The sequence below is a fragment of the Pseudomonas sp. AC247 genome (genome assembly GCF_979258015.1).
Genome location: NZ_OZ409829.1, coordinates 2,043,939 through 2,099,868, shown reverse-complemented (window position 1 = coordinate 2,099,868; position 55,930 = coordinate 2,043,939). Strand labels below are relative to the sequence as shown.

Genomic DNA, 55,930 nt, shown 5'->3' with positions numbered 1-55,930 from the left:
TTGCGCGAAGGCTACCGGCAACAGCGTCTGGCGGTGACTTGCCTCAATCTTGGGTATCTGAACACCGAAGACGCGCTGAGCACCCCACGAGACCTGGCGCAGCAGCGTGGCGAGGGGCAGCTGATTCCCGTGCACGATGTCGTCGAGGCGGTGCGCATGATCCTCAGCTTGTCGTCGGCCAGTTACGTAAAAGAACTCACCCTGCCGGCGATCCTCGATGAACGTTTTTGACGGCGCCAGCCCCATGGCGCTGGCCTTTGCGCGTGTGAGTACGTATAACCTCGCCGATTCGTCTACCCTCACGTAGCGCCCTTTTTCAGCTGTTCACCCCTTTTGATGCCTATGAAACGGAGATTTCCATGTTCAAGCGAACCCTGGCACTGACCGCCGGCCTGGCCCTGTCCTTTTCTGCGCTGGTGACTCACGCCGCCGACGTTCTGCGCGTCAGCGCGATTCCCGATGAAGCCCCGACCGAATTGCTGCGCAAGTTCGAGCCGCTGGGTGCCTATCTGGAACAGCAATTGGGCATGAAGGTGCAGTTCGTGCCCGTAGCCGATTACCCGGCCGTGGTTGAAGCGCTGGCCACCGACCGTCTGGACATGGCCTGGCTGGGCGGTTTCACCTTTGTTCAGGCGCGTCTGAAGACTGATGCCACCACTCCGGTGATCCCGCTGGTACAGCGTGAACAGGATGCGCAGTTCACCAGTAAATTCATCACCGCTGACCCGAACGTGAAAAGCCTCGCTGACCTGAAAGGCAAGACCTTCGCCTTCGGTTCGGTGTCGTCGACCTCGGGCAGCCTGATGCCGCGTTATTTCATGCTGAAAAACGACGGCATCAAGCCGGAAGCGTATTTCAGCCGCGTCGCCTACTCCGGCGCGCACGATGCGACCGTGGCCTGGGTGCAGGCCGGCAAGGTCGACGCCGGCGTACTCAACGCCAGCGTCTGGCAAAAACTGGTGGATGCCGGCAAGGTCGACACCAACAAGGTGAAAGTCTTCGCCACCACGCCGACCTACTTCGATTACAACTGGACCGTGCGTGGCACCCTTGATCCGGCGCTCGCAGCGAAGATCAAAAAAGCCTTCCTTGACCTGGACCCGGCCAACCCTGAGCAGAAGAAGATTCTGGACTTGCAGGCCGCCAGCCGTTTCATCGACACCAAGCCTGAAAACTACAAGGGCATCGAGGAAGCCGCCCGCGCCGCCGAACTGCTGAAATGACCCTGAGCCTCAAACAGGGCAGCCTGCGCCACGCCAATGGCGTCGACGCCCTGCGCGGTGTCGACGTACAGATTGGCGCCGGCGAACAGGTCGCCATCATCGGCCCGTCCGGGGCTGGCAAATCGAGTCTGCTCAACCTGCTGGCCACCGCATTGCGGCCCAGCAGCGGCGAAATCGAAGTGCTCGGCGAACGCGCCTGGCACTTGTCCGCCCGCCTACGCCAACGCCTGCGTGCGCGCATCGGTCTGGTGCATCAGGCGCCGCCGCTGCCGCCACGTCAGCGCGTGGTCACGGCGGTGCTGGCCGGCAAGCTCGGTCAGTGGAGTCTGGGTAAAAGCCTGTTGAATCTGTTGCATCCATTGGACGTGGCAGGTGCGCGCGCGGCGTTGGCGCGACTGGATCTGGGCGACAAACTGTTCGCCCATTGCCAGCAACTGTCGGGTGGCCAGCTGCAACGCGTGGGCATTGCGCGGGTGTTGTATCAGGCGCCGGAAGTTCTGCTGGCGGACGAGCCGGTGTCGGCGATGGACCCGGTGATGGCCGGGCACACGCTGTCGATCCTTTCGCGCCACGCCCGTGAGCACAACGTCACACTGGTGGCGAGCCTGCACGCGGTGGACCTGGCGTTGTCGCACTTCCCGCGCATCATCGGCCTGCGCGATGGGCAGATCCTCTTCGACAGCCCTTCCGCGCAAGTCAGCCATGAGATGCTCGATGCGCTGTACGCCAACGAAAAACTGCAATCGCCGACCGCAGCACCTACGCCTTTGACTGTGCAGATTCCCCGATGCTGAAAGCCGATTCACGGGACCCGGCCGCGTGGCCAAGACTGATCCTCACGTTGCTGGCGATTGCCTTGCTGTGGCCGGGCATTCAGCTCAGCGAGTTGAACCTCGGCGTCCTGCTGCCGGACAGCCAAAATGAAATGGGCCGTTTTGTTGCGCAATTCTGGCCACCGGCGCACGACGAAGCGTTTCTGCAGATACTGCTCAAAGCCACTTTGCAAACCCTGGCCATCGCCACCGCTGGCATGGCATTGGCGCTGTTGCTGGCGATACCGGCGGGTCTGCTTGCCAGTCGCGCGCTGTCGCTGTCCGCCGCGTCAAGAGGTGGCGTGCCCAGTCGGTTGGGGCGCTTGTTGCGCTGGCCGGTTCGCGGCTTGCTGATCTTTTTGCGCAGCGTGCCGGAAATCGTCTGGGCGCTGTTGTTTGTGCGCGCCGTAGGGCTGGGACCGGCGGCCGGTGTGCTGGCCATTGCCATCACTTATAGCGGCATGCTCGGCAAGGTCTACGCGGAGATTTTCGAATCCACCGACCAACGTCCGGCCCACGCGTTGTTGCAGGCTGGCAGCGGTCGGCTGGCGGCGTTTGCTTACGGCACGTTGCCCAATGTCGCGGCGGAATTGCTGTCGTACACGGTTTATCGCTGGGAATGTGCGATCCGCGCTTCGGTGGTGATGGGCTTTGTCGGCGCAGGGGGATTGGGGCAGCAGATCGACCTGTCGATCCGCATGTTCGCCGGCGGTGAAGTCGCCAGTATCCTGCTGTCGTTCCTGATTCTGGTATTAGGCGCTGATCAGCTCAGCCGTTTGTTGCGCTGGAGGCTGACATGAATCGTCTGATCAACTTGCTGCTGATCGCCGCGATCGGTGCGGCGGTGATCGCTTCGTTCGCCTATCTGGGGCTGGACCTCGGTGAGCTCGGCAGCGCCACCAGCCTCAAGCAGATGGGCGCGTATGTGCAGCGTTTTCTCAGCCCGGACTTGAGCGCGGATTACCTCAAAGCAATCCTGCACGGTTCGATGGAAACCCTGGCCATGTCCGCCCTCGGCACATTGCTCGCGGCAGTGTTCGGCATCGTCCTTGCGCTGCTGGCTGCCGGGCGTTTTGGCTGGCCGCTGCAAAGTGCCTCGCGCCTGCTGCTCAATGCCTTGCGGGCGATCCCGGAACTGGTTTGGGCCGCGCTGATGGTGCTCGCCGCCGGCCTCGGCCCGAACGCCGGAACCCTCGCCCTCGCCTTGCACACCACCGGCGTGCTCGGCCGATTGTTCGCCGAAGCGCTGGAAAACACCCCGCCACAACCGGCCGAAGCGATTCGTTTGCAGGGCGGCAATCCGATTCTGGCTTTCTGCTACGGCACCCTGCCGAATCTCGCGCCGCAATTGCTCGCCTATATTTTGTACCGCTGGGAAAACAATATCCGCATGGCCAGCGTGCTTGGCTTTGTCGGCGCTGGCGGATTGGGGCAGATGCTCTATGTGAGCCTCAGCCTGTTTCAGGAAGCGCAAGCCAGCACGGTGATTCTGGCGATGCTGGTGCTGGTGTTTGTGGTCGACTGGTTGAGTGCGTGGAGCCGCCAACGCTGGGTCAAGGCTTAGGCCGGCTCACCCACTCAGTTCAGCGAAAGGTTGTGTTGCGTGACCGTGTCGACGTTGAGATGACTCAAGCGGCCCTGATCATCGAACAGCAAGTAATCGGCGCCGACACAACGTACCCGCACACCCTGCCGAGGCCATTGCAGCGTGGCAGATAGCCGGTTACTGCCCTTGGTGATGAAGTGCCAGCGCATGGCGTGCTCGTTGAGCGGGTAACCGACCATCATCCAGTGCTCATCCAACTGAACGTCCACCCGATCATCCAGATCATCCCGGGCGTCACAATCAGGCAAGGGATATTCGTTACGCTCCTGCGGACCTTCCAACACCAGTACGGCAGCTTCGCCGTCCTGATGCCGCACCCGCATAAACTTCACGGCCCCGGTGGCGCTGAGTACATAGCGGTCATCAAAACCCAGCGGAGGCACCGGAGAGCGGCTCGCCAGTCGCCGTTCAGGCAGTTGGTAATGCCACAACTCCACGCCCTTTTGCGGATCAGTCAGCCAGAGAAATTCTCGCGATGCGTCATCTTTCAGGCCGCTGATCTGACCAGGCAGGTCACTCACATGCCAAAGGGTTTCAAACCCGCGATCGACATCCACCACCCGCAGTTGTCGCCCGCGACCGAGGGTCCAGTTCGAGCCGTTGAATGAGCGGCCGAACACATCAAACACCTGTACGCCCAGATCCGTTGCAATGCGTGTGACCAGATCCAGCTTGCTGATGCGCCAGACCTCGTCGCGCCGGGCAACGACCAATGCCACCTGCCGCCCATGGGCCAGAACGATGTGTTGTGCTGGCATCGCGAATTGATACAGGGTCTTGCCGTGCGCATCCACCACCACTGCCCCAGCCTCCCCCAACGCGAGCAAGTAGCGCTGATCATCCAACAGCACCGCATCGAGGATCGCCCGACTGCCCATGCTCGGCGCAGTCCATTGCAGGGGCTCGCTGCCTTTGACTTGCGTGTAGGGCGCAGGTCGCGCAGGCAAATGCTGCGGCAGATCGGCCTGCAAGAGTTTGTCCTTGCTCATGCTGACCAGTGCCTGCAATTGCACCAATGACAGGCGCCCCCGTCCGTCCATCTGGTCGGCGATGATCGCGTGGACAGTAGCGCTCGCCAACCAGGCCAGCTCGCTGGCGTGCGCCTTGTGCTGCAACAGACTGTCGGCCAGCGCCGCACGCTCGACGAAGCGTTGCGGGTCATCGCGCAATTGTTCGACCTGATCGGCGTAAGCCAGCAAGGTGTCGGGTAGCAGAATCGCCCGTTTCACCAGCGCGCCAACGGCGAGGCTGCCGCCGGCTTTTTCAGCATTTAACAGCCATTGCGTGGCCTGCCCGCGCTCGGCCGTCAGCGGCCAGACGGCCTCGACGGCTTGCAGCCAGAGACCCTTGCGCGCCAATGATTCGGCCCACTCCAGGCGCAGACGCGCGGCGTGCTGCGGCCATTTATCCTGGAGCATCGTCACGGTGTCGGCAAACGCATCATCGCGCCGCGCTACCAGCAAGGCGCGCTGCCAGTTCCCGGCCAGGCACAACAACCGCACGATGGTCGCGGCGGGCATGTCCCAGGCCAGAGCGAGGTCAGCGGCCTGTTGCTGGCGCCCGTGTTTTTCCAGGCAGTCGAGCGCTTCCTGCTGCGCCTTGAGCAATTCGGCGAGGACAAACACCGCCTCTTCGATGCGGCCTGCACGCTCCAGCCGTTCGAAGGTCTGTCGGTAGATCTGGCGCAGATGCGCCTCGATGTCCTGTTCGAAGACCATTGAGCGCGCCAGGCCCTGGTGTTGGCTGATCGACAGATCCTGGCGTCGATGTGGCGTGCCGAACGACTGCTCACCGCTGTGCGGCCCACCACGCAACGGAATCGCATGGCGCAGCGCTTCTTCCAGATCACCGTTCTCGAACATCTCGAACATGCGCTGCATGTACGCGGCCTGGCGTCTGCCGTAAAGCGCAGACAGACGTGAATGTTGAGTCATGCGCGTCACCCAGCGCCGCCACAACGCTGGTGTGTGTTTCCCCGGTTGAGCACGCGCTGCGATGCCTGCGGGCGCTCGAGCACGCGTCTCGACGCCTGCGGGCGATCGGCTCGGCACGCTTTGCAGCGGGAGTGACGCCACGCGCCGCAACAGATGCCGCAGGCCCATCAGCAACAGGGTCAACGCCACCCCGCCGATCAGCGTGCCAAGCACCACGCCACTGATTTGCACGGACAGCGGCGTCTCTCGCGCAGGTGTCAAAGCATTCACAGCGCTGTGCTGGCCCTGCGTGCCCATCCAGAACACGGCCACCAGCAACACCAACGTCACACTGAGTTTCAACCACGGCAAGGGCCTGGTATCCGGCGGCGTCCAGCCAGCGCTCGCGGGTGACATCCCAGCATCGGGCGAGGCCGTCGACGCCTGCCGCTGACGCGCCAGCAGTGCCTGCAACGTCTTTTGCTGCTCGGGGCTGACCGGTTTCAGGTTTTTGCCGAGTATCTCGCGCACATCAGTGGTGACCTCCATCGGTTCGAGCACCGGTGGCGGCAGCGCCTGGCGACAGTCATAGGTGTCGAGCAACGTGAGGTGACTGACATCCAGCCACTCCTCCGGCGCCAACGCCACGGCATCGCGCAGATGCAAGGCACTGACCTGGCTGCCGCGTACCAGCCACAGATCGGCGCTCGGCAGGTCGCGTATTTCCCGCGGGTCGAACAACGCTGAACTCAGCGTGTGACCCTGACGAATCAACGGCCAGCCGCGCAAGGCTTCGCAGTGCACCGCCATGGGCTGACGTAGACGCAATAGGTCTCCGTCTGCAAAACGATAGGCACTGGCGCCGGTCTGCCAGTGTTCGAGGATCAACTGTGCGCGCTCGTCCGGCGCAAAGCGTTCAGCAGAAAACCACAGCCCTTCAATGTGCTGGTGACCGGTCAAGGCCGGGCGACGGATCAATCCTGCTGCTTGTTCAAGCATCGCTGCCGTCCCTGTTTCCCGCTTGTTCATTACAAAAGACCTGCAACCGCAGCAGGCGCTGGGGCACTGCGTACACCAGTAACTCGCGGCTGCTGGTCAGCGCCGCGACCACACCGCTCAACGGGCAGAAGCTGACCTTGGCAATCACATCGCTGGTGGTGAACAGGGTTTCCTGATCGGCACCGCGGTGCAGGACGATGGCCTGTTGATTAGGGCTGAGCATCAGCAGCGCAAAGCGCTCGTCGCCCTCATACAACAAACCGATGCCTTTCCAGCCCGGGGCCAGTTCAATGCGTTGTACCTCTAGCGGTGACTCCTTGAGCAACATCACGCGCCAGCTCTCACATTGGTTTTTCAGCGTGAGCAACGCGCAGCCGCCGCAACCGTGGTGCCAGTGGTAACTGGCGGCAAACAACACTTGGCTGATGCCATCGGCAATTCCCGCCAGATGAGCAGACGAAACCTGCCCCTGCGAATTGACCGAATGGGCATACAGCCGATTATCTTCACGGCGCACGTAACCCATCGCATCGCGACCCACCCTGGCCATGCCAATCACCCCCTCCGCCAGACGATGCGTCTGCCCGGTGCCCGGCGTGGCCGTGTCTTTCGCGTTTTTCACCACCCAAAACGCCAGATGCCCTTGGGTATCGAGCAGATACAAACGGCTGCAGCCATGTCCTTGCAGACCAATGGCCGGGAGAAAGTTGGCCGTGCCCGGCGGCAGCTTCAACTGTTCCAGGCTCGGTTTATCGACCGGTTTCAGACCGGGCATACTCCAGAACGTCAGCTGAAACTGATCGCTCAACACCGCGCCGATTGCGCGCCCGAAGAACAGCGCCGTCAGTGGTGTAGTCCCGACACGCCAGAGTTTGCAGCGCACTTCCAAGGGTTTTTTCTGATGCTTCGCCGGCAACTTGATAACGACCAGACCAGGCTCATCAAGCATCTTCAACGCGACATGGCTGCCGGCACTCGAAATCACCGGCTGCAACGTCAGCGAAACCCGCGGCACGCTGCCCTTGGCGGCCGGCGCGGCGTTGACGACTTCGCCGGCGAACTGGCCTTTAAGCAGTTGCACTGCCGGGCGTTCATCGGGCATCGGCAGCACGACTCGACGGGTGTGCGTCGACTGCAAATGCACCGACAGACTCTGGCCATCCAGGCTGCGCGCGATCTGCACCCGATGGCTGCACGTCTGGCGATCGGTGGCCGGCAAGCGTTGCCCGACCAGCCAGCACTCGCCGACCGGCATGGCCGCACTGCGCAGCCAGTCGCGCCAGGCTTGCCAGTGCTCGTCGCCGGCCGTGTGAAACGTGCGTGCGTTGAGCAGGTGTTTGAGCTGCGCCGCCGAATCGACGCCATGCAACTGCGGCGCCTGCTGCAAAATGCCCCAGCGCAGTTCGGCGCCCGCCTCTTTGGCGCGACGGGCCAGCAGGATCAGCAGCGCCAGATGCACCAGGCGTGGCGCGCCCAGCTGTAATGGCCCGGCGTCGAACAGCACGACCATCTGGCGACTGGCTTGCTGCGCGCGGTATTGCGGCGCAAGAAACAGATGTTCGCCGACCACCGCGCGGCGAAGAAACTCTTCGGGCACTTCATCGGCCAACAGCCATTCACTGCCCAGCAGCCGCTCATACGGCCCGCGCCGCTGCAAATCGCCCAGGCCATCCGGCTCAGGCACGCCGCCCTGCTGCAGACCGCGCAGCGGCCCCAGCACCGGGTTGAGCCGCCCGAGCAGATCGGCGAACAGCGGCAGTTGCTCCGGGGCAAACCATTGCAGCCATTCGCGCCACGGCTGCAGGGATTCAGGTAACTGCATCAGCGTCCCGCCCAAAAATCGTCAATGCGTTGCAAGTGCTCGGCCGTCACCGGCAATTGCCGGTCGAGGGGCACCACGGCGGGAGGGTCACGCCACAGCAACAGCGGCGCCCGCGAGAATTTCTTCGACAACGCCAGCGCCAGCAGGTCTGTCGGCACTTCGGGTTGCCAATGGGTCGGCAACCACAGCCCCGGCGCACGTTCGTCCATCGCCGCATAGGCGACGCCATCGACCCACGGCAGATCCGCCGCCGCACCGCTCACCAGCAACACATCGCGGTTGGCCGTGGCGTTCAGGCGCGACGCCTGTTCAGCGGGCATCGACAGCAATCGAGCATGCAGGCGCCGCGCGACTTCACCCCAGGCCACGGCAGCCTGCGGTTCGACCGGCACCGGGCGCGGGCGCCATTGATTGGCGTTGACGCTCATGCAGCCGTCGTCAGCAAACGTGCGAGCTGGCCGCGCACGTCCTGCAACGTTGCCGGAATGGTCAGGTCGTCGAAGTTGGCGTCAATCTCACGCAGCAGGCCTTCGAGCAAGGCGCTGGCCGGTGGTTCGCTGCGCGCCAGATAATCCTCGGCGGTTTCCACCAGGCGGCTGACCCGCGACATCGGTTGCAGGGTCGCCTCCTCCACCGCACTGAACAAATGCCGGTTGCTCGACTGCGTGAACATCTCGCGCAGCACTTCGCGGCCATGCTGCTGGGCTTCCTTGGTCGGCAGCACATACAGCAGCGGCCACAGATCGGCGGCGCTGGCGGCGAGACGGCCACCGAGCAACGCGGCGGCGGCGATCAGGCGCTGGGACTTGACGATGCGTCGGTCGGACAACTGAATGCCAGCTTCGCGCAACCGGCGGATGGCTTGGGCCAGCGCTGGGCGAACCACGCTCAGATCGACGCTTTTCAGGGCCTGGCCCAGGGTGTCCAGTTGGCTCAGGCCAAGCAACTGCTGAACCGGACGCTGCTCCGATTGCCAGCCGCCGGCGAGCATCGCTTCGAGCTGATTGTCCGGCACCGATTCAACAAACAGGTGCAGCAGGAAGCGATCACCAAACGCCGCCAGCGCTTCGTCGTCCGGCAAGCCATTGGAGGCGCCGACGCACACGCGCAGCGGACACTGAATCTGCGTGTGCCCACGACGGAAGCGCCGTTCGTTGAGCACGCCGAGCAAGGTATTGAGAATCGCCGTCGAGCCGAGGAACACTTCATCGAGGAAGACGATGTCGGCTTCTGGCAGCATGCCGCTGACGTCGGTTTCCACCGTGCCTTCACGAAGCTTTTTCAGGTCGACCGCACCGAACAGTTCCGACGGTTCGGTAAAACGCCCCAGCAGGTATTCGAAATAGCGCCCGCCCATGGACTGCGCAACGCGCCGCACGACCGCACTTTTTGCCGTGCCTGGCGGGCCGATGACCAGAATATGCTCCTGCGCCACAGCGGCCAGAACAATCAGTTCGGCCAACTGTTCGCGCCCCACCAGACCTTCGGTGGCGACTCGGACGGCCTGACGGATTTGCGCGGCAGCGCTCTGCAATGAAGCATTCATGGGCATCTTCCCTGAAAGGTGAATTCTGATTTAGGCGGGTCGGCAGTTATCGACCGCAAGCCGGTGATCTTTAATTGCCACTACGGGCAAGTACACGAGTGGATATCTGCCAGAAGCTGATTATGCTTCAGGAAACCTTGCAGCAATGCGAGGCCGCCAGACTGTGCAAGTTTCACGCGAGAGCAATTGCGGCATTAGCCCCAAGGCCAGAGTGCGATAAGCAGTATCGGGGGACTCCGGCCTTCAACAATAAGCATGACGGAGAACACCCATGGCTACAATCGACACAGCGTCCACCGGCAGTCCACCGCGCAGCGGCGGCATCACCAAGGAGGAGCGCAAGGTCATCTTCGCCTCGTCCCTCGGTACGGTTTTCGAGTGGTACGACTTTTACCTGTATGGCTCACTGGCGGCGATCATCGCCAAGCACTTCTTTGCCGGCGTCAACGAAACCACGGCGTTTATCTTTGCCCTGCTCGCCTTCGCCGCCGGGTTTGCGGTGCGGCCGTTCGGCGCGATTGTGTTCGGCCGGCTGGGCGACATGATCGGGCGCAAGCACACCTTCCTGATCACCATCGTCATCATGGGTGTCTCGACCGCGATTGTCGGCCTGTTGCCGGGCTACGCGACCATTGGCGTCGCCGCGCCAGTCATCCTGATCACCCTGCGCCTGCTGCAAGGCCTGGCGTTGGGCGGTGAGTACGGCGGCGCGGCAACCTACGTGGCCGAACACGCGCCACGCAATCGACGCGGCTTTTTCACCTCATGGATTCAAACCACTGCGACCCTGGGCCTGTTCCTCTCGCTGCTGGTGATTCTTGCCTGCCGCACGGCGCTGGGCACGGAAGCGTTTGAAGCGTGGGGCTGGCGCATTCCGTTCCTGCTGTCGATCCTGCTGCTGATCGTCTCGGTGTACATCCGCCTGCAACTGAGCGAGTCGCCGGTGTTCCAGAAAATGAAGGCCGAAGGCAAGGCATCCAAGGCGCCGCTGACTGAGTCCTTTGCGCGCTGGGACAACCTAAAAGTGGTGATCATGTCACTGCTTGGCGGCACTGCCGGGCAAGCGGTGGTCTGGTACACCGGGCAGTTCTATGCGCTGTTCTTTCTGTTGCAGACGCTGAAAATCGACCCGCAAACCGCCAATTTGCTGATCGCCGGTTCGTTGCTGATCGGTACGCCGTTTTTCGTGATTTTCGGCAGCCTCTCCGACCGCATCGGGCGCAAGCCGATCATCATGGTCGGCTGCATACTGGCGGCGCTGACGTACTTCCCGATCTTTCATGCGCTGACTCAGTACGGCAACCCAGACGTATTCATCGCTCAGGAAAAAAACCCGGTCAAAGTCATCGCCAACCCGGATCAGTGCTCGTTCCAGTTCGACCCGGTGGGCAAGGCCAAATTCACCAGTTCCTGTGACCTGGCGAAGACCCTGCTGGCGAAACGGGCGATCCCTTATGAGAACGTGATCGCCGAGCCGGGCACCGTTGCCCAGGTGCGCATTGGTGACAAAGTTGTCGAAAGTTTCGAGGGCAGCGCTTTGCCGGCAGCGGACTTCAAAACCCGCAACGACGCCTTCACTGCGACCCTCGGCAGCGCGCTCAAGGACGCCGGTTATCCCGAAAAAGCCGACCCGGCGAAAACCAACTATCCGATGGTGCTGTTCCTGCTGACGGTGCTGGTGATCTACGTGACCATGGTGTACGGCCCGATTGCCGCATGGCTGGTCGAACTGTTCCCGACTCGCATCCGTTACACCTCGATGTCGCTGCCGTATCACATCGGCAACGGCTGGTTTGGCGGCTTCCTGCCGACGGTGGCGTTCGCCATGGTCGCGGCCACCGGGGACATCTATTACGGCTTGTGGTACCCGATCGTGATCGCCGTGATGACCGCGATACTCGGCACGTTCTTCCTGCCGGAAACCAAAGACCGCGACATCCTCAAAGACTGACCCATCCCCTGTAGGAGCTGCCGCAGGCTGCGATCTTTTGATCTGGATCTTTAAAAACAAGATCAAAAGATCGCAGCCTGCGGCAGCTCCTACAGGGGGGTTGTGGGGTGACAGAAATATCGAACGTCCGGTGAACGCGCTCCTCCAATGGTTACACCCTGGAGGTCAACGACATGAACAGCAATGACGATAAAACCCCGAATGCCCCGCCTACCGATACTTCCGGCAAACCGGTGAATGTGGTCGAGCGTGATCTTGAGGACCGCGATGACGACACCAAGGCTGTGGACGAAGTCATCACGCCGACCTCAACCCGCGTCAAAGAGCAGGACGCCGAAACGTTGCAGCGCAAGATCGATGAGATTGAACGCAAAGTGGCGGACGGTAATTAACCCGGTTGTCTGTGGTGAAGGATTTATCCCCGATGAGCTGCGCAGCAGCTCTGTTTTTGGGGGCGCTTCGCACCCCGTCGGGGATGAATCCCCTCACCACAGGGTTTGTGTTCACTTGTCTATGGTGTCGCCTTTGCAGTGGTCTAATTTCCCCGGACACCCCGATAGGTGGAAAATACATCTATCGAGGAGTTATTCATGACCAAAAAACGCAGGGCATTCGACGACAGCTTCAAGCTGCAAGTCGTGAAGATGATCAAGGATCAGGGGCTAACCGTTACGCAGGTTTGCCAAGATTTGAACATTGGTGAGACAGCCGTTCGACGCTGGGTTCAACAGTACGAGGCAGAGCAACTGGGGCAGGCCGGAATCGGCAAGCCATTGACGGCAGAGCAACAGCGCATCCGGCAATTGGAACAGGAAAATCGCCAGCTCAAGATGGATAACGACATCTTAAAAAAGGCTACGGCCTTCTTTGCCCGCGAGCTGAAGTAAGGTATCGACTGGTTCGGCAGCTGCAACAGAAGGCCTACTCAGTGACACATGTCTGTCGGTTACTGAGCATCAGTCGCTCGGGCTTCTATGAGTCGCAAAAGCGTGCTGATGCGCCCGTCCGGCAGAGTTGTCCTGTCGTTGTGCAACTCAAGGCGTCTTTTGCCGAGAGTGGTGGCTGCTACGGCAGCCGGCCCTTGCGCGACGCTTTGCGCGGCAAAGGCCTGTCTGTTGGGCTGTATAAAATCCGCCGTTTGATGCGTGCCAATGGGCTACGTTCGGCTTGGAAGCGCAAGTTTGTGCACACGACCGATAGCAATCATGATCTGCCGATTGCCGAAAATGTACTGAGCCGAAAATTTGATCCGGCGGCGCCAAACAAGGCTTGGGTGGCAGACATCACCTACATCCGCACCCGCAGTGGCTGGCTGTATCTGGCCGTGGTGTTGGACTTGTTTTCACGCAAGATCGTGGGCTGGTCGATGGCTCCGAACATGCCGGCAGAGCTGGTGTGCACTGCGATGCAACTGGCCATCGCACAGCGCCAACCGCCGCCAGGCCTGATTGCCCACTCGGATCGTGGCAGCCAATACGCGAGTGCAACTTACAGAGAGTTACTGGCAAGAAACGACATGCAGCAGAGCATGAGCCGTAAAGGTAATTGCTGGGACAATGCGGTGATGGAACGCTTCTTCCTGAGCTTGAAAATGGAGCGGGTATGGCGACGTGACTACGCCAATCATACCGAAGCGATCCGCGACATCACCGAGTACATCGTTGGGTATTACAACAACGAACGGCTTCACTCGAAACTGGGATATCTGCCACCGACAGTCTATGAGCGGGCGATGGCGTCAAAACCACCTATCGAGGTGTCCGGAATTAGTTGACCACTGCACTTGATGATGACGGGGCGGCAGCCAGCCAGTGGAAAAACTCTAAACCGCCCACCTTCTCGCCGCCAATTACTGGTGGATGCCTAAACTGTGGTGAGGGGATTTATCCCCGATGAGCTGCGCAGAAGCGCTGTTTTTGGGGGCGCTTCGCACCCCGTCGGGGATGAATCCCCTCACCACAGGGTTTGTGTTCACTCGTCTATGGTGTCGCCTTGATGATGACGGGGCGGCAGCCAGCCAGTGGGAAAACTCTAAACCGCCCACCTTCTCCCCACCAATTACTGGTGGATGCCTCACCACAGGGGTTTGCGTGTTCAGGAGGGATTGAGGGTTTTTGACGAAATTTTCATGTGTGCCCGCCTAAAATCGCGCACCTCGTTGGGGAGTAGCCTGTTTCCGCGCCATGCGGATGCGTTCGTATCAACATTCTCGGCAACATGCCGTGGTGCGAACACCTTTTGGTTGGTGAGACCGACGACACATCCATGCCTGAAGTCGGGCGTGTGGTTGTGTCGTTGACTCATAGCCCGACTGGAAGTACCCCCCGTGAATCCTGTTTCCCTCATATTCCTCGCCCTGGCCATGTCCACGGATGCGTTCGCCGCCGCCATCGGCAAAGGCTCAAGCCTGCACAAACCGCGCTTGAGCGAAGCCCTGCGCACCGGCTTGATCTTCGGCGTGATCGAAGCCATCACCCCCATCATCGGCTGGCTGATCGGTCAGGCCGCGACCCGTTGGGTAGCGGAATGGGATCACTGGATCGCCTTCACCCTGCTGGTCATCCTCGGCCTGCACATGATCTACAACGGCCTGAAGCACGAAGAAGAGCAAGAAGAGAAACCCGGCTCGCACTCCTTCCTGATCCTCGCGGTCACCGCATTTGCCACCAGCATCGACGCCCTCGCCGTGGGCGTAGGCCTGGCGTTTGTCGACGTGAATATCTGGGTGGCGGCAACAGCCATTGGCCTGGCGACCATGACCATGGTGACCCTCGGCGTGATGCTCGGCCGGGTGTTGGGCGCGGTCGTCGGCAAGCGTGCCGAAATCGTCGGCGGTGTCGTGTTGATGATCGTCGGTGCGACGATTTTGTATGAGCACCTGTCGGTCTGAGACTAACCGTGCAGCAACGCCACCAGTGCTAACGCGTTGCCTGTCGCTGCACCACTGGCAGTGTTGTCGAAAATGCACCAGGTCGCGACGCCATGCGTATCGGCAGCCTGCAAGCCTTGGGCGAGCCTTTGCAGATAAGCGACCTCGTAGGCACTGTGATAAAGGCGCGGTGAACCGTGCAGCCGCCAATAACGGATGCCCTGCCAGCCGGACGGTGAAGCATCACTGCTGAGGCGCGAAGGATCGACCGCTGCCTGAGCGATCCGATAAGCCATCAGCAATGGTTCGGCACTCACCCACGACTCGTGACGCGGTTCCAGGACAACGGCGCCGTCGAAGCGCTGACGCAACGTCTTGAAGAATGCCTCGCTACTGGCCGCATCAAACGCCAGTGACGGCGGCAGTTGCAGCAATAGACAACCCAACCGATCACCCAAACCACTGCACTGCGACAGAAACTCATCGAGCGCATCTTCGCAGTCCAGTAAACGGCGCTCATGGCTGATCTGTTTGGGGATTTTTACCGAAAAGCGAAACCCTTCCGGCACCGAGTCGGCCCAGCGCTCATAAGTGGAGCGGCGATGCGGACGATAGAACGAGCTGTTGATTTCCACGCTGTTGAGTCGCGCGGCGTAGCGTTGCAGGTGCGTGCCGTCAGCCGGAAATTCCGGCCAATGCTCACGCCCCAGGCTCCAGCCCGCACAACCAATGAAAATCACCCAAATACCCTCAGTTTCAAATACCCCTGTAGGAGCTGCCGAAGGCTGCGATCTGTTGATCTTAAAAACAACATCAAGAGATCGCAGCCTTCGGCAGCTCCTACAGGGGGGGTGAGTGTTGAGTTTATTTTTTGCCGGGGAGTACCGAGCCGAGTACTTGCTTGGCGGTTTGCATCAGAATTCCCGCTTCGTCCGGATCGCCCTTGAGCAGTGTCGTGGCGAATTTCTTCGCCTGCTCAAGCTTGATGTGTGGCGGCAGCGGCGGCACGTTAGGGTCGGTCTTGAATTCGATCAGCACCGGTACGTCCGAAGCCAACGCCTGCTCCCACGCGCCGGCAACATCCTCTTCGCGATCCACGAAAATGCCTTTCAGGCCAATGGAAATGGCAAAGAGGTGATAAGGCACGTCCGGAATACTTTGCGACGCTTCGAATTTCGGATCGCCCTCCATCACCCGCTGCTCCCACGTGACCTGATTAAGGTCCTCGTTGTTGAACACTGCACAGATCCATTTCGGGCTCGCCCACTGCCGCCAGTATTTGGCGACGGTGATCAGCTCGGCCATGTTGTTCATCTGCATCGCGCCGTCGCCCACCAGCGCAATCACCGAGCGCTCCGGGTAGGCGAATTTCGCGGCGATCGCATAAGGCACAGCGGCGCCCATCGACGCCAGCCCACCGGACAACGAGCACTGCATGCCACGGCGGATTTTCAGGTCGCGGGCAAACCAGTTCGCGCAGGAGCCAGAGTCGCTGGTGATGATCGCTTGCTCGGGCAAACGCGGCGACAGCTCATACACCACCCTTTGCGGGTTGACCGGGTCAGCCTTGGCCATGGCGCGTTTTTCCAGGGTTTTCTCCCAGCTGCCGCGCCAGCCTTCAACTTTCTTGCGCCACTTGTTCGAGGTTTTCTGTTCGAGCAGCGGCAACAAGGCGTTGAGGGTTTCGGCGGCGTCGCCGACCAGATTGACCTCCATCGGGTAGCGCAGGCTGAGCATGTCGGGTTGCAAATCGATCTGCACGCCGCGCGCCTGCCCTTCTTTGGGCAGAAACTCGGCATACGGGAAACCCGAACCGATCATCAGCAAGGTGTCGCATTCGGTCATCAACTTGTAGCTGGGCTCGGTGCCGAGCAGGCCAATGCTGCCGGTCACCCACGGCAAATCATCCGGCAGCGCCGCTTTACCGAGTAGCGCCTTGGCGACGCCGGCGCCGAGTTTTTCCGCCACGGCGATCACTTCATCGTTTGCCTGCAACGCGCCCGCACCGACCAGAATCGCAACCTTTTCGCCCGCGTTCAAAACGTCTGCCGCACGCTGCAAATCCGCCTCGTAAGGCAGCACTTTCGGTTTGCTATAACCGACGCCGGAATGCGCGGTGCCATGCGCACGGGCCGGCGCCTGGTATTCAAGATCCTGCAAATCGTTGGGCAGGATGATTGCCGTGACACGCCGTTCGCCCACCGCCGTACGCACGGCGCGGTCGAGCAGATGGCGCACCTGCGACGGCACCGAAGCCTGTTGCACAAACGCGCCGGCGACATCCTTGAACATCGACACCAGATCGAGTTCCTGCTGATAGTGACTGCCCAGCGCCGTGCGTGCCTGCTGGCCGACAATCGCCAGCACCGGCATGTGGTCCATGCGCGCATCGTAGAGCCCGGTGATCAGGTGCGACGCCCCCGGACCGGACGTGGCAATGCACACGCCCAGTTCGCCGGTGAACTTGGCGTGCGCCGAAGCCATGAACGCGGCCATTTCCTCATGCCGCGCCTGAACGAATTCGATCTTTCCCTTGGCCCGGCTCAACGCCCCGAACACGCCGTTGATGCCATCGCCCGGATAACCAAAAATCCGCGTGACGCCCCATTGGCTGAGCCGTTCAACCAGAAAATCTCCCACTGTCATCGTCATCTCGATCCTCGCTTTTCACCGGTGCGTGAAGCATTCCCGGCGAAGTACCCGCCGGGAGGTGTAAGGGTCTGGACAGCCGCTTCGGCGCCGAAGTTTCGATTGATTTGCACGACATCATCGACTGCCCGAAGGCACAATGGCGCCCGACCCAGTGATCGCAAAGGACGAATGACAATGAACTTACCTGATGCATGGCGGCGCACATTTGCTGATGCTGTCATCGAACAACAAACCATCGGCGAATCGCGCGCCGACGTCTGGCGCATCAGCCCTGCCGACTCAGCTGCGCTGTTCGTGAAGTGCGAGCAAGTGATGACGTGGGGCGAACTACCCGGCGAAGTGCAGCGCCTGCGCTGGCTGGAAACGCTTGATCTGCCCGCACCACGGGTACTGGAAACGACCACTGAAGCCGAGCACAACTGGTTATTGATGACCGCCGTGCCAGGGCGCGATCTGGCCAGCAGCGAACAGCTCTCGCCCGAACAAATCGTCACGCTCACCGCGCAAGCCTTGCGCGAATTGCACGCGGTGGCGATCGACAGCTGCCCGTTCGATCACTGCCTCGACAAGAAAATTCCACTGGCCCGCGAGCACGTCCGGGCAGGCCTTATCGATGAAGAGGACTTCGACGATGCCCGCCTCGGCCGCAGCGCTGAAGACGTGTTCCAACAGATGCTCGCCGAACGCCCGCCACACGAAGACCTGGTGGTGACGCATGGCGATGCGTGCCTGCCCAACCTGCTCGCCGAACATGGCCGTTTCAGCGGTTTTGTCGACTGTGGACGCTTGGGCGTTGCCGACCGTTATCAGGACCTTGCGCTGGCCGCACACAGCATTACCGATAACCTTGGCGAGCAATGGCTGCCGGCATTTTTCGAGGCGTACGGCGTGCAACCCGATCAGCGCCGGATTGCCTTTTATCAGCTGCTTGACGAGTTTTTCTGAGGCGAAGGCCTTTGTGCGCGGTCGATGTTGAATAACCGGCGGAGGACGCACGATGACTGAAGTACAGACCTTGCTGCTTGAGCGTAACGACTGGGTACCGAACAACCCGCACTTGCCGGTGCTGGTCTATCCGCAAGCGATCGCAATCGAGGGCCGCGATCCGGCGGCATTGTTCGAGCGCACCTTTGACGCCAACGGCTGGCCGGCGCAATGGCGCTATGGGATTTACGACTTCCATCACTATCACACCGAAGGCCATGAAGTGCTGGGCGTCGCCGCTGGCCACGCGCGGCTGATGCTCGGTGGCCCGCATGGGCACGTGCTGGAGGTCAGCGCCGGCGATGTGTTGCTGCTGCCTGCCGGCACCGGCCATTGCAACCTCGGCTGCAGTGCCGACTTTCTGGTGGTCGGCGCTTATCCGCCTGGGCAGCATGCCGATATCTGCCGTGAGGCGCCGAGCGAGGCGCAATTGCGCGCCATCGAGCAGCTGCCGTTTCCCGCGCAGGATCCGGTGCAAGGCGCGCAAGGGGCGGTGCAGCAATACTGGGTCAAGTAGCCTTCAGCGGTGCGGATGCACGGTCCATGCGACCAGTTTGATCACGATCGGCCGAACGACGAGGATGCACAGGAATGCCACCGGCATCGCCAGCTTGTAGGCGTGCAAGGCATTACTCAGGTAATCGTTATCAATGCCCGAGTTGCTGGCCGTGATCACCAGCGACATGAGGAAGGCCATGATCGTCGCCATGTACAGGGCAAACACGTACGGCGTGGTCCGCGCCGACAGCTTGCGCCGACTCAGGTAAACCGCTTCGGGACTGGTTTGTTGATTCATAAGGCGCATCCATCCGTTGACAGGGAGCGGGCACCTTAGCAAAGCGGTTGCGCGCCAACTAGACGGGCAAACGCAGGTACTTTATAAAGCACAACTTACGAATCAACCCTTCTCGGCAGGCCAAGGATGAATCTGTTAGCGGCGATTGCCAGTTTTATCAAAGTGGTCGAATCCGGCTCGATTGTCGGCGCCGCGAAAAGCCTGGGTGTCAGCGCAGCGGCCGTCAGCCAGACGCTCAATCGCCTTGAAACCCACCTCGGCGTACGCCTGTTGCAACGCACCACGCGCAGCATGGCGCTCACCGAAAACGGCGCGCTGTACTACGAAAAGGTCAAGCGCATCGCCGCGGATCTGGAATCGGCACAAAGCTCGATCTGCGTCGCCGAAACCGTGCTGCAAGGCCGACTGAGCATCGCCTCGACGTCTGCGTTCGGCCGCCATGTGCTGGCGCCGCTGATCGCCGGTTTTGCAGCGCTGCACCCGCGTCTGCTGGTCGAGTTGTCGACCACGGACGGCAAGATCAGCCACATCCACGACGGCATCGACCTGAGCCTGCGGATCAAGCCGCAACTGGAAGAAGGCATCGTCGCGCGCAAGATCGTTGCCCTGCCCTTCATCCTCTGCGCCTCGCCCGCCTACCTGCAACGCGCGGGCCGGCCAAGCACGCCGGACGAGCTGCACCAGCATGCTTGCCTGGCGTTTCGTTATCCGTTGGACGGGCGTTTTCTGCGCTGGAGTTTCATTCGCGACGGCCAGCGCTACGACGCGCCTATCAACGCGACGGCGATCAGCGATGACATCGACGCCCTGGCGCAAATGGCAATCCACGGCGCGGGCATCACCCGACTGGCAGAATTTGTCGCCGCGCCCTTTCTCGCCGGCGGCCAGTTGCTGGCGTTATTCGAACCCGGCGCCAACGCGGCGCAGGCGGTTGCCGAACCGATGGAAATCTATGCCTGCGTGCAGGAGCGTGCGGCGCTGACGCCGAAGGTCAAAGCGTTCATCGATTATCTGCTTGAGCATCTGGCCGCGCGCTGGCCGATGGAACACACCCACCCTCAATTACTCAGCCGAAGGGATTTGCCGTGACCCGATTACGCTACGCCAAAGGCTCAGGCCACCCCCCGCTGCATCTGGCATCGATCACCGCGAACGGTGCCGATGCGGGCGAGTTGCGGTTCGCGCTGGCGAATGCCAAAGAGCTTCGCATCGCCTTTGCGTCGCACGCCGAGCAAGTACGAATGCTCGAACGCCTGATCACTGAACGCGTGCCCTTTGCCGTCGGCGGCATGTGTCCGGGCCCCGCAGACGAGGTCGACATGCTCATCGCGACAGCCGAACTGGCAGGCCCCTACATCGAGCTGGCCTGGACCGCGCCACAGCAGTGGGTGGTCAGGGAAATCTCAAGCACTGCGAGCGAGTGGCTGCAAGTCGCTGAAGCCAGCATGATCGCCAACCCGTCATTCGACCCGAACTCACTCAAGTTTTTTGACTGCCCCACGCTGCGGTAAATGGACTGCAGGTGAAATGCAAAAAAAGCCGCACGCCCCGCAGCCGTCATCGCCGCCGTCCAACATGAAATAACGCCGATCGCGCTGGCACCCGGCGAGATTTTTTCATACGGTGTTCGATCTCTTCTCCGCCAGCATTCGACGAGGTCCGTTTCATGAGTAAAGCGTCCTACGTACCGCCCAAGGTCTGGAAAAATGAAGCGCCATCCGGTGGCCAGTTCGCCAACATCAATCGCCCGACTGCCGGGCCGACGCATGACAAAGCGCTGCCAGTGGGCAAACATCCGCTGCAGCTGTATTCGCTGGCTACGCCCAATGGCGTGAAGGTGACGATTCTGCTGGAAGAGCTGCTGGCACTCGGACGCACCGATGCCGAGTACGACGCGTGGCTGATCCGCATTGGTGAAGGCGATCAGTTCTCCAGCGGCTTTGTCGAGATCAATCCGAATTCGAAGATTCCGGCGCTGCTTGATCGCAGTGTCGAGCCGCCGATTCGGGTGTTCGAGTCGGGTTCGATCCTGCTGTACCTGGCCGAAAAATTCGGCGCCTTGCTGCCCAAGGATCCTGCCGGACGCACCGAAACCCTCAACTGGCTGTTCTGGCAAATGGGCGCGGCGCCCTATCTGGGTGGCGGCTTCGGGCATTTTTACGCTTATGCGCCGGAGAAGCTCGAATACCCGATCAACCGTTTCACCATGGAAACCAAACGGCAGCTGGATGTGCTGGATCGACGCTTGGCCGAGAGCCCTTATCTGGCCGGCGACCGCTACACCATTGCCGACATCGCGGTCTGGGCCTGGTACGGGCAACTGGTTCGCAACAATGTCTATTCGGCGGCGGAGTTCTTGTCCGCGCAGGAATACACCCATGTGCAACGCTGGGCACAAGTCATCGCCGATCGACCTGCAGTGATTCGCGGAATACGCGTCAACCGCACATGGGGCGATGAAGACACGCAAGTGCCCGAGCGCCATCAGGCCCAAGACCTCGACTGACCCCGCAACCTCCCTGTAGAAGCTGCCGCAGGCTGCGATCTTTTGATCTTGCTTTCCCAAAATTAAACAGAAGATCAAAAGATCGCAGCCTGCGGCAGCTCCTACAGGGGATCGGTGGTGGTGCAAGGCTGCCATTCGGCAAATGTGAAAAATTCGTTAACTATCTGACTCGTACGGCTTTCTTCGGGCGAATCAATCTGACATGCTAATGCGAATACTTCTTGTATGCGCCTGCATCAGATTCGTTTTGGTATTACCTGGGGAAGCAGATTGATGTCGTTTCACACCATTCACCGTCGTTCCAACCTTTCGCCCAACATTCTGGCCGTCGCTATTTGTATGGCCAGCATCGCACCGGTCATGGCCGATGATGCGTCGCCCGCCACGCCGGCAAACCCTGCACCGGCCACCACGCTGGAACTCGGTGCCACCGAAATCGGCGCCACGCAGATGGGCAGCACCACTGAAGGCACGGACTCCTACACCACCGGCCCGATGCAGACGGCGACCAAGTTGTCGCTGACCATGCGTGAAACGCCGCAGGCGGTGACCGTTGTCACCCGCCAGCGCATGGACGATCAGGGCATGACCAGCATCAACGATGTGGTGAAGGCCACACCGGGTCTGTTCCTCAATCAGTCCAGCGGCCCGGGGCGACAGACTTACAGTTCGCGCGGTTTCGACATCGACACCATCATGTACGACGGCCTGCCGAGCACTTACTCGCCATTCTCGATGGCCGTGCAGCCGAACCTGGCAATGTTCGACCGCGTCGAAATCGTGCGCGGTGCAACAGGCCTCGTCACAGGCGCCGGCAACCCTTCGGCGGCAATCAACATGGTGCGCAAGCGTCCGACGGCCGATCAGCAAGTGACCCTGACCGGCGCGGCTGGCAGCTGGGATGATTACCGTGGCGAAATCGACGCCTCCAGCCCGCTCAATGAAAGCGGTACGCTGCGCGGCCGGGTGGTGAGTTCCTATCAGGGCGCGGACAGCTTCCGCGACAAAGAACAAAACGAACACGGCCTGTTCTACGCCATCGGTGAAGCCGACCTGAGCGACAGCACCACGGCTACCCTGGGCTTCTCACGCCAGAACGAACAGACCAACTATTTCTGGGGCGGCTTGCCGCTCGGCGCCGACGGCCACCACCTCGACCTGCCCCGCTCCACCTACCCGGGCACCGACTGGGAAAACAAGAAGCTGCAGATCGACACCGTGTTCGGTGAAATCGAGCACCGCTTCGACAACGACTGGAAACTGCACCTGGCCGGCTCATCCTCGACCCTCAATGGCGAGTTCTCCGGCACCTACCTGTCGCGTTACAACGGCCCGCTGGAAACCACCGCCTATCAGTCGCATAACACCGACAAACAAACCGCGTTCGACGCCTTCGCCAGCGGCCCGTTCGAAGCCTTCGGCCGCACCCACGAACTGGTCGTCGGCGCCAGCGACCGTGTCTACGACGCGACCTCCAAAGAGTACGACCCGTATACCACTGCATGGCCAATCGGCGCGCCAAAACCGGACTTCGTGCGCGACAGCAAAACCCGCACGGTGACCACGCAAGATGCCGTCTACCTGACCACGCGCCTGAGCCTCGCCGATCCGCTGACGCTGATCCTCGGTGGTCGTCTGGACTGGTACGACTACGATGACCGCACCGGCGATGGCGACTACAAGGTCACCCGCAATCTGACGCGTTACTCCGGTCTGATCTACAAACTCGACGATCACCATTCGGTATACGCCAGCTACACCGACATCTTCACCCCGCAGACCTCCAAAGACCTCTCCGGCAAAGTGCTCGACCCGATCGTCGGCGAGAACTACGAGGTCGGCATCAAGGGCGAATACTTCAATGGCGCCCTAAACGCCAGTCTGGCCGTGTTCCAGATGGACCAGACCAACCGCGCCGCCCTTGCCGCCACCCAACTCGGTTGCCCGGTCATGACCTGCTACCAGGCCTCCGGCAAGGTGCGCAGCCAAGGCGTGGACATGGAACTGCAAGGTGCCCTGACCGAAAACTGGCAAGTCGGCGCCGGCTACACCTTCACCCGCGCGCATTACATCAAGGATGAAAATCCCGACAACGATAACCAGCGCTTCAAAACCGACATCCCCGAGCACCTGTTCAAGGTGTCGACGATGTATCGCCTGCAAGGCCCACTTGAGAAATTCCGTATCGGTGGCAACGTCTACTGGCAGAGCCGCCTGTACAACGACGTTCCGGTCGCCAACAGCACCTATCGCCTCGAACAGGGCAGCTACGCCGTCACCGACTTGATGGCCGGTTATGAAGTCAACAAACACCTGGATCTGCAGGTCAACGCGAACAACATTTTCGACCGCGTCTACTACTCCTCCATTGGCTATAACACCACCTGGGGTTCCACCGACAACTACGGCAATCCACGCAGCTACATGCTGACGGCCAAATACAAGTTCTAAGTCCGACGCATTAGTCATGGCTGGCAATAAGGGATAGTCTCTGCCTCGATACCCACTCGAAGCGCCAGCCCATGACCAACCCAGCGTTCTCCTCCGACATTGAAGCCATCCGCAGCATTGACTCGGTGCCCGTGATCCTGAGCATGGTCAAGCACCTCACGGGCATGCGCTTCGCGGCGGTGGCGCGGGTCACCGAGAAAAACTGGGTGGCCTGCGCGGTCGACGACTCGATCGATTTCGGGCTCAAGCCCGGTGGCGAACTGGTGCTCGAATCGACCATCTGCCATGAAATCCGCCAACACCAGCAGCCGGTCATTTTCGGCCATGCCAGCACCCACCCGGTTTTTTCGCTGCACCACACGCCGAAAACCTATGGCCTGGAAAGCTACATCTCCATTCCCATCGTCAAAGCCAATGGCGACTTTTTCGGCACGCTGTGCGCCATCGACTCAGTCCCGGCGAACCTCGACGAGCCGGCCATCGCGAAAACCCTGACCCTGTTCGCCCAACTGATTGCGATGAGCCTCGACACGCAAAGTCATCTCGAAGCGACCAAAGCCGAACTGAGCAATGCCAATGAACTGGGCAGGCTGCGCGAACAGTTCATCGCGGTCCTCGGGCATGACCTGCGTACACCGCTGAGCGCGATTCGCATGAGCGCCGACCTGCTGGAAACCAGGACCGAAGAGAAACGCTCGCTCAATCTGCTGTCGGCGATCCGCAAGAGCTCGGTGCGCATGGGCGTATTGATCGAAAACATCCTCGACTTTGCCCGTGGACGCCTGGGCGACGGGATTCCGGTCCAGCGCAAACTGGTGGATGACCTGCAACAGACGCTGCAGCAAACCCTTGAAGAGGTGCAGGTTTCGCACCCGCGAGCGACGTTCACGCACACGCTGAACGTGCCGAGCGGCGTCTATTGCGATGCGCTGCGCATCAGCCAGTTGCTGTCCAATCTGCTGGGCAACGCGGCCACCCATGGCTCGACCAGCGCGCCGATCATCCTCAACGCTTTCGCTGAGAACGACGAAATCGTGATTTCGCTGACCAATCAAGGCACACCGATTTCAGCGCAATTAATGCCACTGCTGTTCGAACCGTTTTCCCGGTCCGAAGCCGGGCAGCGTAACGAGGGATTGGGACTGGGGCTTTATATCGCCGCGCAGATTGCGGCGGCGCACAACGGCACGTTGAGCGTCACCTCAACCGCTGAATCGGGAACCTGCTTTGTCGCGCGGTTCCCGGCGCAGTTCAAGTGGGTATGAGTCGGCTTTGACGGTTACACCGTCTGCCGGCGCATGGTCAGAATCGCCGCGCCGAAACCAATGAACGTTGTGCCCACCACCCGGCTGACCCAACGCGACAGCGCCGGGCGGGTCAACACGCCCTTGGCGCGAGATGCCAATGCGGCATAGATACTCAACGACGACACCGACAACGCCATGAAGATCGAGGTCAGAATCAGGAACTGCGGCAGCAACGCGGCGCCTTGATCGATGAACTGCGGAAACAATGCAGTGAAAAACATCGTTGCCTTGGGGTTGGTCACCGCCGTCAAAAAAGCCGACTTGTAGAGTTTGCCGCGCGTTGGCCGGGCCTTGAGCGCCTCACCTTCGAGCCCCTCTGGCAGCATCGGGCCCTTCTTGAACAGCTGCTTGACCCCGAGATAAAACAGGTAGCCGGCGCCGATGATCTTCACCGCGTTGAAGAGAATCTCCGAACTGGCCAGCAGCGCGCCCAACCCCAGCATCGCCCCCGCCGACAGGCAAAATAAACCGCTGGCATTACCCAGCGAAGACCAGATCGTGCTGCGCTGCCCGTGCGCCAGACTGTTGTTGATTGCCATCAAAGTTGCCGGCCCGGGGCTGGCAATGGCAATCGCGCCAACCAGGGTGAACGCCAGTATCGAGTGAGAATCCATTTTCGCTGCTCGTGGTCAAAGTGGTGCTGCATGTTACAGCAGCCAGGCGGTCTCTTGCTTGGGCGGCTATACCTTGTTGCGTAGCGCAGCCATCGCCCTGAGGACATCATGACCGACCGCCAACACCTGCATCGCGAGGGTTTTGCCCTGCTCCGCCAGGCCATCCCGAGACAATGGCTGAATGAGTTGCGTGCGGTGTTCGAGGCCGGTGTGAAACCGTCGACCCAATGGCCGACACCTCGCGGGGTGGACTGGCGCCATTCACAGTTGGACCTCGACGTGCGAATACAGGCGACGTGCCGTCTACCGCAGTTACTGGCAGTGGTCGGCGAACTGATTGGCGAGCGATTTTTTCTGGCGCAAGTGGAGGGTCGCGAGCCGCTCGGCGGTGGCGGCCATCAACTGCTGCATCGCGACCTGTCGGCGCAACGCCCCGGCGACAGGGTCAACGCCCTGGCGTATCTCGACGATTACAGCCCCGCTAACGGGGCGACACGCATTGTGCCCGGCAGCCACCGCCCCGAGCCGCAAGCAACGTCTCTGGACATCGATGACACCGGCGAGTGTGTGCAGCTATCGGGCTGTGCCGGGGACATTCTGGTTTTTGATGTCGACCTGGTGCATGCGGGCAGTTTGAACCTGAGCGGCGCACGTCGACGCACCCTGCTGATCAGTTATTGCGCGCAGACGCTCTATGCCTCAGAGGGGCAAACGGCGCCCTTGCGCGGGGTACGCATGGACACCCGCGAGCACTTTCAACCGTCGGATTTTGCCTACAGCCTGCGTCCCGTTTCAGGGGTCGACAAACCGCCCAGCCGCTACCAACATAGCGGCTTCTCTGAAAATGACAGCGAGGCAAGGTAATGAGCCAACCGACTATTCGTGCGTTGATCCTCGATGACTACGCCGACAAGGTCTTCCGTGAAGCGCACATCGACCGTCCTCAGCCGCAAGCTCATGAAGTGTTGGTGCGGGTCATCGCCAGTGGCGTCAACCCGATCGACTACAAGATCCGCTCCGGCAACGCGCCGTACGCCACGCCCGAGCTGCCGGCGATACTCGGCACGGACATGGCCGGGGTGATCGAAGCCGTGGGCAGCGACGTCACGCATTTTGCCGTCGGCGATGAAGTCTACGGCATGGTCGGTGGCGTACGCGGCTTGCCGGGCTCGCTGGCCGAATACCTCGCGGTGGATGCCGATCTGGTCTCGCGCAAGCCGAAAAACCTCGGGTTTCGTGAAGCCGCAGCGATTCCGCTGGTATTCCTCACCGCCTGGGAAGGTCTGGTCGATCGCGCCCACGTCCACGCCGGTCAGAAAGTGCTAGTGCATGGCGGCGCGGGCGGTGTCGGCCACATGGCCGTGCAAATTGCCAAGGCGCTGGGCGCGGAAGTGTTCGCCACGGTGTCGCCGGGCAAGCGCGCGATTGTCGAAGGTTACGGCGCCACGGCGATCGACTATCGCAACGAGTCGGTCGAGCACTACGTGAACCAGTACACCGGCGGCAAAGGTTTCGACGTGATCTACGACACCGTCGGCGGCAAGAGCCTCGACGATTCGTTTGCCGCGATTGCTCTGTATGGCCACGTCAGCAGTTGCGCCGCGTTCGGCACCCACAACCTGGCCACCGGCTCACTGCGCAGTGCGACGCTGTCGGGGATTTTCGTGCTGTTGCCGATGCTCACCGGCACAGGCCGCAAGCACCACGCCGAGATTCTCGGTTATGCCACGCGGCTGATCGAAGAAGGCAAGGTCAAGCCATTGATGCATCCGCAGCGCTTCAGCCTCAGCGAAGCCCGCCAGGCCCACGATGCCGTCGAGCAAGGCACCGGCGTCGGCAAGGTCGTGATCGACATCGCCTGACTGCGCAATCCCAAGGCAAAAAAAACCCCGCGACCGAATGAAGGCGCGGGGCAAAAAATTGGTTGGTTGCGGCCAACCAAAGGAGCTCTTTCACAGATGTGTATGGGGCAAAATCAGATGCAGTCCTGAGCGGCGCGTTCAAAACTCGAAGGCAGGTAGTTCGAGGCCAGCAAGTGACGCTCATAGAGGAACACCTTGCCGCCAGTGCCGGCCTTGTAGGCTTCCAGCACGTTGTCGGCGGAAATCTTGCTCGGCACGACAATCCGGTAGCTGCGCTGGGTTTGCGAGACGGTCGGGTTCAGCGCGCTGCCCTGCAGCTTCGGCACCACACAATCGGCGTATTGCGCCGGGGTCTTGCTGGTCTGCAAGGTCAGGGTCGGGTTGTTCGGCGCAGAGGCACAACCGGCGAGCAACAAGGAAGCAACAGCCATGGCAGGCACAAATAAAAGACGCATCGGCGTAATCCTGAATATAAAGGTTCGGTTCAACCGGCAACGGTTCAGCCTCACGGAGCCGCCGTTGCCATTTATGTTTTAAGTGTTCAGCTCGACGCCACCAGCGCCTTGAGCGACACATCGAATTGCTTCAACGCGGCAAATTGCAGGTCACGCTGCTTGTCGATCTGTGCAGCGATCGCCGGTGCGGCCTGGTTGTGCACCCAGACCGAAGGCAACTGCTGTTCCACCGCGCCTTCGGCCTTGCCGATGTATTGCAGGTCAGCGTCGTAGAACCGCGCAGTAAATCGCGCTTCCACCAAGCTGTTGCGTTGGGTCAGCAAGCGGTTGAACGTATCGAGCTTGACCACGATGTCCGGGTGGGCCTGGACCAGCGCATCGAGGCTGTCGTAGACGGTCACCGACAAAAACTGTTGCTGCAGCGAACTCATCAACCAGTCAATGGCCAGTTCCGGATCGGAACTGCCGACGAAGGCTTCACGGATACGCGAGTCGAGCGCATCTTTTGCACCGTTGGCGGCCATCGCGTGGTAACGCTCAAGGTATTGCAGGTTCTCCAGGGTGTTCTCGCTGTACACCACACCCACCGTTTGCGAATGACGCAAGGTTGCACTGCTGCCAGCGATGGGTTGCAAATGACACGACCGGGCATCGTCTGCGTAGGCCGGTGCAGCGGCAACCGCTCCGCCCATCAGCAGGGCGACCAGAGCCAGTCGGGTCAAAGTGTTCATCGCGCAAATTCCTTGAGCTGCGTGTTCGATGGAGGCGATTTTCCGCCCATTGCCAACAAAGCAGAACTTGCGTTTATTGATGGTCACTATTACTTCTAGCAATAGTTGCGCGACGTACAGACTGATACACACTCACTACAACTAGAAAAACATGAATGAGGGCCCCCTCTTTGAGAACGTTCGACCTGATCCGAGACGCCGTCCTGCCCGACTTTCGCGAGCGAGTGGCGGAGTACCTGGTCCAGTACGAAAGCGTATTGCTGGACAAAAACCCCGAAGACTCGCAACTGATCCGCGACACCGCCCATCAGTTGCGCGGTTATCTGCGCGGTCTCAACACCACCCGGGTGTTGGGCATGGCGTACTGGGAAGAGCTGGATCGTCGGGTAGTGGACACCTGGCTCGCGCCGCAGCAATGACCGACTAGACTTGCCGACGGTCGAACCGCAGGTGTCCCGCTGAGCCAGTCCAGTGCGCCATCGGCGCGGCGGCGCATGCCGTTCGCGCCCGCCTCGCTGCCAGTGGTCTGCGCGGCAACACGGCCTCTGCGAAAAAACCCTGCAAACGCTTACAATCGCCCGTCTCACTGCCCCTCAGACAGGCTCGCCCAGAAATGCCGCTCGACCCGCCAACGATGCTGACCCTTTCCATCGCCCTCGCAGCCGCTGCCGCGCTGTACCTGGCGATCGAATGGCGGAGCATCCGCGAACCTTCGCTGCTGTTCTGGAGCGCCGGTTTCGCCACCATTACCGTCGGTTCCACCCTCGCCCTGCTGCGCAGCAGCGGCTTTTTGCTGATCGGCATCTGGTTCGCCAACGGCCTGCTGGTCACCGCGCACTTTCTGTTTCTGCTGGGCGTTGCGCGCTTCACCCAGATACGTCTGTCCCGCGGCTGGTACCTGATCTTCCTCATCTGGCTGGTGATGTTGTTATTGCCCGACGGGCCACTGTGGTCAAAAGTCATGCTCGCGGCCAACTCGCTGCTGGTGGCGCTGGCAACGCTCAAGGCAAGCACTTTGCTGCGCCCGCATGGCAAATCGCTGAGCGTGGGCGCGGTGCAACTGCGCTATGTGCTGCTGATTCACGGAAGCTTCTATGTCGCCAAGGCCCTGACGGTGGTCATCCCCGGCACGCTGATCGATCTGGCGGCATTTCGCGGCGAGATCATCCAGATTTCGCTGGTCGAAGGTGCCATGGCGATCATGTTGATCGCGCTGTCGATGACCGGCACCGAACGCTACCGCCGGGAAAAAGAGATCGCACGCCTCGCCGAACGTGACCCGCTGACGGCCCTCTACAATCGCCGCGCCCTGGAGAAACGCGCCGCGCGCCTGCTCGCCGACGTCTGCGCAGAACGCCCCGGCGCCCTGCTGCTGATCGACATCGACAACTTCAAACTGGTCAACGACCAATACGGCCATACCGCGGGCGATCGTCTGTTGATTGCATTGAGCGAAATGATCCGCTCGCTGCTACCGCGCAATGCATTGACCGCACGCCTGGGCGGCGACGAGTTTGTCATTCTGCTGGGCGGCGCCTCAAACGAGCGCATCGTCGAGCTGGGCAACAGCCTGCGCGAACAGTTTCTGCGCACCACCTCACAGACATTCCCCACGCCCGAAGCCGTCACGTTGAGCATCGGCGCCAGTCTGTTCGAACAACCGCCCAGCAGCCTTACGGGGTTGATCGAACAAGGCGATATCGCGCTCTACGAGTCCAAACGCGGCGGTCGCAACCGCCTGCGCCTGACCGGGCTCCCCACACAAGGATGACCACCACCATGTCCAGCCTCGACACTTCCCTGCAAGACAGCGCCGCGCCAGAAGGCGTTTGCTACGGCTGCGGCAGCAGCAACCCCCATGGCCTGCACATCAAAAGCCACTGGCATGAAGATGGCGTGCACGTCCTCGCCGAGCACGAGCCAAACGCCAGATACTGCGGCTGGCCCGACCTGGTCTACGGCGGGCTGATCGCGATGCTGGTCGATTGCCACTCCAACTGGACGGCGATGGCCTACCACTACCGCGCCGAACAGCGCGAACCCGGAACGTTGCCGCGCATCGACTGCGTCACCGGCAACCTCGGCCTCAAGTTCATAAAACCGACGCCCATGGGCGTCACCCTGACCTTGCGGGCGAAAGTCGAAGGCGACGTCGGGCGCAAGACCCGGGTGATTTGCGAGGTGTTTGCCGGTGATGTGCTGACGGCGGTGGGCGATTCGGTGTTTGTGCGGGTCGACACCGCGCAACTGGCCGATGCTGCACATGGTCGCTAAGTATTGGTAACGACACGCAGCGCAGTGTAAGCGGCCACCAACTGCTCAAGCGAAAAGGCCAGATTGCGCCCGCTCGGGTTGGGCAGCACCCACACTGTCGCGCCACCGAACGTGGTGGCCTGCAAGCCCCATTGCACCTCACGCTGACCGGACAATGCGGCAAACGCTGCTTTGCCGAGGAACGCGACAAAACGCGGCGCGCAGGTTTCTATCTTCCGCTCGAAGGCTTGGGCCGCCGCGGCAAACTCCGCACGGGAGAGCTGATCCGCCCGCGCCGTCGGGCGCTCTACCACTGCCGTTAGTCCGCAATCGTATTGAAGAATCGTCCGGTCATGCTCGGGTTTGATTTCCTCAGATGTGAAACCGGCCAAATGCAGCGTGCGCCAAAAACGATTACCGCGTCCGGCGAAGTGGTGGCCTTGCGCGGCGGCGATCAGGCCGGGATTGATGCCACAGAAAATCACTGTGAGATGATCGCGGAGGATGTCATCGAGTTGTTTGCAAGTCATCGTCGCTCTCAGTCAACAAACAAAAAGTAACGTTTTGCCGCACGCAGAATTTGGACCGCTGCAGCCGCCCGGCCAAACTGCGTGGCGTGATCCGGATTCCAACGCTCGACAACCTCATCAAGGACTTTGAATGTCACTTATCTCACAACGCGTCGAAATGGCCCGCAACGGCACCAACGACAAGGTCATCTGCCGCATGCCCTCGGGTTGGGCTGTCATGGGCGATGTGCAGTTTCTAACCGGTTACTGCCTGTTGCTGCCCGATCCCGTCGTCCCGAGTCTGAACGATCTGGATGCAGAAGCCCGCGCGGTTTACCTGCTCGACATGGTGCGTATTGGAGATGCCGTCTTGCAGGCCACCGGCGCCCAGCGCATGAACTACGAAATACTTGGCAATTCCGAGCCCGAACTGCATTGCCACCTGTTTCCCCGCTACGCCCACGAGCCAGACGACAAACGCAAGATGCCAGCCTGGTTCTATGACTGGAAGAACGCATTGCCTTACGATGAAAAAGAGCATGGCCGGTTGCGCAGTGAACTTGCCCGACTGCTCCAGACAGCAGGGTGATCGTTCGTCGTAAGGCCAGAGCGCCCTACAGCGCCCTACAGCGACCGCTTTAGCACGGCAATCGACACCCGCGGCACGATCATCTTTTCGATCAGCGCGACCACCTCTTTGGCGCCATAGCAGCGAAACTTGACGCTGCCGGCATCGGTGTCCAGACGGATGATCTTGGTGAAGAAGCCGCCTTCATTGCTGACCTTGCGGATCATGCCGATCGGAATCTCGATATCCAGCGTACCGTCCTGAACCAGGCGGTTCATGGCATTGGCGTTGAGGTGAATGGCCGTCCGGGTCAGGACCATCGTCCCGCCAACCCACAAACCGCCATATGCGTGCTGGAAAGCTTCCATGACATGCGCCAGAACGCCGACATTGCCCGCACCAACGTCATCGTAAAACTCGCCGATCTCGTCGTGATTCACTTCAACGTCAGCCACAAGAAAGTTGACCAGTTTGGACTTCACTATCTTTTCCGCCATCTGCAGTTCTCCTTGATTTGAATCATTGCCCATCACCTTAGGCGCTTGGCGCAGATGCTAGCACTTGGCCTCCAATTGGACGAAGCAAAGGTTGATTTGGTACTGCCGGATTGTGGGTTCGACTGATACATCGCAGCGCCTTCATCGCTAGCAGGGCTAGTTTCCACAGAGGTTCCGCAAGTCCGACATGATGTGTCACGGCAAAAATCAGGCATTAAAAAAGCACCCGAAGGTGCTTTTTTTACAGAGCATTTAACGCGACAAAGCCGTCACATTCGCCCGCGCCGTGTGCAGTTTCTGGTAGCTCTCGATCAAGCGCAAATGCCGGTCGAGGCCTTCCAGCTTCATGCTGGTCGGGGTCAGCCCGTAGAAGCGCACGCTGCCGTTGACCGAACCGATCGCCGCGTCCATGCGCTCGTTGCCGAACATGCGGCGGAAGTTGGCTTCGTAGTCTTGCAGCTGCAGATCCTCGTCCAGTTCCATCTCCAGCACCACGTTCACCGCTTGATAGAACAAGCCGCGCTCGACGGTGTTGTCGTTGTATTGTAGGAACGCTTCGACCAGATCCTTGGCCTGATCGTACTTCTGCAGTGCGAGGCAGATCAGCAGGCGCAGTTCCAGAATGGTCAGCTTGCCCCACGGCGTGTTGTCGTCGAACTCGACGCCGATCAGCGTGGTGATTTCGGTGTAATCGTCCAGCTCGCTGTTTTCCAGGCCTTGGGCGAGGTTGCGCAGGCCGACCTTGCTGAGGTTGTGCAGGTTGAGGATGTCGGCACGGAATTGCAGGGCTTTGTTGGTGTTGTCCCAGATCAGGTCTTCGACCGGGTAGATCTCCGAGTAATCCGGCACCAGAATCCGGCAGGCCTTGGCACCGATGTGCTCGTAGACCGCCATGTAGACTTCTTTGCCCATGTCTTCAAGGATGGCGAACAGCGTCGCGGCTTCTTCGGCATTGGAGTTTTCACCCTGGCCCGAGAAGTCCCACTCGACGAATTCGAAATCAGGCTTGTCGCTGAAGAAACGCCACGACACCACACCGCTGGAATCGATGAAGTGCTCGACAAAGTTGTTCGGCTCGGTGACGGCCTGACCGGAGAACGTCGGCTGCGGCAAGTCATTCAGGCCTTCGAAACTGCGGCCCTGGAGCAATTCAGTGAGGCTGCGTTCCAGCGCCACTTCCAGGCTCGGGTGCGCGCCGAACGAGGCAAATACGCCGCCGGTGCGCGGGTTCATCAGGGTCACGCACATCACCGGGAATTCACCGCCCAGCGAGGCGTCCTTGACCAGCACCGGGAAACCCTGCTCTTCCAGACCTTTTATGCCGGCGAGGATGCTTGGGTATTTTTCCAGGACTTCCTGCGGCACGTCCGGCAAGGCCATTTCGCCTTCAAGGATTTCGCGTTTGACCGCGCGTTCGAAGATTTCCGACAGGCACTGCACCTGCGCTTCGGCGAGCGTGTTGCCGGCGCTCATGCCGTTACTGAGGTAGAGGTTTTCGATCAGGTTGGACGGGAAGTACACCACTTCATTGTCCGACTGGCGCACAAACGGCAGCGAGCAGATGCCGCGCTGGGTGTTGCCGGAGTTGGTGTCGAACAGGTTCGAGCCACGCAGCTCGCCGTCGCGGTTGTAAATCTTCAGAGTGTATTCATCGAGGATTTCGCTCGGCAACTCGTCTTTCGGCCCCGGCTTGAACCATTGTTCGTCCGGATAATGGACGAACTCGGCGTTGGCGATCTCTTCGCCCCAGAACTGATCGTTATAGAAGAAGTTGCAGTTCAGACGCTCGATGAATTCGCCCAGCGCCGAGGCCAGCGCGCCCTCTTTGGTCGCACCCTTGCCGTTGGTAAAGCACATCGGCGAATGCGCATCGCGAATGTGCAGCGACCAGACGTTGGGCACGATGTTGCGCCACGAGGCAATTTCAATCTTCATCCCGAGGTCGGCAAGGATGCCCGACATGTTGGCGATGGTCTGCTCCAGCGGCAGGTCCTTGCCGGCAATGTAGGTGCCCGCGTCGGAACTTGAAGCTGGCATCAACAAGGCCTGCGCATCGGCGTCGAGGTTGTCGACTTCTTCGATGATGAACTCGGGGCCGGTCTGCACCACCTTCTTCACCGTGCAGCGGTCGATGGAGCGCAGGATGCCTTGGCGATCCTTGTCGGAGATGTCTGCCGGCAACTCGACCTGGATCTTGAAGATCTGGTTGTAGCGGTTTTCCGGGTCGACGATGTTGTTCTGCGACAGACGAATGTTCTCTGTCGGAATATTGCGGGTGTCGCAGTACAACTTCACGAAGTAAGCCGCGCACAAGGCCGACGACGCCAGGAAGTAGTCGAACGGCCCCGGTGCCGAGCCATCGCCCTTGTAGCGAATGGGCTGATCGGCGATCACCGTGAAGTCGTCGAACTTGGCTTCAAGTCGAAGGTTGTCGAGAAAGTTGACCTTGATTTCCATGCGGGATTACCAGAATACGGCTAAACGAATGGCGGCATTATCCGGTTTTTCAGCGGGAAGTCTTGTGCTTTCGGGATTCACCGCTGATCGGCAACCCAGCCTTTAACGGGCAAATTGCGGCGGGTTCACTACGCTTTTCAGGGAGTCGCGTAGAAGAATCTGAACATTGCGTACGCGCCAGGGTTCTAGATTCAACAGACAGCGGATCAAGGACGAGCACATGGACATTTCCAGCTATGCGGCGCCTCTTCCACCCCGGCAAAGCGCCGTCACCCGGCGTCTGGCCGTCGCTGTCGGCGCGCTGTTCGTCGCGGGGGTGGTGGCAGCGACCTTCGTGCTGCTTGGTATTACCAACCGCCTCGACCGTGAGGACATCGACAAAACCCGGTTTTACTCGGCCCGCGCCCTGGAAAACCGCATCACCGCGTCGAAAAACTACATCACCAGCTACGCCAACTGGACCACGGCTTACGAGCACTTGAGCGGTGAGGTCGACACAGACTGGGCCTACACCGAGCAAAATATCGGCAAAACCCTGTTCACCACCGACGGCTACGACGGCGTCTTCGTGCTTGATCGCGAGCGCAGCAAATATGCCGTGGTGCGCGGGCAATTGGTTGACGCCGACCTGTCTTCGTTCCTGCCATTGTCAGCCGCGGAACTGGTGGATCAAGTGCAGGGGCAAAGTGACCTGAGCCAGCCCGTCAGCCGCTACTCATTGTTCGAAGGCTGGCCGGCGCTGGTCTCGGCCGCCGCGATCATTCCTAATGATGAACGGCCGCTGGGCGACCCTAGGCAAACCTCGGTGCTGGTGTTCATCGACAAACTGACGCCGACCAAACTGCGCCTGATCGGCAGCGGTTATGGCCTCAAAAACCTGACCCTGGCCCCGGATGAAACCCTCGCTCCCGACCGTCCCAGGGTGGCGCTGGACAGCACCGGATACAGCCTGATCGCCGACCTGGAGCGGCCGGGGCAAAACCTGTTGTGGTCGTTGTTGCCAACTCTGGGCGCGACGATGCTCGTGCTGATGCTGCTGACCGCGTACTTCCTGCGCCATGCCCTGCGCTCCTCGCAATACGTCGACCAGAGCTTTCAGGTGATGCAGGCCTCGAATCAAGCACTGGAAACCGCCAACCGTGGGCTTGAGGCCAGTGAAGAGCGCTTTCGCGCAGTGGCTGAAGCGGCCTCGGACTGGATCTGGGAAGTCGACCGCGACCTCTCGCTGACTTATTTGTCGGCACGCTTCAGCGAGGTCACCGGTTACCCGCAAACCCTGTGGCTGGGGCAAGACATCGGCCAACTGTTGTTCTGCGACACTACGCCGCTGGAGTTGTGGCTGCGCAAACTCGCCGAAGAAAGCAATGCCAGCGACTTGCGCTGCACCTACCGCGATCATTCTGGCCAGCCACGGCATTGTCGCCTGTCCGCCCGCCCGATCTACGACAAACACAGCGTGATCGGCTATCGCGGCACGGCCAGCGACATCACCGACGAAGTCGCTGCGCACGCGCAAATCCAGCACCTGTCGATGCACGATGCGCTGACGGGCCTGCCCAACCGCAACAAGCTCGCACGCTATCTGGATGACGCCCTGCTGCTCAAGGAACACGCGCCGGTGCTGGCGCTGTTGATGATCGATCTGGACAACTTCAAGCCAATCAACGATTCACTCGGTCATCCGGCCGGCGACGCGGTGTTGCAGGAAGTCGCCACACGCCTGCGCGAATGCACCCGCGAACATGACATCGTCGCCCGGCTCGGCGGCGATGAGTTTGTCGTGGTGCTCAACGGCATGGACAGCCGCCACGAGATCGACAAGTTCTGCACGCGCCTGATCGGCAGCCTGCACCAGCCGATCGTCTTCGAGCATCACCCGCTGTACGTCGGCGCCAGCATCGGCATCGCCCTCAGCCGCCGCCACGGTTACGTGCCCAGTGAACTGATCCGCTACGCCGACATCGCGCTGTATCAGGCCAAGTCCGAAGGCAAAAACACCTGGTGCTATTTCGAAGCGCACATGAGCGACCAGATCCAGACGCGCCGGCAAATGGAAGATGACTTGCGCCATGCGCTGCAGCACGACGAATTCGTCCTCCACTATCAGCCGCGCTACAAGGTCGATGGCAAGCAGATTGTCTCGGTCGAAGCGCTGGTGCGCTGGCAGCATCCGAGCAAGGGCCTGCTCGGCCCGGACCTGTTCATTCCGCTGGCAGAGCAGACCGACCTGATTGTTCCGCTGGGCCGCTGGGTCTTGCGCGAAGCCTGCGAAACCGCACTGGCGTGGCCGGAAGACATTCTGCTGTCGGTCAACCTGTCCCCCGCGCAGTTTGCCGCCAGCGACGTGGTCGAGGAAGTCCGCGAAGTGCTGATCCAGACGCGCTTCCCGGCCAGTCGGCTGGAACTGGAGATCACCGAGAACGTGATGCTCAACGACACCGACGGCGCGCTGACCACCATGAATGCCCTCAAGGAACTGGGCGTGCGCTTGAACATGGATGACTTCGGTACCGGTTATTCATCCCTCGGCTACTTGCGTGCCTATCCGTTCGATGGGATCAAGATCGACAAGCGTTTCATCGCCTCGATCAGCAGCGGCACCAACGACCGCGCGGTGGTGCAAGCGATCATCGGATTGGGCAAAGCCATGGGCCTGACCGTCACCGCTGAAGGCGTCGAGACCGAAGAACAACTGGCGATTCTCGGCAAGGACCAGTGCAACGAAGTGCAGGGTTACTTCATGAGCAGGCCGATCGACAAGATCGCTTTCGCCGATCTGCTCAATACCTCCAGAGACCCGCATTCGGCGGGCTCGGCCACCAGCCGAAAAGGTCGCGTGACCTGAATGGCCGCTGCCTGCAAAAACCGCTTGCGACCACCTTGCCACCGTTATTTGCAACCTCCTCCGGCCCCCTTTCATGCAGGCTGCATGACGGCCAATGGCCCCGTGCGCACGGCACTACCGACCTAGACACCTGCAACGAGCAGCCAGGGTTGGCACGGCAAATGCGCAGCTTTACAGCGTTAGCGTGTCGAAAACGACCGCCCGTGTTTATGCCATGACAGCAGAGGAATACCCCATGAATGCCATCGACCTGCTCAAAGCCGATCATGAAAAAGTCAAAGCGCTCCTCACTCAGCTCAGCGAATCGACTGAGCGGGCCCTGAAAAAACGCATGGAGCTGTTGGGCAAACTGGAGATGGAGATTTCAATTCACACGCGCCTCGAAGAAGAAATCCTCTACCCCGCCTTCAAAGCTGCCGGCACCAAGGAACAGGACATCATGTACTTCGAAGCGAAGGAAGAGCATCGCACCGTCGACTCGCTGGTGCTGCCGGATCTGAAAATCACCGATCCGGGTTCCCCTGAGTTTGCGGGACGGGTCAAGGTCGTCAAAGAGTTGCTGGAACATCACATTGAAGAGGAAGAAACCGAGATGTTCCCGCAAGCGAAAAAACTCTTGGGCAAAGCCAAACTCGATGAGCTGGGCGCTCAAATGGAAGCCATGAAAGCCAGCTGCAAGAAAGACATGGCGGCGGGCAACATGGCGGCGTAAACCTCACCCCTACGAGGCTCGGCCATTGGCCGAGCCTTTTTTATTGCCGCGCCCAGCGCTATTGCGTACCGGTGAAGACGCTGCCGGCATCGCGCACCAACTGCCGCCACTCGGCACTGGTAATCAGCCCCTGCTCTTCCATTTCGTCGGCGGCTTTGAGCAACTCGTCGTATTGTTCTTCCGGGTCCAGGCGCATCTGCGATTGGGTTGCCAGTTTGCGCCATGCCGCCAGTGATTGTTTTTTTTGCTGATCGAACATAAGGACTCTCTCCTGAAGGCTCATTCGGTAGAGAGAGGTACGTTCGCGACGTTCAGCGCAGTCGACGGGTGGCGCCGTAGTGCCTTGCAGTCAGGCTTTTTTCAAACGTGCTCTTCCAGGCGCTCCAGTCGCTGGGACTGCCCTTGCCACTGCATCGCGTCGGCACAGCGAAAGGCGTGGCGACCGTTGATTTCCAGTGCCGAGGTGAAGAAGAACTGCCCGACCGTGAGTTCGCCCACCGCATAGATCTGCCGCGCGCCTGCGGCCCGGCCCTCAAGGCGATAGCTGTCGGGGTCGACACAGATGCCGCCCATGGCATGCGCCGTGGCCGTGCCGTTCTTGATCAGCGCAGCGAGCAACGCCGAGTCCAACAGTTGCGCATCACGCGGGAAACCTGTGGCGTGAATCAGCCGATCGTAAACGTGCGCCCAGCCTGCGCCCTGCAACGTCAGGCCCTGCGCATCTGCCGGCGCTGAAGCAAACGCGCCGGCGACAAATTCGAGTTGGCCGCTGCGCAGGTAGCTAAGAATCTTGCGTGCATTTTCGCTGGGGATCGACACGCGATAGGCCATGAAGAAGCTGAAATATTCGCTCATGAACCGCGCCTGCGCGCTGTCGTCCAGCGCCTGCCACACGTGTTCGATAAAGCCGTTAGTGGCGTAGAGAATCGCCTGCCAGATGCGCGGCGCCCGGGAGACGTTGAGTTCGTCCTCGATAAAGCGCAGCACGTCCGTCGGTGGCGCCGGCATCGGGATCACCGCGGTGGTCGACGCCGGGTCATGCGCGGCCAGTTCCTTGCGAAACAGCGCAACCAGATCACTGATCTGCAGCGGCCCGTTTTGCGCAACCAGCGCACGCACGCCCTCGCGTGTCAGGTACTTGAGTTCGACGCGCTCCTGGGTGCCGCGCACCACCGGAAAATAGCCGCTGCGCGAATGCATGCGAATCGGCCCACGGTGCCCGCCTTCGATCAAGGCAATCACCGTGTCGATGGCGCTCAAGCGCGCACCGATCACCGCCACGCGCTCGTCCGGGTCAATGACCCTGAGCAGGCGCGATACCGGATAGGGCGTCGGCAAGACGCGTGCATCGTGCCGAGCCGGATCGATTTTCTTGCCCAGCGGGCCACAGAACAACAAGACCTTTTGCGTGGCGATACTCACCCCGCAGCGCGTGCGCACGGTCTCGGTGCCGTCGATCGGATCGATGGCGCAGACTTCCGCGTGCATCAACACGATCTGGCAGCCGAGTGACGCGCCACGCAGGACGATTTTCCTGATCTGATGTTGCAGGTAGACACCGAACAATGCGCGCGGCGCAAAGCTTTCCGCCGCCGGTTGAAACGCGGGGAACGCGCTGCGCCAGGCGCTCGGGTGTTCTTCCAGCCAGCGTTGAAAATGCCCCGGCTGGTCGGGAAAAGGCGTGATGAAAGCGGTTTTGGTGTTGAGAATATTGCTCTGCAGGTCGGCTTCATAGGCGGCGCCCGGGCCAAAGTCCTGGCGTTTTTCGAACAGGTAAATCACCCCGGCCGGCGCACTGCCGGCAGCGACGCGGTCGAGATGACGTTGCAGGAATGCGACAGCCGTCGCGCCGCAGCCGACGATTGCAAAGGCACTTTTCATCAAGGTATTTCCTTATAGTGAACCGCTTCCAACGTTGGCTTCAGCCGCCCTGCCCGCACACTGTCACTCGAGGGCGCTGAGGAACGCTTTCAAACGCACGGCGCCGGCCTGGACCTGCTCCGGATCGCCCGAATAGGACAATCGCGCATGGCCCGGCGCGCCGAAAAAACTCCCCGGAATCAGCGCCACGCCGTACGCCTCAAGCAGCACCGAGCAGAACGCCTCGTCGTCTGCGATCAATTGACCGCGCAACGATTTGCCCAGCGCTTGGCGGATGTCCATGAACAGATAGAACGCTCCCCCAGGCGGGCAAAACCGCAGATGGGGCGCGTCTTCCAGTTCGTTGAGCAAAGCTTGGCGCTGCGCGGCCAAACGATCTCGGGCCGCAAAAGAAAACCCCTGATCGCCATTGAACGCCGCAGCTGCGGCAGCAGCGGGAATCGGCGGGATGTTCGAGATCGAATTGGAGTTGAGCGTGGTCACCACCGTGGCAATGCGTGCATCGGCCGCCAGCAATCCGACCCGCCAGCCCGGCATGCCATAGAGCTTGGAGACGCTGTCGATCTTGATGATGCGCGCGCTCAGGTCCGGTGCGACAGACAGCAGGTTTGGGCAACTGTCCATGTCGTAGACGAAGCGCTGGTAGACATCGTCGGAGATGATCCACACGTCGTGCTTGCGCAAGACCTCGGCCAATTGCGCCAGCTCCTGCGCCGAATACACTGCACCGGTCGGGTTGCCCGGCGAGTTGAGCATGACCACGCGGACGTTGTGGGTCAGCGCCTTTTCCAGCGCCTGCGCAGTCATCTTGTAGCCGGTTTCGGCGGTGCAGACGACGTTGACCACGCCCGCCCCGACCAGGTCGGCAATGTCGAAATAGGTCGGCCAGCACGGCGTCGAAACAAGGATCTCGTCGCCCGGGCAAATGATCGCGCGCAAGACGCTGAACAACAGGTGCTTGGCGCCAAGACCGGCGACTAGGTTCTGCTTGGCGTAATGGGTAAAACCCTGCGCGTGCAGGTAACCCAGATAGGCCGCGAGCAGCGCGTCGTCACCCTGGCTGGCGCCATAGCCGCCGGAATGCTCGCAGGCGGCTTTGACCGCCGCTTCGATGATGTGCGGCGCCGGCAAAAAGCCTGGCACGCCGACACCCAGGTCGATGACCGGGTGTTCGGGTTCCCTGACTTTTTGCGCAACACCGAGGATCGGGCAGAACCGCGCAAATTCAAGATCGGGCGAAAGAGCAGGCATACAAGTCTCCGTGAGCCGAGGTCAGGCCGCGCGTTCGGCGACGCGACCGCGCGCCATGAGGGCGGCCATGTGCGTGGCCGTGGCGGTGATGATGTCGAGGTTGCCGGCGCTTGGATCGAGGAAATCCCCCGCCCCTTCGACGCGCACCATGGTGAACAGTCGACCCTCGCTGTAATGCAGATCGACGATCACTTCATAACCCGGCACCGCAGACTGCACCTGACTTACCGCGCGCTCGACCTCGCGGCGTGTCGCGGCCATATCAATGTTTTCGATCAGCGCCGACACCGCGGTCTGCATGTACACATTCGGTTTGGCCGGGTTGATGTTGAGGATCGCCTTGACGTCGCCGCAGCCGGTGAAATGCTTCAGCGCATTTTCGGTGGTGGTGATGTAGTTGCTGAGGTTGCGGCGCGTCGCAGGACCTGCGCTTTCAGCGCTGATCGACGACACCACTTCGAGGTAGTGCAAACCCGGATTGGCCCGCGCGATGGCGGCGGCGAGCGGGATCGATGCCTGGCCGCCACACGTAATCATGTTGACGTTGGTCGCTTCGGTCAGCGCCAGACCGTTGAGCGACGGCACGCACAGGCTGCCGAGCGAGGCCGGGGTCAGGTTGATGATCGCCTTGCCGGCGTCGATCAGGCGCGGCGCATGGATTTCATGGTCGGTCGCCGACGTGGCATCGAACACCACGTCGAAGTCGTTGATGCGCGCGAACAGGCCTTCGATGCCGTCAGCGGTGGTGGCGACGCCGCGCTCACGGGCGAACGCAAGGCCGGCCGATTGCGGCGAGCGCCCGGCCACCAGCGTGCAGTCGAGATCCGGGTGGGCGAGTACTTTACAGAGGATGTCGCAGCCGATATTGCCGCTGCCGATAATCGCGGTTTTCAAAGTCATGTGGGGCTCCAGAGTCAGGCGACGGCGGGTTGAGAGAGGCGGCTGGCGACCGAAATGATCAGGTCTTCCTGACCGGCCACAGCGTTGCAACGGGCCAACTCTTCGTAGATTCTGCGCGGCTCGACGTGGAACTCGGCCGCCGCCCGGGCGACGTGCTTTTCAAAGCCGCTGCACACCCCGTAGAGGCCGCTGATCAAGTTGGCGGTCTTGACCACTGTCGGTGTCCTGACCGGGGTGAATTCTTCCAGGCTGTCGACGGCACGGCACAGCCCGAAGACGTCGACGCCGGTGTCGAACTGATAGCGTTCGAGGACGGCGCACAGTACTTCCAGCTGCGTGTTGCCGGCGCCGGCACCGAAGCCGCGCATGCAACCGTCAATGATGGTCGCCCCGGCCTGGGCCGCCGCCAGCGAGTTGGCCACTGCCAGGCCAAGGTTGTTGTGGCCATGAAAGCCCACCGGAATCGACAACTCACGGGCCAGCAGGCCGATTTTTTCGCGGGTGCTGTCCGGGTCGAAGTGCCCGGCCGAATCCATCAGCACCAGCGCGTTGGCGCCGTAGCCTTGTTGCTTCAAGGCTTCTTCGAGCAAGCGCTCGGCACTGGCCATGTGGGTCATCATCAGCACACCGTGGACGAACGCGCCTTTGGCTCGCGCATGTTCGATGTAGCTTTCGGTCACGCTGGCCTCGGTGCAATGCGAGGCGATGCGCAGCACCTCGACGCCGATGCTCAGGGCCGTGTCGATGTCGCTCAAGCGCGCAAAGCCGGGGATCATGTGAATGCCCAGTTTCGACTGCGTCAGGTTGGCCCGCGCGGTTTCGAGCATTTCCGTGTCTTTGTAACGTGCCAACCCCAGTTGCAGCGAAGATGCGCCCAGGCCGTTGCCGTGGCCGACCTCCACCACATTCAGCCCACAGCCATCGACGGCGCGGCAGTAGGTGGCGATGTCGTCAAGGCTCAGCGAATGGGACACCGCGTGATTTCCGTCGCGCAGCGTAGGGTCATGAATTGCAATAGCAGTCATCGAGATCAAATCCTTGTCATTCGAAGGTAGGCAGCCGTTATTGCTCGGGCTGAGGTTGTTCCTGCAACAGACGCTTGGGCAAAAACACCGGGGAAATGTGGATGATCGACATCCGCACCACGTGGTTGAGCATGACGAAGGCCGGGTCGAGCTTGAGCAGCAGCGCGGCGGCGGTCATCACTTCGACGCCACCGGGCACCCACGACATGAACAGCGTGAGGAACGGTTTGCCGGTCAATTTGCTGAAGACGAACGCCACCAGCAGCGTCGTGCAGAACGTCAGCGCGGTGACCACCAGGCCGGCGCGGATGTAACGCACGACATCCTTGAAGGTGATGTCCTTGAGGCGAATGCCGATCAAGCCACCGAGCAGGATCAGCGCGACGATGGCGAAAGGATCCGGCACGTGCAGATTGGCCTGCGGAAACGCGACATTGACCCCGGCCGTGCAAAGCAGCCCAGTCAGCATGTACGGCGCCGGCACATCGAAACGTTCCAGCAGATAACCGAGCGCCACGGCAGCAATCGCGGGCGGAATCACGCCCAGGTAGTTGTCCAGGGTGCCCAGCACCGGGGTGACGCTGTCGGCGTGGCCGCCGGCGATAATCGTCACCACGGCCAGCAGCGCGAGCAAGCGCACAATGTGTACGAACGCGATGCGCCCGGACGCCGGCCCCTGCTCGCCCGACACCGTCATCACCGCCGCCATCGCCCCGGGAATCGAGCCCAGCAGGCTTTCAATGTGGCCCCACTTCTCCATGCGTCGCAGCCAGTTGTAGCCGACAAAAATCTGCGTAGTCATGCAAATGACCAGGCCGACCAGAATGCTGAAGTCGCTCAATTCCTTGATCATCGAGCCAGTGACAATGGAGCCGACGCTGATGCCCAGCAGCAACTGAACCGTGGCCACGAACGGATACGGCATGCGCATCGGCACGCCGAACTTGCTCAACGCGGTCACCGCGCAAATCGCGCCGATCAAATCGCCAAGGGGAAATCCGGTCAGATAGCCGAGCCATGCGCCGAGCGCCGCCACAGGAATCGGGATAAGGCTTTCGATCACTTTGTTCATGGGATATCCACTTTTCTGAGGGCGTGACCGTCCCGTCCAGCACGGGAAGGTCAGCTCAATTGATGTCGGAAGAATCGGCGCTGCGGTCTAGACCAGGGCAGCAACGGCGCTGGTGGACCAGTCGCAACTCTCGTGGAACCAGCGTTCGACCTGCTGCAGGTTGTCGCGCAGCTCAGCCTCGTTGCGCCCCGCCACAATGGCGTTGAGGATCTCCGAGTTGGTGAATTCCATGCTCGAATAAGACGTCATTTTCTTCGCCGAAATGCGGTATTCGAGAACGCTTGGCAACGTGCAGGTGTGCGGCACGTCACGCAGCAGACCGACACGCGGCGGGATGCTGATATGCCCGACCATTTGCAACGGCTCGACCATCGGCTCGGGGCGGTAGGTCGGATCCTGCAGCGCACGCAGGAAGCTCATGCGCGGATCGATGCCCCAAGCATGAGTCAGCTCCTGATTGAAGAACACCCCACCCAACCGCGAAGCGATTTCACAGAGGACGATTTCACCGTTCTCGGCAACGAACAATTCCAGGTGAAACAGCATCGTCGGATCCGACGGTAAAACGTCTTCGACCAGCGAACGGGCGTACTGAACCAGCCGTTCGCGCAGCGGATTGCTCGCATCGAGCATGTGCAGGTCGTGGGACTTGCCACCGAGGAAATCCAGCGCCGAGGTCATCACCCGCACCGGTGACACGAGGATCGGTTGCCCCTCGATGTACAAGCCGTTGACGATGTAATGGCTGCCGCGCACATAGCTTTCGATCATCAGGTTGTGGAAGGTGGTGGACGGACGCGCGGCCAGCCACTGTGTCAGTTGCCCAAGGTCCTTGAGCACTTCGACGCCGTTGGAACCACGACCATCGCGCGGTTTGACCACCACCGGAAAACCGTGGCGTTCGCTAAAGCGCACCGCTTCAGTAGCGTTGTGGATTTGCGCCATTTCGGCAATTGCAAAGCCACACTGGCGGGTCCGCTGTTTCATCAGAAACTTGTCCCGATAAAACATCGCGCGCTCTTCCGCGCCCTGGGTGATGCCGAGGCGATCATTGATCCGCGCCACCCGCAACACGTCGATCTCGGCCAACGCCACGCACAGCGGCGCATGCAGTTCGCGGGCGATCTCATAGACATCGATCTCGACCAGCGCACTGTCATTGAAATTGTCGAAGAGCTGAAAGCGCACGCTCTCGCCCAAATGCGCGGCGATTTCCGCCATTCGCGAGGTGCAGCTCAACAGGACGCCCTCACGCCCCAGCGCGGCAGACCAGCTGTCGGCGCTGTGCTGGAGAATAATTTTCGGCGGGCAAAAAACAATGAGCTGCATACGGCCTTCCTTGCGATCTTCCGGGGTTTGTCGAACTTCGGACCGGCCAGTACAGGCCGGTCCTTGGCCACAACATCTTGATAAAAACCTGCGCTGCAGGCCAATACCGATTCCGTCGTTATTGATACTTTCAGAACGTTTCAGCGATTTTCGGTCACTTAAACCAGATGTTCCGCGCAATCGCGCATGACCGTGGCCTTGCGTTGCAGGTACTCGCTAAAGATTTCCTGCGCCGCCGCCTGAACCACGGCGATGCCCATGACATCGACGAATTCCTCGACCGCTGCCACCGCGTGAGCGAAGTGATTGCTCTCGGTGCCACCGGTGTGCACGGTCACCCAGGCGACTGTCGAACGCACCTTCGCGGCCGGCACGCCCATGTCGCGCTCGAACCATTGCTTGAACAGCGGATGAATGAATTCGACTTCGCCGTGTGTGTAGACCTCATGCACCAGTGTGGTCAGCAGGCCTTCCAGCAGATCGCGATCGCGCAGGCGTCGGCTGTCCGCCCAGTCCTTGAAGGCTTGTGCCGACGGCAGGCAGTTTTCCTTGAGCAACCATTGATCGTCGCCGCAGATCGGTGTGGCCATGTTGTAGAACAGCTCGGAGTGCAGAATGTTGCCCAGCGCGCCGAGGTCTTCGTCGGTGATCCGTTGCAGGCTGCTGCACACTTGATGCAGCCGTTGCGCCGCCTCCCCGCCCTGCTCCGAACGCGCGAGCAAGGTGATCCGGTTGGCCAGCCCCGAGACGCTGGCGGCCGAGTTGTTGGTTTTCGACCAACTGCCGAAGAATGTGCGCAACGGCACGGCGGCATGGCGACGCGAAGTGAGCAACTGGAACGACGCTTCGATGTCCAGCAGCGCCGCCTCTTCGCTGCGGAATGTCGCCACCAGCGCCTGCTTCAAAACACCCTCCGGCATGTCCTCGAGCACCGGCTCGATCACGTTCAACAACTGGCTTTGCAGCGTCTGCAGGTTACTCACGGTCATCTCACTTTTTCCTTGTTGGATGTTGAATCGAGCGCGTTCAGCGCGTGTGGGCCGGCGATCACCGGCAATGCAGAGACTTTCCAGCCGCTGCGGATCACCAGCAGTGGCAGCACCTGGAACATCACAATCAGCGCAATACAGGCCGGCCAGCCACCCAGCTCCCACAGCGTGCCCGGCACGAAAGCGCCGAAGCTGCCACCCAGGTAATAACTGGTGAGGTACAGGCCGACGGCGCCGGCCTTGTCTTGCCGGGCGTGGGCGGTGATAAACGCATTGGCGGCGGCTTGTGCGAGGAACACCCCGGTGGAGCTGAGCGCCAGACCCAGGACGATCAGCCACAAGGACGACGTCAGCGTCAGCAGCGAGCCGGTCACCCCAAGGCACGCCGCCACTTTGATCAAATCGCTGCGCGGCCGCGCTTTACCGAGGCGCCCGGCAACCGGCACCACCACCAGCGCCAGCAGAAAGACTGAATAAATCGCCCCAAGCTCACCGGTGCTCAACGAAAACGGTGCATGACTGAGGTGCAAGCCGACGTAGGTAAACATCGCGATTTGCGCAAACAGCACGCAAAAACCGACGGCATAAGCGGCCAGCAACGGCTTGCTGAATCGCTCGCTGGGCATTGATTTGCGATCGGCGGGACTTTGCACTGGCGCGGGTGGATTGCGCGGCAACAACCAGGCAATCGCCAGGCCGAGGATCAGGCTCAGCCCGGCGAGCAATGCCAGCGCCATACGCCAATCGGCAAGCTCGGTGGTCCAGCCGGTGAGAAAGCGTCCGCAAAAACCGCCCAGCACGGTGCCGGCGACGTACACGCTGGTCACTTCCGTGACCGCGCCGTCCTTCCAGCGCACGCCGATGTAGGCAATGCTGGTGGCGAACACCAGCGGAATCAGCATGCCTTGCACGGATCGCCAGAGTAGAAACTCACTGAAACTGCCGGCCCATGCGGCCAATAACGCCGGCAGCGCCAAAAGGATAGCGGCCAGGGCGATGACCCGGTGCTGCTCGGCCCGCGCACTCAATCGACCGACAAACAGCGCCGTCAGGGCGACGGCCAGGGTGGTGACGGTAATGCTCCAGCTGGCTTGCCGGGCCGACACGTCAAAGTCAGCGGCCAACTCGTTGAGCAGGCCTTGTGTGGCATAAAGGTTGATGAAAGCCGCGCATCCCGACAGAAACAAGGCGACCCGAGGACAAAACACGCGAGGGTTCATAAGAAAAGTTCGTAATGATTTCAAACACTTTTATAAGATGGGCTGTCGAAACGATCCAATACCTATTTCCGACCGATTGATACCCAAGGATGAACATGATCGATCTGCGCCGTCTGCGTTACTTCCTGGTCGTCAGCGACGAACTGCACTTTGGTCGTGCCGCCGCGCGCTTGCACATCGCCCAGCCGCCGCTGACTCGACAGATCTCGGCACTGGAAACCGAATTGGGTTTTCGCCTGTTCGATCGCAGCACGCGCAACGTCACGCTGACGTCCGAGGGCCGGCATTTTTTGCCCTACGCCCGGGCGGTGCTGGAACAGGTCGACCTGACCGCCACCATCACCAGCAAACTGGCAGCGGGTTCAGCCGGCCATCTGGCGGTGGGCTATGCGAGTTCGATTGCGCTGTCGGACATTTTCAGCCAGACCATCCAGACCTTCTGCTCGTCGTACCCGGACGTGCAACTGACCGTCGAAGAAGGCGCGTCCAGCACGCAATGGGCGCAGATCATCGAGGGCCGCCTCGACATCGGCATGAGCCGCATGCAACCGCCCGGCGATGACTCGGAGGTGCAGGCGATCTGCCTGGACAACGAACCGCTGGTGGCTGCAATTGCCAGCGACAGCCCGCTGGCGCAGCAGGATCAGGTGACCCTGGCCGAGTTGAGCGCGTACCCGTTGATCGCCTTCCCCAGCGATTACGGCTCGGGCCTGAACGACATCATCGCGGCGCTGTACCACCGCAACGGCCTGACGCCCCTGCCGGCACCGACCGGTAAGCAGATCACCTCGATCATCGCGCTGGTCGCTGCCGGCCGTGGCGTGGCGGTGGTGCCGCAATGCACGCAGACCCTGGTGAAACGCGGCGTGACCTATCGCCCACTGGCCGAACCGGGTGCGACGGCGCCTTTGCTGGTGCTGACGCGCAAGCGCGAACGCAGTCCACTGGTGAAGGCGTTTGTCGAGGTGATTGAACAGACGTTACGGGCGAAGTGATCAGGCCTTATGGCACACTTCGCCGCTGATTTTTACCTTGCAAGGAACGCCCGTGGAATTCTTTAAAAAGCTCTTCGCCTCGAAGAAAAAACCCGAGTTGCCGTCGGCACAACCCGTCGACGAATCGTTCTCGGAAATCGACCTGAGCGAGGCGGAAAAAGCCAACCTGGCGGCGCGTGAAGCCAGCCAGGCGTGCCTTGATCGGCACTGGAATGCGGTCGGTGTGAGTGAGCGCGATGTGTTGGGCTACATGATCAGCCCGAGCTTCATGGGCGGCCCGGACTGGCCGTCGACCCGGCAGGCGTATCGCATCGTGCGCCGTGGTGATTCGATCATTCTCGCCAGCGAGGGCCTGTCGGATCCGTTCGATGATCCTGAAGACCGGAGCAATGGTTTCGAGATGGAATTGTTCGTCGAAACCGCCGACATTCCCGAGCCTGCACGCGGTGCGCTGGGCGATGTCGCCCCGCTCCAGCAAAGCTGGGCCTTTGAAATGCTCAAACACATCGCCGCGACGGTGGCGAACGCCGGCGGCATCACCGGTCAGTTGCAACAGTACGGCGCACTGTCGCTGGAGCTTCCGGGGTTCAGTCAATCGCATTTCATGAGCGATCAGTTGCCTGCTCAGTTCGTCACCGAAGATGACATGGTCGGCGTCCTGCTCGGCGCGCCGCAGCCGGACTTCCCGACGCTGCTGGAAGACATGCCGCTGTCGCCGGTAAAACTGGTGCCGGTGGTGCTGATCACCGCCGCTGAACTGGAATACCTCCGCGCGGGCGGACAAAGCGCGCGCCAGGACCTCATTGCGCGCTTGCAGGCAGCAGGTGCCGGCCACCTCAGCAACCTCAACCGCGCCAGCGTCATCTAACCGAAAACACTTTCTACAAAAGCACGTCGAATTTTTCCGCAAGACCGGTAGGAGCTGCCGAAGGCTGCGATCTTTTGATTTTGTTTTTCAGGATCAAGGTCAAAAGATCGCAGCCTTCGGCAGCTCCTACAGAGGGGGACTAGAATTTTTCGGCGACGCGCTGGTAGGGGTAATCCGGCTCGCGGTATTTGCCGGGTTTCTGCCGTTTGGGCAATTCCACCTTTTCGCGTTTCACCTCCTCATAGGGAATGCGGCTGAGCACGTCGGTGATGATGTTCAGCCGCGCCCGGCGCTTGTCGTTCGAATCAGCTACCCGCCACGGCGCATGTTCGGTGTCGGTGTGTTTGAACATCTCGTCGCGCGCGCGGGAATAGTCGTACCAGCGGCTGTAGGACTTGAGGTCCATCGGCGTCAGTTTCCAGATCTTGCGGCCATCGTTGATCCGCGCTTCCAGCCGACGGGTCTGCTCTTCGGGGCTGACCTCCAGCCAATACTTGAGCAGGATCACCCCCGATTGAACGATGGCATGCTCGACCCACGGGATCGACTTGAGAAACTTGTCGGCCTGATCCTCCGTGCAAAAGCCCATCACCCGCTCAACCCCGGCGCGGTTGTACCAACTGCGATCAAAGATCACCACCTCGCCCCCTGCCGGCAGATAAGGCAGATAACGCTGCACATGCATCTGGCTCTTCTCGCGATCCGTCGGCGCAGGCAGCGCCACCACCCGAAAGACGCGCGGGCTGACACGCTCGGTGAGGGCCTTGATCGTCCCGCCCTTGCCGGCGCCATCGCGCCCCTCGAAAACGATGCAGACCTTGACGCCCTTGGCGATCACCCACTCCTGCAGCTTGACCAATTCGACGTGCAGCTTGCGCAACTGATCGAGGTAATCCTTGTTTTTCAGCTTGGGACTTTCAGGCGCCTTGGCGGCCTTTTTCTTGTCTTTTGCCATGACCGAGCCCTCACGAATGAATACGGAAACAAAGCGTTTATTGACGCGGCAAACCAGACACGTGAGGTTAGCCCACGACCTGAGGTTTGCCATTGCCGGGCAAAAAGCAAAATTGCCATGTGTTTCCTTCGTTCTTTGTTACGTCGCACTGTTCATTGTCCGCCCCTTGTTTGCTGGAGTTTCCCGATGCCGTCGCCCAAATCCCTGCCCACCGCCTTGCTCGGCCTGGCCCTCGCCTGCCCGGCGATGGCCGACACTCAAGGGCTGGAGCTTGGGCAAGTACTGATTTCGGCGGATGAGCGCAGTGGGTCGGATGCCAGCGTTGAAGAAGCCAAGGCCCGCCTCGAACAGGTGCCCGGCGCCACCAATGTGGTCGACATGCGCCAACCCTTGCAGGGCCGTGTCGCCAGCAATCAGGACGTGCTGGCCTATCAGCCGGGCGTCTATGCGCAGTCGGCGGGCAACGAAGGCGTGAAAATCTCGATTCGGGGTTCTGGCATCAACCGCGCGCCGGGCGCCCATGCCTCGGGGCTGTATACGATGCTCGATGGCCTGCCATTGACCGGCCCCGGCGGCACGCCATACGAACTGCTCGAACCGCTGTGGGTCGATCACGTTGAAGTGCTGCGCGGTGCCAACGGTTTTGATCGCGGTTCGCTGGCGCTGGGCGGCGCCATCGATTACGTCAGCCACACCGGCTACGACGCGCCGAAACTGCAGGTGCGCTACGCCACCGGTAGCCACGGTTATCAGCAGCGTCAGGTCAGTTCGGGGCAAGTGCTCGGCGACTTCGACTACTACGTGTCGCTCACCGACTCCAACGCCGACGGCTATCAGGATCACACCGCCAGCGAAAGCAAAGGCCTGATCGCCAACTTCGGTTATCGCTTCAACCCGAACCTGGAAACGCGCTTCTACATCCGCTACCGCGAGACCGACAACGACCTCGCCGGGCGCGTGACCAAGCACTCCATCGAACACGATCCACGCGCCGCCAACCCGTCTTATGTGGCGCGCGACGACAGCCGCAAACAGCCGGGCAGCACCTTCATCGGCAACAAGACCACCTTCTACATCGACGACGATTCAAGCATCCAGACCGGCCTCGTCTACCACGATTACCCGATGGATCTGCGCGAAGGCCCCAACCGCCTGAAAGTTGCCTACAGCGACGTCAGCGGCACCTTCGACTACAAACGCCGCGACACTCTTTTCGGTATGGAAAGCCGCAGCAACGTCGGCCTGCGCGTGACCAAACACCTGCCGAACGACGGCGCCAGCGAGCTGGTGCGCATCCCCACCGGTAATACCGCCGGCTACGCTCCCGGCACACACATGCGCAACTTCACCTATCAAGGCTCGGACACCGTCCTGCACTTTGGCAACGATCTGGAAATCGCCGACGACCTCTGGCTGACCACCGGACTCGCCGCCGTCTACACCCGCCGCGAAAGCGACGTGACCTACCCGCAAAGCGGCGGCAAAACCAGCCTGAACGACTGGGACTACGCACCGCGCATCGGTCTGCGCTACCAGATCACGCCCGACCTGCAAGTGTTCGGCAACCTCAGTCGCTCGGTCGAAGCACCGCACCCGTGGTCACTGATCTACAGCTCCAACGTGCGCTTCCCGGCGGGCAACGGCCCGGCGACCGGCACCCAGAAAGACCCGATTACCCTGCAAAACCAGACCGCGACCACCCTCGAACTCGGTGGCCGCGGCGACAGCGCCATCGGTGAATGGAGCCTGGCCTGGTACTACGCGCAAGTGCGCCACGAACTGCTCTCGGTATTGCCGGACGCCAGCGCCGTCACCCCGTATGAACTCAACGCCAGCCCGACCGTACACCAAGGCGTCGAGGCCAGCCTGAACAGCAAGCTCTGGTCCGCCGCCGACGGCCGCCAGTTGAGCCTGCGCCAGGCTTACACCTTCAGCGACTTCCACTATCGCGACGACGAGCGCTTCGGCGACAACCGCCTCCCCGGCCTGCCGATGCATTACTACCAGGGCGAATTGCGCTATGACTGGCCACAGGGCTTCTTCGCCGCCGTGAATACGCAACTGGTCTCGAAAGTGGCGGTGGATTACGCCAACAGCTACTACGCCGACCCTTACGCACTGTTCGGCGCAACGCTGGGCTACAACGCGCCGAAGGGCGACTGGCAAACGTGGCTGGACATGCGCAACCTGACCAACAAACACTATGCGGCGACGGTTACACCGGGCTATGACGACAAAGGGCTGGATGCCGCGCGGTCTACGCCGGGTGAAGGGATGGGTGTGTATGTCGGGGTTTCGTGGAGTCTGTTGTGAGGCCGGTGGTTGACCGACCGTTACCAAACACCTGACGGGGATGCAAATGGACAGCCATTCGAGACTGGAAATCGAGAGCGCCGCTTATGAGCACTTTCTCAGTCTGTGGGAATGATGAATCCGACGCTGCACACGGCAGCGAATGGGCACTTGGTGCTCGAATTCAATGAGTTGTCAGATTCTGGCTGGCTAGTGCGGGAGAGCCTCTCGCAGGTTACAGCCCCCCGACCGAAAGCAATCGTCCCGCCCCTGAAATGCCAGAGCAAAATCTGGTGCTAGCGTCCTTGAGCGGGAGGCCCATAGAGTTCGATTTCCCAGTCTTCAAACGGCGGTGAGACTTTGAACGCCGGATCGCAATATGACCTCAGATAGTCAGTCGCTCTCTTCTGGGCGTGGGTAAAATTGAGCACATTGCCCTCACTGTCCATCTCTATGACGTTGGCGAATATCGCAAAGACCATTTCGATGGCGCTGGGCTCCGAGCCATAGATTTCCAGATAGTCGACGTTTTTAAGCATGTAGTGGCTTCCACTTGCCATGAAATAGGCAAAGGTTCGCAGCGCGCCACTGAAGTCATTACTCAGCTTCTTCATGTACATTTTCTTTTAGTAAACAACCAGGGTTTGAACGAAACGGAACCAGACATCTGCCTGCAGGTGGACTCGGGCTGCCCGTGCTCAGAATGCTTGCACCGTTGCTTCGACGCCAGGAGTAGACGCCGCCGGGCGGCAATCTAATCCCGCACAACGCCCGGTAGCAAACGCCATTGCCATAGATCAGGCACCTATCCTCGGCTTGAGCTTTAAGCGTTAACGCCCGCTACCTTTGAATGACCCGCACTTTATCTGATGGGCATACCTTTCAACTCATGGGTACAGCAAACACCGCGCTGGCGCGTGCAACTGTTCGCTCACCGACATGCAGGCTGACGGCGGCAAACGCTAGTTGACGACCCTTTTTCGAGTATTCAAGACGCACTTCCAGCCATTCATTGATTTGAACTGCACCGAGATAATCGAGGGTCATGCTCGCCGTAATCAACGGCTGCGGAGGGTCGCTGGCAAACGCCATGGCATAGCCCATTCCGACATCGGCCAACGTCGCCAACACCCCTCCATGCAAAGTGCCACGGCCATTGGCATGGCGCGAGTCTGTCAACAACCCCAACTCCAGTTGCAGCCCGCTGCCCCTGGCGTAAATCGGGCCAAGCAAATCAAGCAACGGGCTACTGCGGGCAAACGGGGTGAAACCCTCGGGAATCACAGTGGTGTCCATAGTCTCTCCTTGTGCCGATTATTGACCGGCGTCATCGACTTGAATACGTCGACTCACTCGGGGGTTTATGGGGAATAACACAATGCGGCAAGCACTATACGTATGCGGAATTTGCACCGATAAACCGTGCGCCGTGAAGCGCCGCGATCGCTTAATCCCTCGGCGGGACGGCGTCTGCTGACGCCTTATCCAGAAATACTCAAGGGTAACCGCGCGGAAAAGGCCTAACAGGCTCAGCAAAGCCGAATGAGATATCTTGTTGACCTGCCAATCCAATCGCAATCCCAAGGAAGCCAATTGCTGAGTTCACTTGTATCAAATAGCCAGTCTCCAGCAACTGATCCATCAGAACTGACGGTCCCTTGGTGGAGTTTTACCAAGACCGTCCTTGCGGCTACAGCCCTGACGTTGGTACGTGACGGCCTGGTCAGACTGGACGACCCCTTCCCTGATCAACCCTTCACACTGCGCCAACTATTGCGCCATGAAGCAGGCCTCGCCGACTACAGCGAATTGGCCGACTATCACGCCGCCGTCGCTAACCATCAGGCAGCCTGGTCCGCCGATGAAATGATGCAACGCCTTGACGGTAACCGGCTTCGATACAGCCCCGGAAGCGGATGGCGTTACTCAAATGTGGGTTACCTGCTCGTCGGCAGGCTGATTGAGCGAGTGACTGATCTGTCGCTTGAAGACGCAGTCAATCAACGCGTTCTCGGCGCGTTAGGCCTGTCGAACGTTCGCTTCGCTAAAACGCGAAACGACCTGCAGGATACCCACTCGGCGAGCCGCTCGAATTATGACCCTGGCTGGGTCTATCACGGTTTGTTGATCGGCCCCCTTTCGCAAGCTGCGCTGTTGCTTGATCGACTACTCGCCGGCCACCTCCTCCCCACAGACTTGCTCGAAGAAATGCA

At 60.7% G+C, this 55,930-nt stretch carries 53 protein-coding genes and 1 riboswitch (2 of these 54 only partly in view); of the genes, 28 read left to right on the top strand and 25 right to left on the bottom strand.

Annotation, left to right across the window (positions count from 1 at the left end; genetic code table 11):
• The 5 genes from ACZZ0B_RS09800 to phnE all read left to right on the top strand — a co-directional run.
• Positions 1–231, top strand: partial view of an SDR family oxidoreductase gene (locus tag ACZZ0B_RS09800; protein WP_463545028.1) — the 3' portion only. It extends 489 nt beyond the left edge of the window; only the last 231 of its 720 coding nucleotides appear in the window; the start codon falls outside the window, past its left edge; it ends in the stop codon at positions 229–231.
• Positions 232–359: 128 nt separating this feature from the next.
• Positions 360–1,223, top strand: a complete 864-nt coding sequence (locus tag ACZZ0B_RS09795) for a putative selenate ABC transporter substrate-binding protein (protein ID WP_008080671.1) — start codon at positions 360–362, stop codon at positions 1,221–1,223.
• Positions 1,220–2,017 carry a phosphonate ABC transporter ATP-binding protein gene (locus ACZZ0B_RS09790; protein WP_158829757.1) on the top strand — a complete coding sequence of 266 codons (798 nt, stop codon included), beginning with the start codon at positions 1,220–1,222 and terminating at the stop codon, positions 2,015–2,017. Before ACZZ0B_RS09795 ends, ACZZ0B_RS09790 begins: the two co-directional genes overlap by 4 nt.
• Positions 2,011–2,835 carry a PhnE/PtxC family ABC transporter permease gene (locus tag ACZZ0B_RS09785; protein ID WP_008080661.1) on the top strand — a complete coding sequence of 275 codons (825 nt, stop codon included), beginning with the start codon at positions 2,011–2,013 and terminating at the stop codon, positions 2,833–2,835. The genes ACZZ0B_RS09790 and ACZZ0B_RS09785 overlap by 7 nt, the downstream gene beginning before the upstream one ends.
• Positions 2,832–3,599: a phosphonate ABC transporter, permease protein PhnE gene (gene phnE, locus ACZZ0B_RS09780; protein ID WP_463545027.1), complete on the top strand. Its 768-nt coding sequence runs from the start codon at positions 2,832–2,834 to the stop codon at positions 3,597–3,599. The genes ACZZ0B_RS09785 and phnE overlap by 4 nt, the downstream gene beginning before the upstream one ends.
• Positions 3,600–3,613: 14 nt before the next feature.
• Here phnE and ACZZ0B_RS09775 read toward each other — a convergent pair whose 3' ends face one another.
• From ACZZ0B_RS09775 to ACZZ0B_RS09760, 4 genes are read right to left on the bottom strand one after another with little or no spacing between them, the layout of a single operon-like run.
• On the bottom strand, positions 3,614–6,553 hold the full coding sequence (locus ACZZ0B_RS09775) for a bpX6 domain-containing protein (RefSeq protein WP_463545026.1): 2,940 nt from the start codon (positions 6,551–6,553) through the stop codon (positions 3,614–3,616).
• On the bottom strand, positions 6,546–8,375 hold the full coding sequence (locus ACZZ0B_RS09770; protein WP_463545025.1) for a hypothetical protein: 1,830 nt from the start codon (positions 8,373–8,375) through the stop codon (positions 6,546–6,548). The genes ACZZ0B_RS09775 and ACZZ0B_RS09770 overlap by 8 nt, the downstream gene beginning before the upstream one ends.
• Positions 8,375–8,803 carry a bpX5 domain-containing protein gene (locus ACZZ0B_RS09765; RefSeq protein WP_008080657.1) on the bottom strand — a complete coding sequence of 143 codons (429 nt, stop codon included), beginning with the start codon at positions 8,801–8,803 and terminating at the stop codon, positions 8,375–8,377. Before ACZZ0B_RS09765 ends, ACZZ0B_RS09770 begins: the two co-directional genes overlap by 1 nt.
• Complete coding sequence (locus ACZZ0B_RS09760) at positions 8,800–9,921, bottom strand: AAA family ATPase (RefSeq protein ID WP_008080656.1); 1,122 nt, start codon at positions 9,919–9,921, stop codon at positions 8,800–8,802. Before ACZZ0B_RS09760 ends, ACZZ0B_RS09765 begins: the two co-directional genes overlap by 4 nt.
• Before the next feature lie 271 nt (positions 9,922–10,192).
• Between ACZZ0B_RS09760 and ACZZ0B_RS09755 the strand changes: the two genes are divergently transcribed.
• The 4 genes from ACZZ0B_RS09755 to mntP all read left to right on the top strand — a co-directional run bounded on the left by ACZZ0B_RS09755 (position 10,193) and on the right by mntP (position 14,762).
• Complete coding sequence (locus ACZZ0B_RS09755; RefSeq protein WP_463545024.1) at positions 10,193–11,872, top strand: MFS transporter; 1,680 nt, start codon at positions 10,193–10,195, stop codon at positions 11,870–11,872.
• Positions 11,873–12,045: 173 nt separating this feature from the next.
• Entirely contained in the window at positions 12,046–12,264 is a 219-nt protein-coding gene (locus tag ACZZ0B_RS09750) for a hypothetical protein (protein ID WP_008080654.1), read from the top strand.
• A 198-nt stretch (positions 12,265–12,462) separates the two neighbouring features.
• Positions 12,463–13,646 (top strand): IS3 family transposase gene (locus ACZZ0B_RS09745; protein WP_202949186.1). Its coding sequence is split into 2 segments (ribosomal slippage): positions 12,463–12,727 and positions 12,727–13,646, totalling 1,185 coding nucleotides; the frame shifts between segments, so codons are not numbered across the junction.
• Between the two features lie 374 nt (positions 13,647–14,020).
• Positions 14,021–14,191: riboswitch (yybP-ykoY riboswitch) on the top strand.
• A 7-nt stretch (positions 14,192–14,198) separates the two neighbouring features.
• Entirely contained in the window at positions 14,199–14,762 is a 564-nt protein-coding gene (gene mntP, locus ACZZ0B_RS09740; RefSeq protein ID WP_463545023.1) for a manganese efflux pump MntP, read from the top strand.
• A 2-nt stretch (positions 14,763–14,764) separates the two neighbouring features.
• On the opposite strand, the gene ACZZ0B_RS09735 is transcribed toward mntP, so the two are convergent.
• Positions 14,765–15,481: a DUF72 domain-containing protein gene (locus ACZZ0B_RS09735; protein ID WP_463545022.1), complete on the bottom strand. Its 717-nt coding sequence runs from the start codon at positions 15,479–15,481 to the stop codon at positions 14,765–14,767.
• A gap of 124 nt (positions 15,482–15,605) precedes the next feature.
• Positions 15,606–17,393: a thiamine pyrophosphate-requiring protein gene (locus ACZZ0B_RS09730; RefSeq protein ID WP_463545021.1), complete on the bottom strand. Its 1,788-nt coding sequence runs from the start codon at positions 17,391–17,393 to the stop codon at positions 15,606–15,608.
• A 174-nt stretch (positions 17,394–17,567) separates the two neighbouring features.
• Between ACZZ0B_RS09730 and ACZZ0B_RS09725 the strand changes: the two genes are divergently transcribed.
• Together ACZZ0B_RS09725 and ACZZ0B_RS09720 are read left to right on the top strand one after the other, a co-directional pair.
• Positions 17,568–18,338: an APH(3')-II family aminoglycoside O-phosphotransferase gene (locus ACZZ0B_RS09725; RefSeq protein ID WP_463545020.1), complete on the top strand. Its 771-nt coding sequence runs from the start codon at positions 17,568–17,570 to the stop codon at positions 18,336–18,338.
• Positions 18,339–18,390: 52 nt separating this feature from the next.
• On the top strand, positions 18,391–18,894 hold the full coding sequence (locus ACZZ0B_RS09720) for a cupin (protein ID WP_463545019.1): 504 nt from the start codon (positions 18,391–18,393) through the stop codon (positions 18,892–18,894).
• Between the two features lie 3 nt (positions 18,895–18,897).
• Here the strand turns inward: ACZZ0B_RS09720 and ACZZ0B_RS09715 are convergent, their stop codons facing one another.
• Positions 18,898–19,173, bottom strand: coding sequence for a DUF2798 domain-containing protein (locus tag ACZZ0B_RS09715; protein WP_008083765.1), 276 nt, complete (start codon positions 19,171–19,173; stop codon positions 18,898–18,900).
• Positions 19,174–19,299: 126 nt separating this feature from the next.
• Between ACZZ0B_RS09715 and ACZZ0B_RS09710 the strand changes: the two genes are divergently transcribed.
• The 5 genes from ACZZ0B_RS09710 (at position 19,300) to ACZZ0B_RS09690 (ending at position 25,395) form a co-directional block, all read left to right on the top strand.
• Positions 19,300–20,262, top strand: a complete 963-nt coding sequence (locus ACZZ0B_RS09710; protein ID WP_463545018.1) for a LysR family transcriptional regulator — start codon at positions 19,300–19,302, stop codon at positions 20,260–20,262.
• Positions 20,259–20,684: a hypothetical protein gene (locus tag ACZZ0B_RS09705; protein ID WP_463545017.1), complete on the top strand. Its 426-nt coding sequence runs from the start codon at positions 20,259–20,261 to the stop codon at positions 20,682–20,684. Before ACZZ0B_RS09710 ends, ACZZ0B_RS09705 begins: the two co-directional genes overlap by 4 nt.
• 155 nt (positions 20,685–20,839) lie before the next feature.
• Positions 20,840–21,679 (top strand): glutathione-dependent disulfide-bond oxidoreductase, encoded by an 840-nt coding sequence (yghU, locus tag ACZZ0B_RS09700; protein WP_463545016.1) that lies wholly within the window; start codon positions 20,840–20,842, stop codon positions 21,677–21,679.
• 273 nt (positions 21,680–21,952) lie between these two features.
• Positions 21,953–24,130: a TonB-dependent siderophore receptor gene (locus ACZZ0B_RS09695; protein ID WP_463545015.1), complete on the top strand. Its 2,178-nt coding sequence runs from the start codon at positions 21,953–21,955 to the stop codon at positions 24,128–24,130.
• Between the two features lie 71 nt (positions 24,131–24,201).
• A complete protein-coding gene (locus tag ACZZ0B_RS09690; RefSeq protein ID WP_440094178.1) occupies positions 24,202–25,395 on the top strand; it encodes a GAF domain-containing sensor histidine kinase in 1,194 nt (397 codons plus the stop codon).
• A 14-nt stretch (positions 25,396–25,409) separates the two neighbouring features.
• Here the strand turns inward: ACZZ0B_RS09690 and ACZZ0B_RS09685 are convergent, their stop codons facing one another.
• The gene (locus ACZZ0B_RS09685) at positions 25,410–26,051 is read right to left on the bottom strand and encodes a LysE family translocator (RefSeq protein WP_463545014.1); all 642 of its coding nucleotides are present in this window, start codon (positions 26,049–26,051) and stop codon (positions 25,410–25,412) included.
• 108 nt (positions 26,052–26,159) lie between these two features.
• Between ACZZ0B_RS09685 and ACZZ0B_RS09680 the strand changes: the two genes are divergently transcribed.
• Both ACZZ0B_RS09680 and ACZZ0B_RS09675 read left to right on the top strand, forming a co-directional pair.
• A complete protein-coding gene (locus tag ACZZ0B_RS09680; protein WP_463545013.1) occupies positions 26,160–26,915 on the top strand; it encodes a phytanoyl-CoA dioxygenase family protein in 756 nt (251 codons plus the stop codon).
• Positions 26,915–27,913 carry a zinc-dependent alcohol dehydrogenase family protein gene (locus ACZZ0B_RS09675; protein WP_463545012.1) on the top strand — a complete coding sequence of 333 codons (999 nt, stop codon included), beginning with the start codon at positions 26,915–26,917 and terminating at the stop codon, positions 27,911–27,913. Before ACZZ0B_RS09680 ends, ACZZ0B_RS09675 begins: the two co-directional genes overlap by 1 nt.
• A 113-nt stretch (positions 27,914–28,026) precedes the next feature.
• On the opposite strand, the gene ACZZ0B_RS09670 is transcribed toward ACZZ0B_RS09675, so the two are convergent.
• Both ACZZ0B_RS09670 and ACZZ0B_RS09665 read right to left on the bottom strand, forming a co-directional pair.
• Entirely contained in the window at positions 28,027–28,368 is a 342-nt protein-coding gene (locus tag ACZZ0B_RS09670) for a YajG family lipoprotein (RefSeq protein ID WP_008086364.1), read from the bottom strand.
• Positions 28,369–28,454: 86 nt separating this feature from the next.
• Entirely contained in the window at positions 28,455–29,099 is a 645-nt protein-coding gene (locus tag ACZZ0B_RS09665) for a class II glutamine amidotransferase (protein ID WP_440094183.1), read from the bottom strand.
• 170 nt (positions 29,100–29,269) lie between these two features.
• Between ACZZ0B_RS09665 and ACZZ0B_RS09660 the strand changes: the two genes are divergently transcribed.
• The 3 genes from ACZZ0B_RS09660 to ACZZ0B_RS09650 all read left to right on the top strand — a co-directional run bounded on the left by ACZZ0B_RS09660 (position 29,270) and on the right by ACZZ0B_RS09650 (position 31,373).
• Positions 29,270–29,518: a hypothetical protein gene (locus tag ACZZ0B_RS09660; RefSeq protein ID WP_463545011.1), complete on the top strand. Its 249-nt coding sequence runs from the start codon at positions 29,270–29,272 to the stop codon at positions 29,516–29,518.
• A gap of 194 nt (positions 29,519–29,712) precedes the next feature.
• Positions 29,713–30,870: a GGDEF domain-containing protein gene (locus ACZZ0B_RS09655; RefSeq protein WP_463545010.1), complete on the top strand. Its 1,158-nt coding sequence runs from the start codon at positions 29,713–29,715 to the stop codon at positions 30,868–30,870.
• An 8-nt stretch (positions 30,871–30,878) separates the two neighbouring features.
• Positions 30,879–31,373 carry a PaaI family thioesterase gene (locus ACZZ0B_RS09650; protein WP_463545009.1) on the top strand — a complete coding sequence of 165 codons (495 nt, stop codon included), beginning with the start codon at positions 30,879–30,881 and terminating at the stop codon, positions 31,371–31,373.
• Here the strand turns inward: ACZZ0B_RS09650 and mug are convergent.
• Positions 31,370–31,882 (bottom strand): G/U mismatch-specific DNA glycosylase, encoded by a 513-nt coding sequence (gene mug / locus ACZZ0B_RS09645; protein WP_440094190.1) that lies wholly within the window; start codon positions 31,880–31,882, stop codon positions 31,370–31,372. The genes ACZZ0B_RS09650 and mug overlap by 4 nt on opposite strands.
• Before the next feature lie 130 nt (positions 31,883–32,012).
• Between mug and ACZZ0B_RS09640 the strand changes: the two genes are divergently transcribed.
• Positions 32,013–32,450 (top strand): HIT family protein, encoded by a 438-nt coding sequence (locus tag ACZZ0B_RS09640; RefSeq protein ID WP_463545008.1) that lies wholly within the window; start codon positions 32,013–32,015, stop codon positions 32,448–32,450.
• A 35-nt stretch (positions 32,451–32,485) separates the two neighbouring features.
• On the opposite strand, the gene ACZZ0B_RS09635 is transcribed toward ACZZ0B_RS09640, so the two are convergent.
• Both ACZZ0B_RS09635 and ACZZ0B_RS09630 read right to left on the bottom strand, forming a co-directional pair.
• Positions 32,486–32,926 carry a hypothetical protein gene (locus ACZZ0B_RS09635; RefSeq protein WP_463545007.1) on the bottom strand — a complete coding sequence of 147 codons (441 nt, stop codon included), beginning with the start codon at positions 32,924–32,926 and terminating at the stop codon, positions 32,486–32,488.
• 252 nt (positions 32,927–33,178) lie between these two features.
• Entirely contained in the window at positions 33,179–35,383 is a 2,205-nt protein-coding gene (locus tag ACZZ0B_RS09630; RefSeq protein WP_463545006.1) for an OsmC domain/YcaO domain-containing protein, read from the bottom strand.
• A 220-nt stretch (positions 35,384–35,603) separates the two neighbouring features.
• On the opposite strand from ACZZ0B_RS09630, the gene ACZZ0B_RS09625 reads away from it, so the two are divergent.
• Both ACZZ0B_RS09625 and ACZZ0B_RS09620 read left to right on the top strand, forming a co-directional pair.
• The gene (locus tag ACZZ0B_RS09625) at positions 35,604–38,228 is read left to right on the top strand and encodes a bifunctional diguanylate cyclase/phosphodiesterase (RefSeq protein WP_463545005.1); all 2,625 of its coding nucleotides are present in this window, start codon (positions 35,604–35,606) and stop codon (positions 38,226–38,228) included.
• A 235-nt stretch (positions 38,229–38,463) separates the two neighbouring features.
• Positions 38,464–38,940, top strand: coding sequence for a hemerythrin domain-containing protein (locus ACZZ0B_RS09620; RefSeq protein ID WP_440094196.1), 477 nt, complete (start codon positions 38,464–38,466; stop codon positions 38,938–38,940).
• Between the two features lie 58 nt (positions 38,941–38,998).
• Here the strand turns inward: ACZZ0B_RS09620 and ACZZ0B_RS09615 are convergent, their stop codons facing one another.
• The 9 genes from ACZZ0B_RS09615 to ACZZ0B_RS09575 form a co-directional block, all read right to left on the bottom strand.
• A complete protein-coding gene (locus ACZZ0B_RS09615) occupies positions 38,999–39,199 on the bottom strand; it encodes a hypothetical protein (protein WP_008086386.1) in 201 nt (66 codons plus the stop codon).
• Between the two features lie 101 nt (positions 39,200–39,300).
• Positions 39,301–40,821, bottom strand: a complete 1,521-nt coding sequence (locus tag ACZZ0B_RS09610; protein ID WP_463545004.1) for an FAD/NAD(P)-binding protein — start codon at positions 40,819–40,821, stop codon at positions 39,301–39,303.
• Between the two features lie 63 nt (positions 40,822–40,884).
• A complete protein-coding gene (locus ACZZ0B_RS09605; RefSeq protein ID WP_463545003.1) occupies positions 40,885–42,072 on the bottom strand; it encodes a pyridoxal phosphate-dependent aminotransferase in 1,188 nt (395 codons plus the stop codon).
• Between the two features lie 21 nt (positions 42,073–42,093).
• A complete protein-coding gene (locus ACZZ0B_RS09600; RefSeq protein WP_008086392.1) occupies positions 42,094–42,972 on the bottom strand; it encodes an acetaldehyde dehydrogenase (acetylating) in 879 nt (292 codons plus the stop codon).
• 14 nt (positions 42,973–42,986) lie between these two features.
• A complete protein-coding gene (gene dmpG, locus ACZZ0B_RS09595; protein WP_463545002.1) occupies positions 42,987–43,997 on the bottom strand; it encodes a 4-hydroxy-2-oxovalerate aldolase in 1,011 nt (336 codons plus the stop codon).
• 37 nt (positions 43,998–44,034) lie between these two features.
• The gene (locus tag ACZZ0B_RS09590; RefSeq protein WP_440094205.1) at positions 44,035–45,069 is read right to left on the bottom strand and encodes an AbrB family transcriptional regulator; all 1,035 of its coding nucleotides are present in this window, start codon (positions 45,067–45,069) and stop codon (positions 44,035–44,037) included.
• An 87-nt stretch (positions 45,070–45,156) separates the two neighbouring features.
• Positions 45,157–46,398, bottom strand: coding sequence for an ATP-grasp domain-containing protein (locus ACZZ0B_RS09585; RefSeq protein WP_463545001.1), 1,242 nt, complete (start codon positions 46,396–46,398; stop codon positions 45,157–45,159).
• A 158-nt stretch (positions 46,399–46,556) separates the two neighbouring features.
• A complete protein-coding gene (locus ACZZ0B_RS09580; RefSeq protein WP_463545000.1) occupies positions 46,557–47,387 on the bottom strand; it encodes a hypothetical protein in 831 nt (276 codons plus the stop codon).
• Positions 47,384–48,607 (bottom strand): MFS transporter, encoded by a 1,224-nt coding sequence (locus tag ACZZ0B_RS09575; protein WP_463544999.1) that lies wholly within the window; start codon positions 48,605–48,607, stop codon positions 47,384–47,386. Before ACZZ0B_RS09575 ends, ACZZ0B_RS09580 begins: the two co-directional genes overlap by 4 nt.
• A 95-nt stretch (positions 48,608–48,702) precedes the next feature.
• On the opposite strand from ACZZ0B_RS09575, the gene ACZZ0B_RS09570 reads away from it, so the two are divergent.
• Together ACZZ0B_RS09570 and ACZZ0B_RS09565 are read left to right on the top strand one after the other, a co-directional pair.
• Positions 48,703–49,602 (top strand): LysR family transcriptional regulator, encoded by a 900-nt coding sequence (locus ACZZ0B_RS09570; RefSeq protein ID WP_008086404.1) that lies wholly within the window; start codon positions 48,703–48,705, stop codon positions 49,600–49,602.
• A 52-nt stretch (positions 49,603–49,654) separates the two neighbouring features.
• Entirely contained in the window at positions 49,655–50,470 is an 816-nt protein-coding gene (locus ACZZ0B_RS09565; protein ID WP_463544998.1) for a suppressor of fused domain protein, read from the top strand.
• Between the two features lie 139 nt (positions 50,471–50,609).
• On the opposite strand, the gene ppk2 is transcribed toward ACZZ0B_RS09565, so the two are convergent.
• Positions 50,610–51,425: a polyphosphate kinase 2 gene (gene ppk2 / locus ACZZ0B_RS09560; protein ID WP_008088565.1), complete on the bottom strand. Its 816-nt coding sequence runs from the start codon at positions 51,423–51,425 to the stop codon at positions 50,610–50,612.
• A gap of 186 nt (positions 51,426–51,611) precedes the next feature.
• On the opposite strand from ppk2, the gene ACZZ0B_RS09555 reads away from it, so the two are divergent.
• A complete protein-coding gene (locus tag ACZZ0B_RS09555) occupies positions 51,612–53,738 on the top strand; it encodes a TonB-dependent receptor family protein (RefSeq protein WP_463544997.1) in 2,127 nt (708 codons plus the stop codon).
• Positions 53,739–54,013: 275 nt separating this feature from the next.
• On the opposite strand, the gene ACZZ0B_RS09550 is transcribed toward ACZZ0B_RS09555, so the two are convergent.
• Both ACZZ0B_RS09550 and ACZZ0B_RS09545 read right to left on the bottom strand, forming a co-directional pair.
• Positions 54,014–54,331: a DUF7677 family protein gene (locus ACZZ0B_RS09550; RefSeq protein WP_045123348.1), complete on the bottom strand. Its 318-nt coding sequence runs from the start codon at positions 54,329–54,331 to the stop codon at positions 54,014–54,016.
• A 268-nt stretch (positions 54,332–54,599) separates the two neighbouring features.
• Entirely contained in the window at positions 54,600–55,013 is a 414-nt protein-coding gene (locus ACZZ0B_RS09545) for a PaaI family thioesterase (RefSeq protein WP_463544996.1), read from the bottom strand.
• Between the two features lie 297 nt (positions 55,014–55,310).
• Between ACZZ0B_RS09545 and ACZZ0B_RS09540 the strand changes: the two genes are divergently transcribed.
• Positions 55,311–55,930 carry the 5' portion of a serine hydrolase domain-containing protein gene (locus tag ACZZ0B_RS09540; protein WP_463544995.1) on the top strand. The gene runs 289 nt beyond the window's last position, so 620 of the gene's 909 nt are visible here — the first part of the coding sequence; the start codon lies at positions 55,311–55,313; its stop codon lies beyond the right edge, outside the window.

Excerpts from the sequence above, each read along its gene's own strand:
- ACZZ0B_RS09605 (WP_463545003.1), bottom strand. The coding sequence starts at position 42,072 with ATGCCTGCTCTTTCGCCCGATCTTGAATTTGCGCGGTTCTGCCCGATC.
- ACZZ0B_RS09725 (WP_463545020.1), top strand. The coding sequence starts at position 17,568 with ATGAACTTACCTGATGCATGGCGGCGCACATTTGCTGATGCTGTCATC.
- ACZZ0B_RS09710 (WP_463545018.1), top strand. The coding sequence starts at position 19,300 with ATGAATCTGTTAGCGGCGATTGCCAGTTTTATCAAAGTGGTCGAATCC.
- ACZZ0B_RS09570 (WP_008086404.1), top strand. The coding sequence starts at position 48,703 with ATGATCGATCTGCGCCGTCTGCGTTACTTCCTGGTCGTCAGCGACGAA.
- ACZZ0B_RS09760 (WP_008080656.1), bottom strand. The coding sequence starts at position 9,921 with ATGAATGCTTCATTGCAGAGCGCTGCCGCGCAAATCCGTCAGGCCGTC.
- ACZZ0B_RS09600 (WP_008086392.1), bottom strand. The coding sequence starts at position 42,972 with ATGACTTTGAAAACCGCGATTATCGGCAGCGGCAATATCGGCTGCGAC.
- ACZZ0B_RS09665 (WP_440094183.1), bottom strand. The coding sequence starts at position 29,099 with ATGAACACTTTGACCCGACTGGCTCTGGTCGCCCTGCTGATGGGCGGA.
- ACZZ0B_RS09720 (WP_463545019.1), top strand. The coding sequence starts at position 18,391 with ATGACTGAAGTACAGACCTTGCTGCTTGAGCGTAACGACTGGGTACCG.
- yghU (WP_463545016.1), top strand. The coding sequence starts at position 20,840 with ATGAGTAAAGCGTCCTACGTACCGCCCAAGGTCTGGAAAAATGAAGCG.
- ACZZ0B_RS09630 (WP_463545006.1), bottom strand. The coding sequence starts at position 35,383 with ATGGAAATCAAGGTCAACTTTCTCGACAACCTTCGACTTGAAGCCAAG.
- ACZZ0B_RS09620 (WP_440094196.1), top strand. The coding sequence starts at position 38,464 with ATGAATGCCATCGACCTGCTCAAAGCCGATCATGAAAAAGTCAAAGCG.
- ACZZ0B_RS09775 (WP_463545026.1), bottom strand. The coding sequence starts at position 6,553 with ATGCTTGAACAAGCAGCAGGATTGATCCGTCGCCCGGCCTTGACCGGT.
- ACZZ0B_RS09695 (WP_463545015.1), top strand. The coding sequence starts at position 21,953 with ATGTCGTTTCACACCATTCACCGTCGTTCCAACCTTTCGCCCAACATT.
- ACZZ0B_RS09795 (WP_008080671.1), top strand. The coding sequence starts at position 360 with ATGTTCAAGCGAACCCTGGCACTGACCGCCGGCCTGGCCCTGTCCTTT.
- ACZZ0B_RS09750 (WP_008080654.1), top strand. The coding sequence starts at position 12,046 with ATGAACAGCAATGACGATAAAACCCCGAATGCCCCGCCTACCGATACT.
- ACZZ0B_RS09545 (WP_463544996.1), bottom strand. The coding sequence starts at position 55,013 with ATGGACACCACTGTGATTCCCGAGGGTTTCACCCCGTTTGCCCGCAGT.
- ACZZ0B_RS09655 (WP_463545010.1), top strand. The coding sequence starts at position 29,713 with ATGCCGCTCGACCCGCCAACGATGCTGACCCTTTCCATCGCCCTCGCA.
- ACZZ0B_RS09650 (WP_463545009.1), top strand. The coding sequence starts at position 30,879 with ATGTCCAGCCTCGACACTTCCCTGCAAGACAGCGCCGCGCCAGAAGGC.
- ACZZ0B_RS09730 (WP_463545021.1), bottom strand. The coding sequence starts at position 17,393 with ATGACGATGACAGTGGGAGATTTTCTGGTTGAACGGCTCAGCCAATGG.
- ACZZ0B_RS09670 (WP_008086364.1), bottom strand. The coding sequence starts at position 28,368 with ATGCGTCTTTTATTTGTGCCTGCCATGGCTGTTGCTTCCTTGTTGCTC.
- ACZZ0B_RS09785 (WP_008080661.1), top strand. The coding sequence starts at position 2,011 with ATGCTGAAAGCCGATTCACGGGACCCGGCCGCGTGGCCAAGACTGATC.
- mug (WP_440094190.1), bottom strand. The coding sequence starts at position 31,882 with ATGACTTGCAAACAACTCGATGACATCCTCCGCGATCATCTCACAGTG.
- ACZZ0B_RS09680 (WP_463545013.1), top strand. The coding sequence starts at position 26,160 with ATGACCGACCGCCAACACCTGCATCGCGAGGGTTTTGCCCTGCTCCGC.
- ACZZ0B_RS09685 (WP_463545014.1), bottom strand. The coding sequence starts at position 26,051 with ATGGATTCTCACTCGATACTGGCGTTCACCCTGGTTGGCGCGATTGCC.
- ACZZ0B_RS09585 (WP_463545001.1), bottom strand. The coding sequence starts at position 46,398 with ATGCAGCTCATTGTTTTTTGCCCGCCGAAAATTATTCTCCAGCACAGC.
- ppk2 (WP_008088565.1), bottom strand. The coding sequence starts at position 51,425 with ATGGCAAAAGACAAGAAAAAGGCCGCCAAGGCGCCTGAAAGTCCCAAG.
- ACZZ0B_RS09755 (WP_463545024.1), top strand. The coding sequence starts at position 10,193 with ATGGCTACAATCGACACAGCGTCCACCGGCAGTCCACCGCGCAGCGGC.
- ACZZ0B_RS09640 (WP_463545008.1), top strand. The coding sequence starts at position 32,013 with ATGTCACTTATCTCACAACGCGTCGAAATGGCCCGCAACGGCACCAAC.
- ACZZ0B_RS09555 (WP_463544997.1), top strand. The coding sequence starts at position 51,612 with ATGCCGTCGCCCAAATCCCTGCCCACCGCCTTGCTCGGCCTGGCCCTC.
- ACZZ0B_RS09590 (WP_440094205.1), bottom strand. The coding sequence starts at position 45,069 with ATGAACAAAGTGATCGAAAGCCTTATCCCGATTCCTGTGGCGGCGCTC.
- ACZZ0B_RS09625 (WP_463545005.1), top strand. The coding sequence starts at position 35,604 with ATGGACATTTCCAGCTATGCGGCGCCTCTTCCACCCCGGCAAAGCGCC.
- ACZZ0B_RS09770 (WP_463545025.1), bottom strand. The coding sequence starts at position 8,375 with ATGCAGTTACCTGAATCCCTGCAGCCGTGGCGCGAATGGCTGCAATGG.
- ACZZ0B_RS09550 (WP_045123348.1), bottom strand. The coding sequence starts at position 54,331 with ATGAAGAAGCTGAGTAATGACTTCAGTGGCGCGCTGCGAACCTTTGCC.
- ACZZ0B_RS09675 (WP_463545012.1), top strand. The coding sequence starts at position 26,915 with ATGAGCCAACCGACTATTCGTGCGTTGATCCTCGATGACTACGCCGAC.
- ACZZ0B_RS09610 (WP_463545004.1), bottom strand. The coding sequence starts at position 40,821 with ATGAAAAGTGCCTTTGCAATCGTCGGCTGCGGCGCGACGGCTGTCGCA.
- ACZZ0B_RS09715 (WP_008083765.1), bottom strand. The coding sequence starts at position 19,173 with ATGAATCAACAAACCAGTCCCGAAGCGGTTTACCTGAGTCGGCGCAAG.
- ACZZ0B_RS09635 (WP_463545007.1), bottom strand. The coding sequence starts at position 32,926 with ATGGCGGAAAAGATAGTGAAGTCCAAACTGGTCAACTTTCTTGTGGCT.
- dmpG (WP_463545002.1), bottom strand. The coding sequence starts at position 43,997 with ATGACTGCTATTGCAATTCATGACCCTACGCTGCGCGACGGAAATCAC.
- ACZZ0B_RS09765 (WP_008080657.1), bottom strand. The coding sequence starts at position 8,803 with ATGAGCGTCAACGCCAATCAATGGCGCCCGCGCCCGGTGCCGGTCGAA.
- ACZZ0B_RS09575 (WP_463544999.1), bottom strand. The coding sequence starts at position 48,607 with ATGAACCCTCGCGTGTTTTGTCCTCGGGTCGCCTTGTTTCTGTCGGGA.
- ACZZ0B_RS09615 (WP_008086386.1), bottom strand. The coding sequence starts at position 39,199 with ATGTTCGATCAGCAAAAAAAACAATCACTGGCGGCATGGCGCAAACTG.
- ACZZ0B_RS09580 (WP_463545000.1), bottom strand. The coding sequence starts at position 47,387 with ATGACCGTGAGTAACCTGCAGACGCTGCAAAGCCAGTTGTTGAACGTG.
- ACZZ0B_RS09690 (WP_440094178.1), top strand. The coding sequence starts at position 24,202 with ATGACCAACCCAGCGTTCTCCTCCGACATTGAAGCCATCCGCAGCATT.
- phnE (WP_463545027.1), top strand. The coding sequence starts at position 2,832 with ATGAATCGTCTGATCAACTTGCTGCTGATCGCCGCGATCGGTGCGGCG.
- ACZZ0B_RS09790 (WP_158829757.1), top strand. The coding sequence starts at position 1,220 with ATGACCCTGAGCCTCAAACAGGGCAGCCTGCGCCACGCCAATGGCGTC.